Source organism: Oceanicoccus sp., assembly GCF_029238675.1.
In the GTDB taxonomy this organism is placed as follows: domain Bacteria; phylum Pseudomonadota; class Gammaproteobacteria; order Pseudomonadales; family Dasaniaceae; genus Oceanicoccus.
This window is the reverse complement of sequence record NZ_JAQWFR010000017.1, coordinates 115,005-155,513: the sequence shown is the minus strand read 5'-3', so window position 1 is coordinate 155,513 and position 40,509 is coordinate 115,005. Positions and strand designations below refer to the sequence as shown.

Here is a 40,509-nt window from a genome sequence, read left to right as displayed (position 1 = left end):
ACCAATTCAATTAATGTAAAACCTGATTGTTGCTTCTTCATTACCTTTACCTCTTTTAACATTTTTAAAAATTTAACAAAGTTTTCTTTTGAACTACTTAGGGAATCGTCAGAGTTACAGTGCCGTTGACAACGTTATAGTCAAAGAAGTGCGTATCTGATGCGCCGTTAATAATTAATCCATAACGGCAGGCGCTGGTATTCGGTGCGGATATTTGGTAACGCTCATTATCAATAGTTCCACCGCTTAATAGAGAAGTAGGCGCACTTTGCAACACGCCATTCCATACTTCCTGACATTCAGCCTCGGTCTGGTTGGTTGTAGTAGCATTACCTGCGTCACCGGTATTGGCGGGCCAACCATTCTCGTTGACAAAAACAGACTGGCCATCAATGACTACCTCTATGCCCGCCGCACTGGGCAAACTATTACCATCTGCCACCCACTGGGTGCGTACCAGTAATAACCCCGTGGTAAAACCACCAGCAACACCTTCAAGGGAGGCGATCTGTGCATCTGCAGTGACATTTAAAAATCGTGGTAATGCCGTAGCGGCTAATAAACCCAATAGGACAATAACGATAACCAACTCAACTAAAGTAAAACCTGTTTGTTTTTGCTGAAGCTGTTCTTGCTGAAGCCGTTCTTGCTGAAACATAGCCAATACCTTTTCCGAAAATTTAATTCTGCTCTGGATAAATCACGGTAACCTGACCATCCACCAGGTCATAGTCAAAGTAATGTGTCTGCGCTGCGGTGGCATTACTACTTAAAATCAACTCATAGCGACAAACATCACCCGTCTCACCGGCAAGGTCACCACCAGCACCCGCAATCACGGAAACAAAGTAGCGGTTGTTGCCGCGGCTGCCAGAATCTATGGTGGATGATGGTGAGCTTTGCAGCACATTATCAAACACCTGTTTACATTCATTGGCCGTTTGCCCATTTGCGGCGGCGTCATCGCCACTATTTACATTGGCTGGCCAGCCATACTCATTGATATAGAAGACTTTGCCATCCAGGTTAATGGCTATCTTGGACGCTGAAGAAGTATTGCCTCCTGCTACATTGCCATCGGTAGCCCACTGAGCATGGGCAATGGAGACACCGGTACTAAAGCCACCTGCCACACCCTCAAGGCTGGCTATTTCGGCTTCATCGGTGGCGCTTAATAAACGGGGTAATGCTGCCGCCGCCAGCAAGCCTAAGAGGATAATAACGATAACCAGCTCAATCAGGGTAAAACCCCGGGCCTGGTGGTAGTTCTGCCCCGGTGAGCGACCTATTAAAAGCGTTAGATTGTTAGCATTCATAGTTATATGTCCAATATATACAATAATTTAGTCCCTACTTTTGATATTGATCATTAGGCGTTATTGCCACCGTTTAATCACCAAAAGTTAACCTTGCATCACATTCATCATGTCCCACATTGGCAGGAATATGCCTAATGCCAGAATCATTACCAGGCCTGCAATACAGGCGATTAAAATCGGCTCGATATAACTGGAGAGGTTTTTCAGGTCATAATCGACCTCCTGCTCATAAAAATCAGCAACCTCATTCAGCATTTCATCGACCTGCCCGGTCTCTTCACCCACCTGGATCATCTGTAATACCAGCGGAGTAAACATTTCGCTTTGGACGCCACTGCGTAACAAGCTTTCACCGCGCTGGATACCTTCTCGCATGCCGCGAATATTTTTTGCCATAAAGCTATTTCCGACGGCCTGGGATGACAGCTCAAGGGCCTGGATAAGCGGCACACCGGAGTTAAGCATCAGGGCAAAGCTGCGACTAAATCTTGCGAGTATTGCACGCTCTAAAATGGAACCGATTAATGGAATACATAATTTAAAACGGTCGAGCTTAAATCTGCCGGCTTCGGTATTGATGTAGTAGCGAATACCAATAACAGCACCTAAAGAAAAAATAATAATAAAAGGCCATTCCTCCAAAAAGAAATTGGAGGTGCCAATCAATATTTTGGTGGCCCAGGGCAAGTCGGCGCCAAACTTGGAAAATAAATCGGCAAAGACGGGTATAACAAAAATATTAAGCACTACTATCGCAATACTAATGGCGGTTAATACAAAAACCGGATAACGCACTGCGCTGGAAATTCTACGGCGGGTATCTTTTTCCAACTCCATATAGCCAGACAATTGTTGGAAGGCGATTTCAAGTCGACCCGAGCTTTCACCAACATTAACAATATTAATAAATAAGCTATCAAAAATATCGGGGTGCTTGCTTAATGCGGAAGATAGATTGACACCGGAATTTAAGCTAGCTTCAACATCCAGCAATACTTTGGTGAAACGCTCATTGCGCAGCGATTCTGCCAAACCTCTTATGGCGCGGGTTAACACCACGCCGGAACGGGTCAGGCTATACATTTGCCGGCAAAACATACTTAATTCTTCCAGCGTAACTTTTTGCTGGAAAAAATCTGGTAATTCTATTTCCCGGGCAGCAATATTTTCAGTAATAGCTACAGGGGTAACGCCATTACCACTAAGTTGGGAGGCCACACCATCGGCGGAACCGGCCTCGATAACGCCAGAGACCAACCCCCCTTTGTCATCCCTGCCGCGATAGCTAAACCTGGCCATGCTTATGCTTCCTCAGCCGCTAGAGTTTTAGGAGTTTCAAGAGTTTCAAGGGTTTCCTCTGCCAATTGCTCAGACACCCTGAATACCTCATCCAATGTTGTAATACCTTCTACCGCATAATCTAACGCACACTGGCTAAGGGTTTTAAAATCCTCTTGTTCTCTTGCTGCTTTACCAAAAGCCAGGGGATCGGCGGAGCGCAGTGTATCGGCAAGGTCATTATTAATTTCTAAAAACTCGAAAATACCAATACGGCCTCGGTAGCCGGTATTATTACAGTGAGAACACCCCCTGCCCCGGGAAAAGGTGAGTGCGGGAATATCGGCACGGGGATTGATCGATTTTAGCCAAATGCTTTCTTGCTCATCAGGCTGGCATTGCTCTTTGCAACTATTGCAAATTCTTCTTACCAAACGCTGGGCAACAACGGCACGCAAAGCGCTGGCGACCAGATAACCTTCCAGACCGACATCAATAAGACGCATGGCACTAGTAATAGCATCATTGGTGTGCAAGGTAGATAAAACCAGATGACCGGTTAGGGAAGCGCGCACAGCAATTTCTGCAGTTTCCTGATCACGAATCTCACCTACCAGAAGAATATCCGGATCCTGTCGCAGGGAAGAACGCAGTACCGAACCAAAGTCAAAACCGATTTTATCGTGCACCTGCACCTGGGTAATACGCGGTAGGGTATATTCCACCGGATCTTCCACGGTAATTATTTTTTTCTCGGCACTATTTAATTCTTGCAGTGCGCCATACAGGGAGGTGGTTTTACCACTACCAGTCGGGCCTGTTACCAGTATCAAACCATGGGGACGTTTAATCTGCTGGCGGAAGCGTTGCAGAATATGCGCCGGCATACCGACATTATTAAGGTCCGCCATACCCTGGCTTTGATCCAGCAAGCGCATAACCACGGACTCGCCATGCTGCGCAGGCAGGGTTGATATACGCACATCAATAGGACGACTTTTAATATTGATATGAAAACGGCCATCTTGCGGCAGGCGCTTTTCTGAAATATTTAACCCGGACATCAGTTTTAAACGCAACACCACCGCTGAGGCAATACGTTTTTCGTTCATTACATGCTCTTGCAATACACCATCAACACGCTGGCGAATACGCAAGACGCTTTTATCGGGTTCAATATGAATATCCGAAGCATTAACCTGTACCGCATCTTCAAAGATGGACTGCAGTAATTTAACGACCGGGGCATCCTCTGCGCCGGTCGCTTCCAGCAGATCAAGCTCTATGGACTGGTCGCCCAGTTCATCACTTAGCTCTTCTGCAAAAGAGGCAATCTCACTGGTACGCCGATAGAGCATATCCAGCGCTTCAAGTAATTCATTTTCACGAACTACTGCTAGCGCCAATGGCTGTTGTAAAATTCTTGATAATTCATCAAAGCCAAAGATATCGGTAGGGTCTGCCATGCCGACAATCAGCGTATCATTTTCTTCGTTGAGTACAACGGCCCTAAAACGGCGAGCATAAGACTCCGGTAGGCGCTGGGTAACTTCTGGCTTGAAATTAAAGTTTCTTAACTGGATAAAGGGTACATCTAATTGCTGGGATAACAGATTTAATAACTGATCTTCTTCCACCATACCCAAGTCTATTAAAGCGCGACCGAGTTTTTTACCGCTTTGTTTTTGCGAACCCAGCGCCTCTCCCAACTGCTCATCGGTAATCAGGTTATTTTGGACCAGCAAGTCGCCAAGTCGTATTTTCTTTCGTTCTGTATTTGGCAACGCTCTCACCCTTTCACTGTACTGTGTTCACTAATATTGTTGGGCACTATCATAATGATGGAATGCGTTTGCGCGCATAGTCACTTAATGACTGGCTAATACGGCCTGACTCTATACCACGCCGGTAAGCTTCTTTCGCCAGTTTATTTTTACCTTGCAGATCTAACGCTATAGCCATACCTACCCACCAGTCACCGCGACTGGCATCATATTCAAGCAGAGTGCGATAGGACTGCACCGAGTAATCGTATTGTTGATTGCTTCTGGCAACATAGCCCAGCAATTCATAATAATCAGTGTGTTTGCTTACAGCAGGTCTTTCAGACAACAGTAAATTCATGGACTGGTCTAACTGCTTAAGCGAAAAATATAATCGCGCCTGAATAATAATCAGCTCAATATCCCTTGGGGCTACATCACCCAATGGAATTAATAACTGCTCCGCCTGCCGGTAGTTTTTCTGCGATAACCAAATTGTTGCCAACACTTTACCGGAGCGAATAGCAAGGGGGTTGTCCCTCATAAATGCGATCAGTTCTTCTTCAGCTTTTAGTGGTTGGTTATTACGCAATAATTTTTTCGCCTGCTGGCTTGCGATAAGGTCACGCTGGGCAAGGGTTAAAGGCTTGGGAGTTTTAACTGGCTGCGCGACCTTTGTGACTGGCGTTTTTTTCTCAGGCGCGGGCTTTACGGTCTCGATATTGTCGATAGGCGTTTTAGCTTCTGCCAGAGCTTCGGTAACTGGAACTACTTGTTGAACGGGCGCCGCTTTTTTTACCACGGGGTTTTCAGCTAGCTTTACAGCAAGCTCTGATACTGGCTGCAGCTGCTGTTTTGGCGCAATAGCTGCCAACTTATCCATAGCTTCTTGGTTGGCGGTATTTTGGTAACGAAAGACAGCAACCGCTATCGCTACAAAAATGGCAATCACCACAAAAGACATTAACGGCATTAACCATTTATTTTTACTGGTTTGTTTCTGCCCGGTCATCCAGTCAAGATTAACTTCTTCACGGGCCTTCTGACTGCGACGATCATCAAGATCGTTCAGCATATCGTTAACCAAGCTCATCTAAAGCCACCCGGCATGGTAAAAAACACACCTAACACCACACCTAAACCTACAGCAACTGAGGCGGCAAATAACCAACCGGTCATTTGGCCCGGTATATCAACACCTTCAGTATCCTTAATCGCGGAGGCTACATGGGCCTTTGTCACTTGTTGATTACCTTTACCATAGGCGGCCATCAGGGCTTTATGGCAAAGAATATTCACCAACCGCGGCACGCCTTTGCTGGCTTTATAGAGATATTGTAAAGCACTGTTATTAAATAATTGCGCGCCGTTATAACCTGCGGTGGCAACACGGTGCTGTATATAGTTACTGGTGCCTTCCATATCCAGAGGTGGCAAGTCATAAGAAAACGTAACTCGCTGCAGTAATTGCCTAAGACTGTCATGGGCCAATAGGCGATCTAACTCTGGCTGGCCAAATAACACTATATGAATCAACTTGGTGGTTTCTGTTTCTAAATTGGAGATCAGCCGTAAAGCTTCCAGTGATTTTGGTGGCATGGCCTGGGCTTCATCGACAACCAATACAACCTGCTTTCCTTCGGCGACTAACTCGACCAGGCGTTCATTAATTCCGTTTTGATATTCATTAATCCCATCACGTGATTTACATTTTATACCCAGCTCTCCAGCAATAGCGCGATAAAGGGCTGTAGGATTTAGAAAAGGGTTGGGGATATAAGCGGTGTAATAATTATCATCCAGGGTGTTTAGCAATTTCCGGCAAAGCATCGTTTTTCCGGTGCCAACTTCACCCACCACTTTGATAAAGCCTTCACCATTGGCCAGGGCCACTTGCAGCAGATTAAAGGCTTCACGGTGACCCTGGGCATTAAGAAAAAATGCCGTATTAGGCGTCAGCCCAAAGGGCTGGTCTCTAAGGCCAAAATGCTCTTTATACATTATAAAAAGCTCGCTTCAGGCTTGGTCTGGCAGTTACTCACTGTCAGTACCTTCTTTATCGCCATTTTCATTACTATAGGAGTTATCCAGTACATGACGGAATTGATCAAAACGCTGCTGCGAACGACTGGTCGCCTCAGGCAATCCATCTGGCCCCATGATCATCGGTTTTAATAAAATAACTAACTCATTTTTAACCGTGGTATTTCGCTGCTGGCTAAACAGATGACCTACAAATGGCATATCGCCAAATACTGGTGTGCCAGAATTATTATCCAGTGAGCGGTTTTGCATTAAACCACCTAGTACTACCACCTGGCCGCTGCGAGCATAAACCACACTGTCGGTTTCGCGAATAGTACTTAACGCCAGCGGCAGTTCAACCACCTGATCACCCAGGGTAATAATTTTTGTTTGGTCTTCTACTTCACTGATTGAGGGGTGAATATGCAAAATAATTTCATCGTCTTCACTAATTTGCGGTGTTACATCTAAAGCAATACCGGAGAAGAAAGGCGTTAATTCAATTTCCGGATTATTGGTGGTTGTGCCTGTTGAAGTGGTGGTGGTATTGGAAATCTCGGTAACGAAGAATTCATCCTGTCCTACTTTAATGACAGCCTTCTGGTTATTGACAGTTGAAATTCTTGGGCTGGAAAGCACTTGCACACTACCCTGGGTTTCTAATAACTGAATCACACCGGTAAAGTCATCGGAAGTAAAGGCTCCGCTAAATGCACCTCCGATACCACTTGGGCTAATCACGGGGGAGCCACCCACGCCAAAGGAAAAATCATTGCCGTTAATATCGGTAACCGCGTTCCAGTCGATACCGGTCTGGTAGCTATCGCTTAACTGTACTTCCAGAATTTTAGCTTCCAGCACTACCTGGCGGCGCATAATTATTTCGGCACGGGTTAAAAAGTCTTTCGCGGTATCAATTTCATCGGGCATGGCGCGAATAACAATAATACCCGCCTGCGGAGTAACAATGACTCGTCTACCCTCGCCGTCACCAATCAATACTGTTAGGGTTTGTTGTAATTCAGCCCAGAAATCTGATTTGGTTTCCGTTTTTATTTGTGCACCAATATTGCCGCCGCCATTATTGCCGCCATTGTTTCGGTTGCGGTCATTATTACTATCATTGCTGCTACCACCGCTATTGCTGGTACCTGCATCACTGACCTCACCATTGGTGATCTGTGTTTCGGAAATACCGGTACGCTTTAAACTCAGGTAGTCAATATGAAAAACTTCTGAGCGCATACCTCCGGGGAGTATTTGGTAAAGGTTGCCGCGCTTTTTATAGGAATAGCCATAGACTTCGTTAACAACAGTCATCACTTCTTCAATATTGACATTTTGCAGCTCAAGACTGATGGTGCCCTGCACATCGGGGTGAACAACCATATTGTAGGGCGTGCCTTTTACCAGGCCCATAAAGAAGTCCCGGGCATTGGCTTCATCTACAGAGACATCAAATAAGTCTTCACTAGCCGCCAAACTACCACCACCCATTAGCGGTGGCAGCAAGGCTTCATCAACCTGTGGCGGTGGTGCTATGTCCTCGCTTTGGGGATTGTCCTCAATCGCTGCCAATTCCTCCTGTATCATTTCGATACCGGAATTATCGCGGGTCTCCCGCGGTGTTATGGCACAGGAAGCGATAAAAATTACCGCTAAGGCAAGAGTGATTAGCTGTTGATAACGCATTTATTTTTCCTGCCTGATTGCTGTACGGCTCAGTTTCAGTGTGATTTTTTTACCGTTGTCGCTGACCAATACACTGTTTTTACTGATACGAATAATTTTTCTGCTACCCATAACATCTCCCTCTGCCAGCACCTTGCCATTAATCATGGCTACCTTGCGGGCTTTACTAAATAAAATACTTTCCAACCTAAGGCCATCGCTCTGTTTGCCTACAGATCGATAACTGGATGGTTTAGTAGGATCATCAAGAGACCAGGCCAAGGGCGATATAGCCAGCGCCGTTATCAGTAACGCGCCGCCATACCATTTAAAAAATGTTTTAAACACCAATCCACTCCTCGGCCATACTGACGGTATGCACTTCTAAAGTAATAATGGCATTGGGATATTGTTCGACCCGGTAACGTAAATCATGCCACTGAAAGCGCCAGGGCAATTGGGATAATTTTTCAAAGTAGGTAATGGCTTCCATATAGTTGCCTTTTAAACGCAACACAAAGCCGTGGTTATAGAGTGTCTGGTTGCCAGCCGCAGTGTTACCGCCGGCGGCTTCCATTGCAGGCTTTTGTCGCACCATGGCTACAACCGGTTTATTTTCAATACTTAATAGTTTCAGACCTTTGGTTTCCGCCAGGACTCTCTCCAAAACTTCTGGCATTAGCCGGGGCGGTATCATTGCCACCAGGGACTGTTCAATCTTTTGGTTAAGCTGGTCACGCTGGGATTTTAATTGATTGCGGCGTTTAATTTTATCGCGGTTAATCCCGGCTGTTAGCTGCGCTTCCAAAATCATTTTTTCATTATTTTTCTGCTGCATTTCAGCATTAATACTTTTAATACTGCTATTTAATTGCTCTCTTTTGCTTAACAGGGGGTCAAGCAGTGCAACCTGAAGAATCATCAGCAAAAAAACGATAGCGGTAAGTAGCACTAACACTCGCTCACGTTGATTTAATGCATCAATTTTTTGTTGCATGGCAACTATATGTTCATTCATTGGCTGAGTTGCCCATTAGTTTTGACGCTGTGCATCACTGGATTCGGTGGCACGCAATTCAAAATCCAGAAGATTATTTTCACCTTCGGGTATATTCATTTTAAATACCCGAAACTGGCGGCCGGAGAAAATGGTTTCAGTAGCTAAATTTTGTAAATAGCGCGGCACAAATTCCGGCGCCCGGGTACGACCCATTAAAGCCAGTTGCTGACCACCCTGCTGCAACTGAATTTCGGTTAACCACATACCGTCGATATTCTGCCGCGCCAAGCCTTCAAGGTGACTGGCAAAGCCCGCTTCAACTTGCTCGCTATTGGGGGGGTCAATACTGGCTAACAACTGACGGCGAAACTGAATATCATTTTGTAATGAAGCGATTTCACCATCGAGATTATTTTCCCGTTCGAGTTTGGATTTTTTCGCTTTTAAGGTATCCAGCTGTTCTGTCATCGTTTGCTGTCGTGCTGCCAGCTCGGCAAGTTCACTTTCCATTAATTGGCTGCCGATAAGTAACACGCCATAGGCCAGCATCATTACCACAAAAACAGCGCAGACAATCCACAGTTGTTGCCGCCCGGAAAAGGGAGGTTCGACCACACGATCAAGTTCGCTATAAAGATTAAGATGCTGCACGAATAGTCTCCTGCGGCGGATGATAGGGACCGAGCGCTGCACCTAGCGCACTGGCTGAACGAATAATGTGCTCGCCATCTGCACCAACATCTTCAGTCATTTCAAGCATGGGCAATTCCAGCGGGGCAACATTTAAGCCAAGCTGGGTGGATAAAAAATCACCTATGGCAACGGTATTGGCCAAGCCGGGAGAATAAAATAAACGCGTGATAATCCCTTTTCCGAGTTGGCTTTCGTAATAATCCAGTGAGCGCTGAATCTCCAAAAATAAAGAATCGAAAAAGCGCGTATTGTCGACACTGGCATTAAATGTATCTAAGCCAATATCCAAACGGCGCGTTAAGTACACAGCGCCATCTTCAACCAGATTGATAAAGCCCTCGCCTTCATGCAATTGCACCACGGCAATACCACCGCTCTTTTGCGGCAGGCGCGAAACAATATTGTGCATAGCCAATTCGGCAATCTCGACACAATCGACTTGCAGGCCACTGGCCTCAATGGGGGTAATTAAACTCTGTAGGGTGGATTTTCTCAGCGCTGCGGCATACAGCATTTTTTGGCGACCGCGGTAGGCATCTTCTGGCAGCTCAAAGTGGGCAATGGCGGCCTCTTCCACAGGGAAATCAATAAATTCTTTAACCTTCCAGCGCACCGCCGATGACATTTCATCGCTTTCCACCGGAGGCTTTTCGGTTAGCAGCAACTGGTAATAAACGGGATGCAAGACGAGGGAGCAAGGCATCTTCTCCCAGCCTTTCTCAGCCACTATATTGGCCAGTAGCTGGGAGCTATCACCTTCTGGGTCGTGGAATTGGCAGTACTGAACAGCACCGAGGGCATTAACCATGACAATAGCCAGACCATCCGGGCCCACTGCCAAACCTACCCGGCCTGCACCGGTATGGCTTTTATTCAGCCATCTACTATACCAAGGAATCGATATCGCCATTGGCGTTTTTGTCACTCCCAAGAAGTCCAATTTCGTTGAGTTATTAATTACGAGTGATCAGGGGTTTAACGTTAGAATAGCGTTATCGTCCCACAACCCATCGAACAAAAATGCAGCACTTAAGAAACTACTTTGCCTTGGTTTTGTAAGTCCATGCTTTTGTTTACAAATTATAGACGCTTTTAAATAAAGCACAGTTTTATTTTTCGGATTAAAATAACCTTCAAACTGATAGGAAACTTTAAGACCATGCTTCATATAGTCCTCTACCAACCTGAAATACCACCCAACACAGGTAACGTTATTCGGCTCTGTGCTAACACGGGCTTTAAGCTGCACCTGATTGAGCCATTGGGCTTCGATATGGACGATAAAAAACTGCGCCGAGCAGGACTGGATTACTCTGAGTGGGCAGCATTGGAAACTCACGCCTCATTGGCAGAATTTCTAGAAAAAATTCAGCCAAAACAATTGTATGCATGCACGACCAAAGGCATAAATAACCACACTGAAGCGCGGTTTGAAGAGGGAGATGCCCTGGTGTTTGGGCCGGAAACTCGCGGGCTCCCCGACGAGGTTTTAAATCAGATGGCAAAAGAACAGTTGCTGCGCCTGCCGATGCAGGCCCAAAGCCGCAGCTTAAACCTTTCTAACAGTGTGGCTATATTTGTCTACGAAGCCTGGCGGCAGTTGGGCTTTAAGGGCGGGCAATAAAAAACCGCAACAGCCTGGCTGTTGCGGTTTTCAAACAAGTTGAGCTTGGCAGCTTAGTGAGATTCTGAAGACATCTCATTGACCGATTGCTGAGTAGCCTGCTGAGCCGCCTGACGATACAGTGCTTCAAAGTTAATGGGCTGTAAGCTAATAGCAGGGAAGCCGCCTTTAATAGCCAGGCTATCAATAGCTTCACGAATATAGGGGAATAGCAAATTAGGCGCCATAATTCCCAGGGCCTGACGCAAAGACTCGCCCTCTATACCCTTGGCCAAAAACAGCCCCGCTTGCTGCACTTCAATCAATAGAGCGGTCTGTTCATCTAAAGTCGCTGTTACCGTGATAGTCAAAACCACTTCAAAGTTTTCGTCATTCACCTTGCTGTTTTTGGTGTTCATATCAACATTAACTTTTGGCTGCCACTGCTTGGCAAACACCGTCGCACCCAAAGGAGCTTCAAAGGATACATCTTTAACGTAAATTTTCTGGATGCCAAACTGCTGCTTTGGAGTTGCTTCACTCTCGGCCATGATCTTTCCTCTATAATCCTAATCTAATCAATGTTGTGGTTTCAGGTATTCGTTATTACTACTTTAAACCCGCTCGATTCAGGCCTTCGGCCTCTACCAGACTATCTAATTTGCCCGAACGCTCCAGCGCCCATAAATCATCACAACCGCCAACATGGGTTTCGCCGACCCAGATTTGCGGCACGGTGCGGCGACCACTGAGGTTCATCATTTCCAAACGCAGCTCAGGGTCACCATCCACTGAAATCTCACTATAGGCCAGACTTTTAGAATCTAGTAATTGCTTTGCCTGTACACAGAACGGACAAAAACGGGTGGTATAAAGATAAATATCTGACATACGACTCACAATCTCTGTTGCTAGCCAGCCTCTTATAATGAGGCTGAATTACTTGGTTACAAGTGGCAGCTGCATATTTTGCCACTCCATCATACCGCCACTAAGGCGCGACACCTGGTTAAAGCCATCGGCAGCCAGGGTTTTACCAGCAGCACCTGAATGCTGGCCCATTTTACACACCAGGATAATGGGTTTGTCTTTAGAGGACTCCAGTTCGACTTTCCGTGTCGCCAATTTGGCATGAGGTATATTGATCGCATCGACAATATGGCCCTGGTCGAACTCTTTGCTATCTCTTAAATCAACCACCAATGCCTGCTTTTGGTTAACTTCTGTGATTAGCTGTTGTGGGCTGAGGGTTGGGCCACCCTTGGCTGACTCATGGCGAATTAATAGACCAACACACACCATTAATGCTGATGCAACGATCCACTGCTCAGCCAAAAATTCTAAAAATAGAGCCATTGCCCTGACTTACCTCACACCTTTAAACAGCGCCACTGGCACCGCAGTTACAAATTAAGGGCGCAAGTATACACACCGACAAGGCCTGTTGACACTGTGAATATCTCCAGTAAACGCCAATGCCATGGCGAACTGCAGCCGGAATCGGTAGAATTAGGCCCGCAAAAACATTCGAACGAGAAGACAGACCGAGCTATGACAAACAGTACTGGCAAAAAAACCGTTGTTTTATTGATTCTTGATGGCTGGGGCCACCGGGAAGCACCGGAAGACAACGCTATCCATAATGCCAACACCCCCACCTGGGACAAACTGTGGCAGCAGCAGCCAAAAACCCTGATTTCCAGTTCAGGCCTAAACGTAGGTCTGCCGGAGGGCCAGATGGGCAACTCTGAAGTGGGCCATATGAGCCTTGGGGCCGGGCGTATTGTTTACCAGAATATCAGCCGTATCGATAAAGCCATCGCCGATGGTGACTTTTTTGAAAACAGTACCTATATAGAAGCTATTGATAAAGCCGTCAGCGCGGATAAGGCGATACACCTGTTTGGCCTGGTATCCCCCGGCGGGGTTCACAGCCATGAGAACCATATTCTGGCGATGATCGATATGGCTGCCCAGCGTGGTGCCAGGCAGGTTTACCTACACGCATTTCTGGATGGCCGCGATACCCCACCTCGCAGCGCTGAAGCTTCCCTGCAAAAAATGAATGACAAATTTGCCGAGCACGGCTGTGGCCGCGTCGCTTCTTTAGTCGGCCGCTATTACGCCATGGACAGAGATAACCGCTGGGAGCGAGTTCAGCTAGCTTATGATCTGCTAACCGAGGCCAAGGCTGACTACCGCTTTGATAATGCCATTGACGGGCTCAATGCCGCTTACCAACGTGACGAAAACGACGAGTTTGTTAGCGCCACTATTATTCAAACAGAAGACCAGCCAAGCGCCATCATTAATGAGGGCGACGCCGTTATCTTTATGAACTTCCGCGCTGACCGAGCCCGAGAAATAACCCGTGCTTTTGTTGAACCAGCGTTCGACGGATTTACTCGCAGCAAAACACCCAAGCTGGCAAGTTTTGTAACGACTACAGAATACGCCGCCGATATCAAAGCACCCAGTGCCTTCCCCCCTGAAAAAGTGACTAATAGCTTTGGCGAACTCATGGAAGCCAATAATAAAAAACAGCTGCGTATTGCAGAAACAGAAAAATACGCCCATGTTACTTTTTTCTTTAGTGGCGGCAGAGAAGAGTTATATAAAGGCGAAGATAGAATTCTGATTCCCTCACCCGATGTAGCTACCTACGACCTGCAACCGGAAATGAGCGCGCCGGAAGTAACCGATAAACTGGTAGCCGCCATTACCAGCGGCGAGTACGACACCATTATCTGCAACTACGCCAATGGCGATATGGTTGGCCACACCGGCAGTTACCAGGCTGCATTAAAAGCCGCTGAAGCGATTGATGAAAGTGTGCGCAGAGTTAGTGAAGCGGTACTCAGTGTCGATGGTGATTGCCTGATCACCGCTGACCATGGCAACTGCGAGCAAATGCTCGACTATGTTTCCGGCCAGGCCCATACCCAGCACACCACTGAACTGGTGCCCTTTATTTATGTGGGCAATAAATCCGTTAGCATGCAGCAGGAAGGAGGCAAGCTAGCCGATGTTGCACCAACCCTGTTGGCGTTAATGAATATAGAGCAGCCTGTAGAAATGACGGGGAATTCACTGGTTTCGGTGAATTAGTCTACACTTGCACCAAACCGTCATTCCCGCGTAGGCGGGAATCCAGTGCTGTAGATTTCCGCTTTCGCGGAAATAACAGCATAAGCATGCAGGCTGGATTCCCCCCTACGCGGGAATGACAACAGATTATGAGGCACACCTTAAATGGGCGAGCGTTTTACCTTTAGAAAAAAGCCGGCACTACTGCGCTTTTTTCTCGCTGCTGCCCTAACCCTGTTACTCCCCCTGCAAAGCATCACCGCCGACGACGACACGAAAACCCGCCAGCAAATCCAGCAGCTCAATAAAGAGATGTCATCCCTGCGCAAGCTGCTCTCTGAATTTAAGGGCCAGCGTTCCGAGCTGCAGAACTCACTACAAAAATCTGAAGTAGATATTGGCGCCGTACAAAAGCAAATTCGCGGTATTCAACAACAGCTAAACCAGGAGCAAGCTGAATTACAATCCCTGCAGATCAGACGCAAAGACCTTAATACAGCGAAACGGGACCAGCAAAAATTTATTGAGCAACAAGTACTGGCGGCCTATCAGGTTGGCCAAGAGAAAAAAATTAAAGTGCTGCTCAATCAAGAACAGCCGGATAAAATCAGTCGAGCTCTTACCTACTACGATTATTTCAATCAAGCCCGCAGCGAGCAGATTGAAAATTACATCAATATTATTAGCGAGCTCAACTCTATCGAGCCACGCATTGTTGAAAAGACTCAAACCCTAACCAGCGCAAAAGCAAAACTTGGCAGAGCCCACCAAAGCCTGCTTGCCAGCAAACAATCCCGGCAAAACAATCTCGCCAAAATCAATTCAGCGATTAAAAATAACGACCAGCGTTTAAAGAAGGCGGCTAAAGACCGCAGCGAACTAGAACGCATTTTAGCCGCCGTCGAGCAAACCCTCGCCAATATCAGTATCCCCAGCGACTACAGCCCTTTTGGCAAATTAAAAGGCAAGCTGCCCTGGCCGGTGGCGGGCAAACCTAGCAATCGCTTTGGCTATAAACGTAATGGCACCTCCCTGCGCTGGCAGGGTTTGGCTATTCCCGCCACTGAAGGCAGCAAAGTGGAGGCCATTCATTCTGGCCGAGTGGTCTTCGCCGACTGGCTGCGGGGCTCAGGTTTGCTGGTTATTATTGACCACGGCGATGGTTATATGAGCCTGTATGCACATAATCAAAGCTTGCTAAAAGAGACCGGCGACTGGGTAAACCCCGGCGATATGATTGCCACGGTGGGCAATAGCGGTGGCCAGCAGCGGGCCGGGCTATACTTTGAGATCCGTCACAATGGCAAGCCAACAGACCCACGCCGATGGTGTAAACGGGCATAATGGAGCACGCCAGGCGGTTGTATTACCTAACACCCCCCCTTAAAAGCAAGGTACAATCAAACCGAGACAAAAGAATAAGTAGCGCTATTTAATGAGCATCACTATGAAGTCAGCTTTTACAACGCAAACGAGAACCGGTCTGCTATTCAGTCTGGTACTGGTCATGTCCCTTGTCTCTAATGCACAAGCCCAACAGGCCGATGACACCGAGGAAGTACCCGCATCCCAACAAGCCGCCAGCATTAATGAGGGTAAACTCCCGCTGGATGAGCTTCGCTCCTTTGCCGATGTGTTTAATCATATCCGCCTTAGTTATGTTGAAGAGATTGACGATAAAACCCTGCTGGAAAATGCCATTCGCGGTATGCTATCCGGCCTTGACCCCCACTCCAGCTATTTAGACGCAAAATCCTTTGATGACCTGCAAGTCAGCACCTCCGGTGAGTTTGGTGGCTTAGGTCTGGAAGTCGGTCTGGAAAATGGCTATGTCAAAGTGATCTCCCCTATTGATGATACCCCTGCCGAAAAAGCCGGTATTGAAAGTGGTGACCTGATTATCCAGCTGGACAACAAGCCGGTTAAAGGTATGTCCCTGAATGAAGCCGTTAAGCTCATGCGCGGCAAAAAAGGCAGCGATATTGAACTGACCATCGTTCGTGAAGGTATTCGCCAACCCTTTGATGTCACTGTCACCCGGGACATTATCAAAGTGGTTAGCGTACGCAGCAAAACCTTGGAAGAGGGCTTTGGCTATGTGCGTATTGCCCAGTTCCAAAGTAAAACCGGCAGTGAATTTCGCAAAGCCATTGAGAAGCTAAAGACGAAAGATACCCCAATGAAAGGGCTGGTGGTTGACCTGCGCAATAACCCCGGTGGTATTTTGCAGTCCTCCGTTGAGGTGGCAGATACCCTACTGGAAGAAGGCCTGATTGTTTACACCGAAGGGCGGCTGAATGATTCTCACTCGGAATATTCCGCCACTCCCAATGACTTGACCGATGGAGCTCCCGTGGTGGTATTGATTAATGGCGGCTCAGCTTCAGCCTCGGAAATTGTGGCCGGTGCGCTGCAAGATCATCACCGCGCGGTTATTATGGGAACCGATAGTTTTGGCAAAGGCTCGGTACAAACCGTCGTGCCCTTATCTGAAAAGCATGCGATCAAATTAACCACTGCCCGTTATTTTACCCCCAACGGACGCTCCATCCAGGCTCAGGGCATTGTTCCAGATATCGTAGTAGAGCGGGCTAAAATTGAAACCATCAAAACCCGCGAGCGTATTACCGAAGCGGACTTGCAGGGACATCTAAGCAGCACCAATGGCGATGAAAGTGATCGTGAAAAGCGCCAGGACAAGGCTAAAGACGGCCTGTTTAATAGTGATAACCAATTGTATGAAGCCTTGAATTTGCTGAAGGGCTTAAACATTCTGGGCCTTAACGAAAAAGCCACTCAAGTAGCCAGCAAACCAGAACACCAGGAAGTTCCTAAAGCTCTGTAATCAAAGCCCTGTAATCAAAGCTATATAGTTAATTCATGAAGATACTCGCTCTATTTCTTTGCCTTGGCCTGGCCAGCAGCTGTTTGGCAGACATAGCAGAATCCCGAATTGTTCTAATTATTGATGATATGGGTAATAGCCTTGAACTGGGACAACGGGCCATTGCTCTACCCGGCGCTGTTAACTATGCCTTCCTGCCACATAGCCCCTATAGCAAAACGTTGGCGAATGAAGCCAACCGGCGGCAAAAAGAAGTTCTGCTCCATGCGCCCATGAGCAATCTGCACGACTACCCGACCGGACCAGGCACACTAACCCCAAGAATGAATCAACAGCAATTTCGGCAAACCCTGGTGGATAATATCTATTCCATCCCCCATGCCAAAGGCGTTAACAATCATATGGGCAGCCTGCTCACCCAGCTTAAGCAACCCATGGCATGGCTGATGCAGGAGCTAAAACAACAAAACCTCTATTTTGTCGATAGCCGCACCAGCCCGCTTACCGTGGCTGAAAGCACCGCTCGAGAGCTACAGCTACCCACCCTGAGACGCGATGTATTTCTGGACAACGAACCCACCATAGCCGCTATTGCCAGGCAGTTTGATCAACTGCTCCGCTTATCCAAACAACAGGGGGAGGCTGTCGCTATTGGCCATCCCTACCCTGAAACACTGGAGTTTTTAGAACAACAACTGCCGTTACTCAAAGAAAAGGGCGTGGTGTTAATCAAAGCCTCTGGCAGCCGATCGGTTAGTCAATTTGAACTTCACCGCCAGAGCACAAAACTAAGCATTGAAAAACCTTTCAATATAGGGAAATAACGCTAAACTGTTAAAAACTTACGACAGAGCCTATCCACGACAGGGCCTATCAGATGAGAAGTATGACCCTTAGAGCCGGCGAAACGGGCAGCACTCTTCCCGTACGTTCTGAGCGTTTTTTCGCCGCACAAGGAGAGTGGTTTTTCTCAACCCGGGAAGGGGCGCCTATCGGTCCTTTTGGTGATAAGAAAGAAGCCATCAAAGGGCTGAATGATTTTATTGAGTTTATGTCCCTGGCTGAGCCGAAAACCTTAACTAGACTCTATGCTGCACTAACTACAGCCTGACTTCTATTCCCTGCTGCGCCATAAACTGTTTTGCCTCCGGCACGGTGTGTTCGCCAAAGTGAAAGATACTGGCCGCTAATACGGCATCAACACCACCTTGCTTAACACCATCCACCAAATGCTGTAATTCACCAACGCCACCTGAAGCAATAACCGGTACCGATACCGCATCGCTAATCGCTTTATTTAATGGCAGATCATAACCCTTTTTGGTGCCATCGCCATCCATGCTGGTCAGCAAAATTTCTCCGGCGCCGTTGGCCACCATTTTTACCGCCCACTCTACCGCATTAATACCCGTTGGCTTGCGGCCACCATGGGTAAAAATGTCCCAACGTAAAGGCTCCCCCTCAGTACTGACTTGCTTTGCATCAATCGCTACTACAATACACTGCGAACCAAAACGCTCGGCAGCCTCTTTAACAAAATCAGGATTGTGAATAGCGGCGGAATTTATTGCTACCTTATCAGCACCGGCATTTAGCATGGTGCGAATATCATCAACAGTTCGAATACCGCCACCCACGGTTAAGGGAATAAAAACTTCCGCAGCAATTTTTTCTACGGTATGTACGGTGGTATCGCGGCCTTCATGGGTGGCGGTAATATCTAGGAAAGTAATTTCATCGGCGCCCTGCTCGTTATAACGCTTGGCAATTTCTACCGGGTCACCCGCATCACGAATATCAACAAAGTTAACGCCTTTGACTACGCGACCATTTTCAACATCAAGACAAGGAATAATTCTTTTTGCTAAAGCCATAATTTATCCACATTGGTTTAAGAACGTCATTACCGCGAAGGCAGTAATCCAGCTACGGCTATGCCGTAGCACTGGGCCCCCGCCTTCGCGGGGGCGACGATTCTGTTACGCTTGATCGCAGAATGTTTGTGCCACGGCAACATCCAGCGTGCCTTCGTAAATAGCGCGCCCTGTAATGGCTCCCAAAATACCTTCGCCAGCGACAGCTTGCAGGGCTTTAATATCATCCATATTAGTCACACCACCGGAAGCAATAACTTGAATGCTGGAAGCTTGAGCCATCGCTACTGTTTGCTCAACGTTAACGCCCTGCATCATACCATCGCGACTAATATCGGTATAAACAATCGATTCAACGCCATCCTGCTCAAAACGTTTGGCTAACTCGGTAGCTTTAATATCAGAAACCTCTGCCCAGCCGTCAGTAGCCACCAAACCATCTTTGGCATCAAGGCCCACAATAATATGGCCGGGAAAAGCTTTGCAAGCCTCCGTAACAAACTCAGGCTCTTTAACCGCCTTGGTACCAATAATTAAATAATTTACGCCAGCATTAATATAGTGCTCGATAGTATCGAGGTTACGAATGCCACCGCCAATTTGAATCGGCAGGTCTGGATAGGCTTTAGCGATAGAGGTAACGGCTTCGCCGTTAATAGGCTTGCCATCAAAGGCGCCATTTAAATCTACCAAATGTAAGCGGCGACAACCGGCATCTACCCAGCGGCTTGCCATCTGCACCGGGTCGTCGCCATAAACGGTAGAGTCATCCATCAAGCCCTGACGCAAACGAACGCAAGCACCATCTTTTAAATCAATTGCAGGAATAATTAACATGTTTTAAAAACCGTCTTAAAAAATAAATTAGCTTTGGCCATCCCAGCGCAAAAAATTGTCCAGCAGTTGCAAGCCTGCTGTGCTGCTTTTTTCCGGGTGGCATTGCGCCGCGAAAACATTATCGCGGTAAAGGGCAGCATGAATATTAACGCCGTAATCAGTGGTTGCCGCCACCAGAGCTGGGTCAGTAGTATGAACGTAATAACTGTGCACAAAATAAAAGCGGCTATCTTGTTCGATACCCGACCACAAAGGATGATCAATCGTTTGGTGTAATTGATTCCAACCCATATGGGGCACTTTTAATTTTTCGTTGTCGGGCCCAATTAAAGGGTCACCGAAAAACTTAACTTCACCGGGAAACAAACCCAGGCAATTAACACCGTTATTTTCTTCGCTGCTATTCATCAATGCTTGCATGCCCACACAAATAGCCAGCATAGGTTTGGTGGCAGCCACTTCTGCCACCACCTGATCAACACCTAAACGAAGAATTTCTGCCATGCAATCGCGAATAGCGCCAACACCGGGAAAGATCACCCGATCGGCAGCGATAATTTTTTCGGCATCACCGGTAACAATAACATTCACATTATCGCCAACGTGCTGCAACGCACTGGCAACAGAATGCAAATTACCCATGCCGTAATCGATTACAGCAACGGTACTTTTAGCCATAACGCTAATCCTGACTTTTAAGAAAATAAACGGTGATGGTTACAGCGTGCCTTTAGTGGATGGCATAACACCTTCCATACGCTTATCAGCGGTCAGGGCCATACGCAGGGCGCGGCCAAAAGCTTTGAACACTGTTTCCGCCTGGTGGTGAGTATTTTTGCCACGCAGGTTATCAACGTGCAAGGTCACTTTGGCGTGGTTGATAAAGCCCTGGAAAAACTCGATAAACAGGTCCACATCAAAACCACCGACAGAACCGCGAGTAAAAGGCACATGCCACTCAAGGCCCGGGCGACCAGAAAAATCAATCACAACGCGAGATAGCGCTTCATCTAATGGCACATAGGAGTGGCCATAACGGACGATACCTTTTTTATCACCTACAGCCTCATTAAAGGCCTGGCCCAAAGTGATGCCGATATCTTCCACGGTGTGGTGGGCATCAATATGCAAGTCACCTTTGGCCTGGATGTCCAGGTCAATCAAACCGTGGCGGGCAATCTGGTCCATCATATGATCGAGAAAGGGAACGCCGGTATCAAATTTGGCTTCGCCGGTACCGTCCAGATTGATCGATACGGTGATCTGGGTTTCCAGGGTATTACGACTGATGGTGGCTTTACGATCCGCCATGAAAGATTCTCCAAAAGGTCTCTTATAAACCCAAGTATAAACCCAGGCATGAACATAAGTATAAACATAGGGCAAGCCGCAGCTTTTCTGCGACCAATTGGGTATTATAAAAAAAGCGCACCAGCATTACATCTATTGTTATGCTCATTGGGTAAAAAATCGGTAATAAAACCCATAAGTAACGCTATTCACCGCGACTATCGACCTAACAGACTCCATTAATGACTAAAGCCAGAGATTCCATCAATATCAGCAAGCGGGTATTGCAGTGGTTCGACCATTCCGGCCGCAAAGACCTGCCCTGGCAACAGGATATCAACCCCTACCGGGTCTGGGTGTCAGAGATTATGCTGCAACAGACTCAGGTCAGCACGGTTATCCCTTATTTTCTGCGCTTTATGGAAGAGTTGCCCACCGTTACAGCCCTCGCTGCAGCCAGCGAAGATCAGGTGCTACACCTATGGACCGGGCTTGGCTATTATTCCCGTGCCCGCAATCTCCATAAAACCGCCCGATTAGTGTGTGACGAATATCAGGGGGAATTTCCCAATACCGTTGAACAGCTGAGTGATCTACCCGGTATTGGCCGCTCTACCGCTGGTGCTATTGTATCGATTGCCTTCCAGCTGCCCGCCGCTATTCTGGACGGCAATGTTAAACGGGTATTGGCCCGCTTCCATGCGATTGAAGGCTGGCCCGGGCAAACCGCCGTATTAAAAAACCTATGGCAAGTAGCTGAAGCCCACGCACCCACACAAAGAGTAGCCGACTACAGTCAGGCGATGATGGATTTAGGAGCAACCTTGTGTACCCGCTCCAAGCCTGCCTGCCCGCTATGCCCACTGAATAAAGACTGCTCCGCCCATAAACTGGGTACCCAATTAGAGCTTCCCGGCAAAAAACCCAGGAAAAAGCTGCCGGTCAAAACTACGCAAATGCTTATTATTAAAAATGCCGATGACGAGCTACTGCTGGAAAAAAGACCGCCTACCGGCATTTGGGGCGGCTTATGGGTTTTTCCTCAAATCGCCACAGAGGAGAATGCCAGCCAATACTGTGAGGACACATTGGGACAGGCACCTCTAACCATAGATCGCTGGGATAACTACCGCCATACCTTCAGCCACTACCATCTGGAGATCAGCCCCGTTGTCATTACCCTGAAGACAGCACCATCGATAGTCATGGAAGCTGATCAACAGCTCTGGTATAACCTGCATCAACCGGCCACCATTGGCCTTGCGGCCCCCATCAAAAAGCTGATGGCCAGACTTATTTAACAAGTGGAATAACCATGTCACGCACTGTTTTTTGCAAGAAATACCAACAGGACCTCGAGGGCCTGAATACCCCACCCTACCCCGGCGCCAAGGGGCAGGAGATCTTTGACACGATCTCTAAACAGGCCTGGGAAGAATGGCTAGCTCACCAAACCATGCTGATCAATGAACGCCAGCTCAATATGATTGACCCCCAGGACCGTCAATTTCTGCAGCAGCAGATGGATAAGTTTATGGCGGGTGGCGACTATGCCAAAGCTACTGGTTATGTACCGGAAGCCGATGATAAATAAGAGGAATAGTCGCCCTTGACTCAGGGACTGCTTCCCTGTTTAATACGCGCCTCTTGTGATTTGGCGCACTGTTCAAATAGTGGCCAATCCGCAGAGATAGCAAAAAGAGTTTGCCCGGTTAGCTCAGTTGGTAGAGCAGGGGATTGAAAATCCCCGTGTCCGTGGTTCGATTCCGCGACCGGGCACCATTATTTTTAAGTAAGCCTCCACTTGGCAACGAGTGGGGGCTTTCTTTTTTCTACCTCAGGGATTCGAACCCAATTAACCTATCGCAAAGCTGGTGTCCTGCTTCTAAACATTCTCGGTGTCATACCAGCCTGACGTTTGAAGAAATTTGAAAACGCCGCAGTATCCGTAAAGTGAAGACGCTCGGCAATGGCGCTTATTGTAAGCTCGGAATGGAGTAAGTAATGTCTGGCCAGCTCCAGCCGCGATTCATTATAGATGCTTTGGTAGCTGGTGTTTTTTTGCTTAAGTCGATAGCGCAAAGTGCGAGCGGGCAACCCCAGTTCGTGAGCGACGACTTCGGCTGTGCAGCCCTCTTGATCTGACAATGCTCGGATGATGCGACGCACACGCTCTACAAATGTCGTATTGTATACCGTACGCAATTCGCTCTCGCGCTTCACCAACGCAAGGCCATCCTCAGATATTGCACGTGCCGGGGCACGGAAGTTAGGTTTGTCAAAATCTTCATTGGTGATGTGAACAGCATTCACGTCCTGATTGAAAAAAAGGCGGTCACCAAAAACGTCTCTTAATGGCTCCATATCATCGGGCGCGGCGTGCATAAACTGGACGTAGTCAGGCTGCCAGCCCTTACCGAGCGATCGGCGCAATTCACTTACGATTGTGCCAAAAAACATTTCAACCACCTGAACCTGGCGAATGTGTTGCCTGGCAGCCATAGATTTGATGGTAGCCGATGCGTAGAAATCCACGGTGATCAGCTTTCCGGCTAAGTTTTCGGAAGAAATACTGATGCTCACCAAACCCGTATGGAGCGCCATGTTCTCGGCTAACAGTTCCAACTCTTCGCCAACGGTGCGCGCAGTACGGGCCAAAAGCCACAGGTTTCCCGTGACATCCAGGCCCAGGGTTCTGCTTGCTTTCAGCCCAAAGAAACGTTCCTCAAGTTCTTCCGCGGCTACTTCAAGCAAGCGGTTAACGGCACTTGACTTAATGAGCAGATGGGGGGTATGTAATGCCTCCACTGGCAGACCAGCTTTTTCTGCGTAGATTGCAGGATCCTGACCCGCTTGCCTGATCAGCTCTAAGGGACTCTCCAGCAAAGCGCTGGGAACAAGATCATCCAAATGTATTCCCCCTTTTTCTTTAAATAAGTTGCCTGCATAGCGCGAAATGCGAACCGGGCACAGATAAAGCTGCCATATATTACAACCAGATTGCCAAATAACACAACTAGTGCCCCCCTCTTCCAGTAAACTTTCCCATGCTTTTTACTCTACCTGGAAACTATTGAATGAAGAATGAAGATGACCCCTACTGGGAGCCGGTGAACCAATGGCAAGTCGCCGGCAAAAAAGCCTATTTTGAAAACAACCAAGTGTGCTTTGATTACCAGACTGCGATGAATAACTATTGCTCTACCTGTATGTCGGTTTGCCCCTGGAGTAAGCAAGACACCACTTTGCTACATGATGCGGCGCGTATTGCCGGGTCGCAAATGCCGTTTTTGAGTAAGTATATTGTTTATATGGATGATCTGTTCGGCTACGGTCTTATTGAAGATAAAGAAGGAATGGAAGAGTGGTGGTCAGAAGAGGCGCCGGTTCGCGGCGTCGATTCGCGTCAGGGCAGGAAACCATGAGCAAACTTTTCAGGCAAGCTGATGTAGCTTGCGCCCCCTTAAAAAATACAGGTTTTTGAGGAACCCGAGATAAGGGTAATCCAGATGACCTAAAAGGCTGTATATACCTAAAAGAGGTCAGACAATTGATATTTTTGCGTAAAGACATCGACCTGATGAGTAAGACTTACCGGGGCCATTTTATTAATGGCTTATCCGGCTATAAGAGTAGCAACTTGTTAGGTACAGTGAATGCAACGGGGCAAACCAATCTTGCAATTATCAGCTCGGCGTTTCATCTGGGAGCCGATCCACCCTTAATGGGGTTTATTAATCGTCCAGATAGTGTTGAGCGTCATAGTTTAAGCAATATTCTGGAGACCGGAAGCTATACCCTGAATCATGTGCACACAGCCATGATTGATCAAGCTCACCAGACATCTGCCCGCTACCCCGAAGAGCAGTCTGAATTTGATGCCTGCGGTTTTAAGCCCCAATGGCAAGCAGGTGTTACTGCCCCCTTTGTTAGTGAAAGCCTGATTAAAATCGGCTTGCGCTATGTTGAACACCACCGCATGCTGAATGACACACTGATGGTGATTGGCGAGGTGGTGAGCGTTGAGCTTCCCGAAGAGGTGATCAATGCTGAAGGCGTTATGGATATCAGCCTGGCAAATACTATTGCCTCAGGGGGGCTCGACACTTACTACAGTGCGAAAAAAGTTAAGCGCCTGAGTTATGCTAAACCTGATCGCGTTCCCCTAACACTGGATGACTGATATTACTTCTATGCCAACATCAAATACCAACTCCCGCACTCTTATTTGGTTTCGGTCAGACTTACGAGTTGAAGATAATACCGCATTACAGGCAGCGGCTGCTTTTAGCAATCCGGTGGTCGCCTGCTTTGTTATAACACCAGAACAATGGCGCGAACATGACATGTCACCCATTAAGGCGCGCTTTATTTATGAAAACCTTATCTGCTTACAGCAAAGTTTGCTGGATAAGTGCATACCATTAAAAATTATAACTGTGGCAACTTTTGATCTATTGCCCAAGACACTATTGTCCCTATGTCAGTCCTGTGAAGTAACGCAGCTATTTGCTAACCATGAGTATGGTGTGAATGAAAAACAGCGTGACTATCAATGCGAGCGACTATTATCAGATAGCGGCATTGGCTGTCACTTTTTTCATGACCAGACTGTTATGGCACCGGGTGCTGTCACTAAATCTGATAGCACTCCCTATAAAGTGTTTACCCCTTTTAGCAAACAATGGCGCAAGCTTACTCATTGGCCGCCGGGCGTTGCTGCTAACATTAAACCTCAGGTGATGCCGGCTATTAAGCCGGATAAAATTGATAAACAATTATTTAATCTAGGCCCTCACCCCGCTATCGCCTGGCAAGCCGGTGAGGAAGCCGCCCATAAAAAACTACAGGCCTTTGCAACGCAAGCAATGGGGGATTATCGACAACACCGTGACTTGCCCGCTCTGGAAGGAACCAGTTCCTTATCGCCATATTTGGCGATTGGTGTGCTATCCCCCCGGCAGTGCTTAAAGGTTGCCTATGACAGCTTACAAGGTGCTAATCCGTTGGCAGAAGAGGGAATACAGTGCTGGATAAATGAAATTATCTGGCGTGATTTTTATATTCATATTCTCGATTTTTTCCCGCATGTCAGTCGACATCAAGCCTTTAAAATCAAAACAGAAAATTTACCATGGCGCTATGATGAAAAAGATTTTCAGCGTTGGTGTAGCGGGCAAACGGGTATTCCTATTATCGATGCAGCCATGCGACAGTTGGTAGAAACAGGCTGGATGCACAACCGTTTGCGAATGGTAACAGCCATGTTTCTCAGTAAAAATTTATTTATCGATTGGCGATGGGGTGAGCGGTTTTTTATGCAGCATTTAATCGATGGCTTTTTAGCCTCGAATAACGGCGGATGGCAATGGTCTGCCTCTACAGGTACTGATTCGGTGCCTTATTTTCGTGTGTTTAACCCTACAACCCAGGGGCAGCGCTTTGATACAGAGGGTGAATTTATCCGCCGCTTTGTTCCTGAAATTCAGCATCTTAATAATAAGGAAATCCATGAACCTCCCTTGGATCTTTTCTCTAGTGCAAGCTATCCAACACCGATGGTTGACTTAAGCCTGAGTAGAAAAACCGCCATACAACATTTTAAATCGCTAGAGTAGTCAGGCCCTGGTATTGAAGTTATACACATTGGTAGAGTGATAAGAAATCATACGTTTTACCGTCAGCATTTGGTAAAGATAAGCTGGCAATTTTTTATTAACACTATTACGAAGGCGCTGTTTGGTCATGCCTCTTTCTATGCTGGATTGCTTTACCGGCCAGCGCTGTTTAGCCAGGGTATCTTCACCCTGGACAAGTTCAAGTTCCAGTGAACCTCGAATCCACCACCAACCCTGCTTTTTCTGCAATGGTTCAGTATCAAGTTTGCTGCTTAATTGGTAGTGGGAGTCGGCTACTATTTGGATGCCGAGGCTGGCGACAGCATTTTCCAATTCGCTCTGCATCTGTGGGTCATCAGTAACAATAGTGAACTTTAAGGCCGACAAGGCATTACGAATCAGGGCTGCAATATCACTGCTACTATAGCGACTATTAATCCCTTTGCCGGCAGTCACCACAAGATTGCGATGACTGTTGTCACGTTCAAGCTGGCTAAGACGAGCTTCTTCTAATGCACGTAGTGCAGCCACCGGGCTTGGCGCCTGATGACGGGCATACTCAACTAACTCATGGGTTTTTCTATCCGCAGCGCGAATGCTTTCCCTAAAGCGTCGGCTTGCCATTGTTTTATCAAGCACCACCAGGCTAAAAATCTTGCCCTCTGGCGACTGCCAATAACTAACAATATCGCTGCCTTCTAATACCTGCTGCGCCTCTGTATTAACAAAACGGGCCACCCGCACTTGGTTATCTGTGCTCTGCTGCCCTGCGGAACTATTTACGATTGCCTGTGAAAAATCCTGCTGACTATCTTTAATCGCCACCTGAAAAATTTGCGCCAGGTTGGCCCGGGCACGACTAGCGGCGGTTTCGCGATTGCCCGCTTCACCGATGGCGCTTAGGTACTTGTCCGCCGGGTGTTCAACCGCTGCATTATCAATCCATTGCGGTTGTTTTTCACTACTGCTGCATGCAGCAAGCATTGCAATACAACATAAAATAATCGTTAGTCTATTCATAGTAAATGCCTTTTTTTAGTGCCCAACACTATTGGCCAACAGCAACAAAGTATTACCCTGGTTAAACTTCAGTAATTCACTGGCGTTAAGACCATTGGTTAAATCCATTGCCTCCACATCAATATCAGCAGCGATACGGATCCTGGCAACCTGTATTGATGAAGGCAGCATATTCCAACTGCGCAAATCCGCCTGCTCTGCAATGGTGGAGGCAAGATTAAGCAGTGCCGCCATTGAATCACCCCGCTCCCTGCGCATTTTCTCGACTAACTGATATTTAGCCACTACCCGCGCTGTAGCGGCGGCGGTAATAGCAGGAATTTCATCGTTAAAATCGTTGCGGGCCAGAATTTCTAAATCCTCAATCAGTCCGGTTCGAAGACTTTGCCCGGCCACTGACAGCGTTAGCGGCCGTGGGTAATAATTAGCCGAAGAATTGTGAGGAGCATAATAAGGAACTGATAAACTGATTTGTTGCTTTAGCTCAAAACTATAGATCGATAATGTTTGCTGGCGCTTATGACTGACAGTACCGTCAAAGTAAAATACGATCAGTTCTTTTTCACCCTGCGCCAATGGCTGGGCTGTTTTTGCAAATCGCTGACTGTAACGCTGGTACTCTTCCTTTAGCCCCTGGCGCAAACTGGTTTGCAATAAACTTTTCTGCACCGCATCGGGAATAGGCTGGCCTCGCTGGTCAAGAATATCTGCACTACTGCGATAGCTGATCATGGCATTGTCCCATTCGCCGTTAAGCTCATAAATCAGCCCCGCCAGAAAATGGCTGGAGGCTAATTGCCCGCGCAGTGTATCGCCATCGGCCACTTCCCGCATGGTGATATCCGCCTGTAGCATTTCTACTCTTGCGCTCGCCAGGTCACTTTGTTGCAGGTAGTTATAGGCAAGTACGGTATGGACTAACACTCGTTCGCTGGCGGTACCTGCATAGCTGCGCAGGGTTTCATTAATGGTCAGCGCTGCAAAATTTTCGCTCAGGCTACTAGCCTGTAAGCTATGCATAATGCTCTTGGCCGCTTCCAAATCCTCGGTGCTGGCATCAATATTGCCATTAAGGCGATAAAGCGTGCCGCGGTTTAATAAGTATTGCGCTCGATCCCTATTATTGGGATTTATTTTTTCTAATGCCGCCAAGGTGCTATCCGCACCGGCGACTTGCAGGCTTTCAGCCAGCGAATTGACTTTGTGCTGGGCAACGCAGCCGCTGAGCAACGCCAACACCAGTAGCAAAGTCACTTTTACTGAACGGAGAACAGCTACCACAGTGTATGAATCCTTCCAGGATCAGCGATTTTCTAGAATCGCATTTTGCCGTTTTTTACCAGCTTTTTGATTTTCTTTTGCCCCAGCCATACCTTGCGATTGTTCGCCATGCTCACCATAGTCAGGTCGATCTGGTAGTAACGCACCTGCTCTTTGCCTTCAACATCAATAATGGTGTTGATCTGGCCGGTCAGCATAAAGTCAGCACCCTGCTCCTGGCCCGCGGCATTGCGAGTGTCTTCAGTCGCATTAAGGTCCTGGTCTTTGCGCTCTTCGCGAATTTCATTGCGCTCGTTACTGGAAGCTACAAAATCAACCTGGCCGGAATTCACCAATGACCGACTCATATCCGCGACAAAGGTATTTACATTAATATGTTCATGGCTGAGGTTGCGAACAGTGCCGACAATCACCGCCGGCGGACGGCCCGATGAGGCGGTAAATTGTGATATCCAGACTCTTGAAAGTGAGTCCTGAATCATTTCTTCGGCAACCATTCGTGAGTCGCTATCGTTCCAGACACCACTAAGGTCAACGGTTTCATTAGCATCGATACGTTTAACGGTAGTGCCGCAGGCGCTTAGCAAGATAGCGGCGCCGATGATCAATCCATATTTAATGCGGTTTAGCATAATTTATCCCCTGGGAATTATTTGGCTGATGTGGTCGTTTCAATAAAACGGTCAAAGTTGGCTTTGTTATTGTCACCGTAAAATTGTTTAAAAGAACTGCTGAGGTTATCAGCCTTGGCAATCAATTCATCCATGGCTTCAATACTCAGTTCGGCAAAGGCGTAGATATCGCCGGTTTCTTCATGTTTCCAATGGCCTAAAATACGAGAGCCACTTAGGGCCAATTGGGTAGCTGTACGAATCTCACGCTCAATATTCATATCGGCGCTATCGCCAACACTGGCGGTGTAATCATTGAGAGTACTATCGACATAGGTCTGAAGAATGCGGGCAATCTCAGCACGGGCGCGGTTGTCGGCGGTACTTTTTTGCAGGGAGGTATCACCCATTGGCGGCGCCATGCCGACACCATGCAGTAATTGGCCGTCGTCATTATCAACCGCCTGGGTACCTTCGTTAACCCAGCCAGGGGCGCCATCGATACCGAGGTCACTTTCAATAGTGGTATTGCTGCTACAGGCAGCTAGAAATATGACAGCCAGAAAAAAAATAGAGGATCTAAAGATGGGGACAAAACGTTGCATAACCTTACTCCCTGATTATTGTCAGAACAATAACAGTGTGCCATAGATGCCGGGGGGAAATCATCTTATTAAATCATCTTATTGGACAGATGTTTTTAGCACGGGTTCAAGTTGGCTCCGCCGCCAAGACTACTGGACGCAGAGATGTCTCTGCTGAATCAAAAAGGGGACACAACTAAGAATAGCTATCGTTTAAATGACTTAAGATAGTTTAACAGGCCATTGGTTGAGCTTTCATATTCGCTGATTTTATCTTTAGACTGAACATCGTAAAGTAGCTTGCCAGCAAGTAATTTCCCCAGCTGAACGCCCCACTGGTCGAAAGAATAAATTTCCCAAATAATCCCCTGGACAAAGACTTTGTGCTCATATAACGCGACCAGAGCGCCCAGGTGATAAGCATCCAGCCTATCCATAATCAAGGTATTGCTGGGGCGATTACCAGCATGAACTTTATGGGGCAGCAGTTGCTCTATTTGATCAGCTGTCATGCCATGGCTTTCTAAATCTTTGTTAATTTCTGCGGCATTAACACCATTCATTAGTGCCTGGGATTGTGCAAGACAATTTGCCAGCAAGGTCTCATGATGGATCTCGCTTTTGCCATAACTGTTAGCAGAGGCAATAAAGTCCGCCGCTACCTCATGAGTACCCTGATGTAAAAGCTGGTAAAAAGCATGCTGACCGTTAATGCCGGTCTGCCCCCAGAGTATTGGACAGGTTTTATAGGTCAGCGCTTCGCCCCGCCAATTCACCGACTTACCATTACTCTCCATCTCCGCCTGCTGCAAATAGGCAGGCAGGTGATGCAGGTTTTGGTCATAAGGAAGAATGGCCAGGGTATCGATATTCAGGAAAGTTGAATTCCAAACCCCTATTAAAGCCATCATCATAGGCATGTTTTGTTCTATGGGGGCACTGCGAAAATGGTCATCCATCGCGCCGGCACCCTGCAGCAATGACTCAAAGGTATCAAAGCCCCTGGCAATAGCGATAGGTAAGCCAATGGCTGACCATAATGAAAACCGCCCACCGACCCAATCCCAAATTTTGAAGCAGTACGCTAGCGCCACGCCAAATGACAAGGCTTTTTCTACGTCCTCGGTTACTGCAACAAAGTGTTTTGCCACCGCAGATGCCGGCGCCCTGCTGAGCAGCCAGCGCTTGCCAGCTTCTGCATTCAACAAAGTCTCAGTAGTAGTAAAGGTTTTTGAAGAGATAATAAACAGTGTTGTCTCTGCATTAAGACCAGCTAATAGGGTCTCCAGAGGGACGGCATCAACACTGGAAATATAATGCATATTTAACAAGTCAGCGGGCTGTGCTGGCAATGCATCAGTAATCATTTCAGGGCCGAGATTAGAGCCTCCAACCCCCAGGCACACCACATCAGTTATTGCCAGGCCACTATAGCCTTGCAACTTTCCGGCACGTAACCGCGTAGAGAATGAGGCAATATGCTCCAATTCCTGCTGGACTTGCCGATTAATCCCTTCATCGGGGCAGTGCTTACTACGTAAAGCAGTGTGGAGAACTGAGCGACCTTCCGTTCGATTAATTTTATCGCCATTAAACATGGCATCACGCCAACGCTCCACCTCACAGTCTTCAGCCAATTGCAGCAAGGTTTTTTTAATGTCATCAGAAAGGCGATTCTTGGAGTAATCAAACAGCAGGCCATTGCCCGGGATATGATATTTTGAAAACCGCTCGGGGTCCTGGGCAAAAAAATGTTTAATCGACTGGCCATCAATAGCAACAGCCATAGCTTCCAACTGCTGCCAACTTTCAAGACTATTGCGACTCATTCAAACCCCAACCCTAAAGCTATTATAGCTAACAGTCTAACGTATCGACTGTGGCTAAATATAGCTGATATTAACAATTCAATAGCGAAATAGTAAGGTAGAGAGCTTAGTGACAGCTCTGGCTTTTTTATATCTGCTTATTAGCGCCGCATCGAGGCTTATCAGTTGCCACATTAGCCCGCGCTGGTTACTATCACCTCCTATCAATACAGCCCACTGCAACCAAGGAAACCCTATGCCCGCCCACGCTGCACTTGCCGACATGATAGGCAATACTCCCCTGGTTTACCTGCGTGAGATTTCAGAAGCCACCGGTTGCGAAATCTATGGCAAAGCGGAGTTTCTTAACCCTGGCGGCTCCATCAAAGATCGTACTGCATTAGGTATCATCCGCGACGCAGAAGCCAAAGGTAACTTACAGTCCGGCGGTACTATCGTTGAAGGCACCGCAGGTAATACCGGTATTGGCCTAACTATGATCGCCAATGCCCTGGGCTACAAAAGTGTTGTAGTGATGCCACAAACCCAAAGCAAAGAAAAAATTGAATTGCTGGACTTATATGGCGCCGATTTACGCCTGGTCAAAGCCACCAGCTACAACGATCCTAATCACTATGTGCATCAAGCCGATCGACTGGCCGAAAAACTCAATGACCAACTGGACAGCGGTGCAATCTGGGCTCGACAGTTTGATAATCTTGCCAATATGGAAATCCATAACCGCACTACCGGTGAAGAAATTTGGCAACAAACCGACGGCAAAGTGGATGGCTTCATTTGTGCAGTAGGTACTGGCGGTACATTAGCCGGTGTCAGCACCGCACTGAAGGCACACAATCCCGATATTAAAATTGGCATTGCTGACCCCATGGGCTCGGCGCTTTACAACTATTTTAAAGACGGTGAATTAAAAGCTGATGGTCGCTCTATCGCCGAAGGCATTGGCATTAGCATACTGACAGACAATATCCGCGAAGCCATTATTGATATGGCCTATCAAATTAGTGATGAAGAAGCCCTGCCCTATATTTATGACCTGCTGAAACACGAGGGACTCTGCCTGGGTGGATCATCAGCGATTAATATTGCTGGTGCTGTCCATCTGGCAAAAGAAATGGGTCCGGGGCACACCATTGTAACGATACTGTGTGATTATGGTCATCGCTATCAAAGCAAGCTGTTTAACCCGGCCTTTTTGCGCCGTATGAAATTACCGGTTCCCGACTGGATTGACTGATAAAGCCCGGGGGCAATCAGGCTATCGCCATGCCGCTCTCAAAAGTGCTTGATAATTTTATTCTGTCGCGCTGAATACGCATAATCGAACGCTCAAGTACTCGCTGATCAATTGATGGCAAGTCAACAAACTCTGCACCAATCAGAACATGGCTCTGGTCGTGTTCGTCCACCTCAATACTTCGCACTGAAGCTTCGCAGTGAATATTCACTCCGGCAAAATCAAAGGCTAACTCGTCTAACATATCGTTAGGGTGAAAATTATTCGCCGCCTCACCATCTAGCAAGACCTCAACGGCGATTCCCGTGCTGGAGACATTCCGTAAAGAGCCTTGATAGCTCTGTCCTTCAGGGCCAATAAAATGAGAATCGATTGCCATGGTATCGGCAATCGGCAACCGGTAGGCATTGCGGCGCTGGCTGGTTTCTATATCCTGGGGCATTGCCAATACGTAGATAGGGGCTTCATCGTAACTGTGTTGCTCGAGGATGGAGCTCTCAAACTTGATTTTCCTGCCGCCCTTCTGGCGCACAGCCAAATGGACCTTTTGGCCAGGTAAGCCCAAAAAGCCGGTGGGAAACAACTCATCAATCAGGATTGTGCGCTCGGTGGGGTCTGATTCGAGGATCATGCTCTGGTACACAACCTCATCACCCTCAATCATCACCTCCAGAAAATCACGATTTCTTTGGGCCTGGTGCAGGCTTAAGTAGGTGTAATTCAAAGCATTATCAGTTTTAACTGCCGGCTTGCTGCGAAAGCGATCTATAAAGGATGTGATCATAGCCAAATTACCGAGGATAAATTCTCTATTCAATACGTATAAGATCGGCGCCTGGGACCAGATCTTTAGCCATGTACTCATTCGGGTAGGAATCCAGACTTAATATATACCTGATATTCTAGCCAAAGAAACGCTAAAGATACTTAGCCCGGTAACAATCACAACTAAGATTAACAATAAGCGCAACGGGCGAAAGGGTTTTCGCTCTACCGAGTTAACGCCTTTTTTCAGGAACTCGTCCACCTTTGCTTGATCTTCAGGGAATAACTTATTTTCTTTAACCATGGCGAGAGACCTACGTCGATGCTTGGAATCATTGAGTTCTGTAGGGTGGATTATCTCTCAGAAGAGGCAGGTATGCCAATATGGATGGGTTTTAAAATAAATTCAGTCCGTTAGACCGTGACAAATCACGCTGTAATATCCAGCAAAGTGCCTAGAACCTCATCGGCGGTTTTTACTACCGCAGCGGAAGCCTGCACCTGCTGTTCACCCCGCCTTAATGACACCGCCGCCTCAGTAATATTGGCTAGAGCATCATCACCAGAGGCCGTTTCCGGGTCTGCTTCAAGGCCTGCTTCAGGGCCTATGGTGGTGGCACTAACAATATCCTCGGCTGCCCGCTGCACAGTATCTACACCGGATTGAACCCCTTGCAGACCTGTCGATAAGATTGAATTGACCAAACCACTAACCTCTTGATTAATATTGCTTATAATTTAAGCAGAGAGTCGGGCTAAAAACCATGTTCCATGTCTCATAGGGCCGTATTAGCCAAGATGATGTGGCTATAAAAATCAGCGGTTTATAACTGGATCTAATGTTAAAAAGGGGCTGACATCAGCCGCTGTGGGCTTATCTAACACAGGGACTTCACCCAGGCAGGGGGCATTGATCAGTGACTTTAGTGTTTGGATATTCTCTTCATAACAGGGCATACCGGCGTCAAGACGGTTTGCTACCCAGCCGGCCAACGTTAAACCATCGTTAGCAATAGCCTCTGCGGTAAGCAGGGCATGATTGATACAACCCAGCTTTACCCCGACCACAAGAATAACGGGCAGATTCAATTCTTTGACCAGGCCTGCCAGTGTTTCAACATGATTGAGTGGCACTCGCCAACCACCGGCACCTTCAATCACCGCGAGATCTGATCGCTGCATTAATGTGCCACGGCAATAGCCTGCTAATTGCGACACCATCAAACGCTTGCCGATTTGCTGCGCGGCTATATGCGGGGCGATGGCAGGCTTTAAGGCGACAGGGTTTACCTGTTCATAAGGCAACTCGACTGACATGGTTTCCCGCAGTAGCAGCGCGTCTTCATTGCGCAAGCCTTCAGGGGTTTCTTCACAACCGGCGGCAACAGGTTTTATCGCCAGAGTCGATAGACCTTGCTCGTTAGCTGCGGCAAGAATACCTGTAGCAATTAAGGTTTTACCTACATCGGTATCTGTACCTGCTATAAAAAATTGTTGCCCCATACTATCTCAACCCTTGCCGTTGAACCGTTTGAGCCAGCGCCGGCTTTTCTAAAACACCAAACCAAGCTTGATAAGTTGCTGGTAAAGCACCCTGCGGATTTCGTTGCTGATCATAGGCAGCCATTAATCCGCGAATTCTTTGCTTACCGGTTAAACCGGTTGGGCGGCCACTATTAACATTATGAGCACCTAATGCTTTTAATTCTTTGGTGAGTTGTTTAAGTGTGTCGTACTGCAGCACAATATTTTCTTCAACCGTTTGGTAAGCCGATAAAAAACCTGCACTGTTGATTGCTGTATCAATCACCTCTCGCTCAGTAAAACGATTGACATGAACATAATTATCCACCTGATGCCAGGCCCGACGTAATTCATGTAGGGTATTAGGGCCAAGAGTGGCAAAGACAAAACTTCCCGAAGGTTTTAAGACTCTAAACACCTCCGCAAATAAAGCCTGGCTATCCTCGCACCATTGAATCGCCAAGCTAGAAAAAATAATATCTACGGAATTATCAGCCAGCGGTAAATTTTCTGCATCACCGCAAAGCCATTGGCAGCCTGGTTGATGTTTTGAAGCATGATCGACCATACCTTCGGCAAGATCCAAACCAATCACCTGGCCATCGGGGTAGGCCTCTTGTAATGGCTTGGCAAAAAAACCCGTGCCGCAACCTAAATCTAAAACCACTTCTGCAGGAACTGGCGGTAAAAAACTGATCAGGCGATTACCGATACGACGCTGCAAGTTAGCAACACTGTCGTAAGTCTCTGCGGCGCGACTAAAAGACCGTGCTACCTGTTGTTTATCCAGTACGCGTTTTTTTGGTGATAGTTCAATAGCGTTATCCAGCCAACTATCAATAACAGCCCAACAAGTTTCTGGTTTATCCAAAAACAGAGCGTGGCAAGTATCGGGAATAATATTAACGGAATCTCCAAGCCTGTCTTTTAAGGCATTGGCAGCACTTAGTGGCACTAGATTGTCGTTTTCACCATAAAGATAAAGTGCAGGAACTTTTAGTGTATCGATTAGCTGTGTATTGTTGATTATCGCTAACAGATCCAGTGAATTTTTTAGTACATCATCGGCTACTGTTTCTTTTTTTGCCCTAAGCGTTTTTACCAACGCTTTTTCCTGACCTGAACCATAGGCCTGCAAACCGGCAAAGCGTTTTTTAGCCATGGCCGCATTGCTTGCCACCAGTGAATAAAAATCATCAAAAACTTTTTTATCCATAGCATGGGGCCACTGGTCATCAGCGATAAATTGTAAGTTGCTGGCCAAGGTCACTAACGCGATTACCCGCTCGGGAAAATGGCTGGCAATGGTGGTGGCTAACATACCGCCTAAGGAATAACCCAGATAAATAGCTTTGTCGGGAAGGTCAGCCAGAAGTTCAGTGATTAAGGTGTCAACATCTTCATAACGTCCTGTATCACTTAAGCCATAACCGGGCAGGTCAATCTGGATCACCGTAAAATGCTCACCTAAGGTTGGCAGCCACTCCTGCCATACCAGACTCGACATACCCCAGCCATGAAGTAGAACTAAGGCAGGCCTCACAGCATCACCTCAGCTAAGGCCTTTAATAAGCTGTCTACCTGATCTTCGCTATGTGCTGCACTTAAGGTAATACGTAAGCGCGCTGAATTAGCAGGTACCGTTGGTGGGCGAATAGCGCTGATTAAAAAACCTTTTTCCAATAAGGCATCACTGATTGCTATCGCCTTTTCATTACTGCCTATCATCAATGGCTGGATAGCGGTTATTGAAGGCATCAGTTCTAAACCGAGCTGTTCAGCACCTTGCCTAAAGTGAGTGATCAAGGAATATAAATGCTGGCGACGGTCTGCATCCTCACGCACAATCTTTAAACTGGCCAAACTGGCGGCGGCTACAGCTGGAGGTAAGGCGGTGGTATAAATATAGGAACGGGAAAATTGAATTAAGGTTTCAGCCAGATCTTCACTACCAGCAACAAAAGCACCAAAACTACCCAAGCCTTTGCCTAGCGTTCCCATTAATACCGGAAGCTGTTGTTGATCTAAATTAAAATGGTCAGCGCAGCCGGCACCGGCGTTACCTAACACACCGAAACCGTGAGCATCATCGGCCATTAATCCGGCATTATACTTTTTGGCTAACGCAGCCAAATTATCCAGCGGTGCCAGATCTCCATCCATACTAAAAACGCTATCAACAACGATAAGTTTTTTATTGTCGGTTGATTTTTTAAGGCGGGACTCAAGATTATCTAAATCATTATGCAAAAAGCGCTGGAAGCGCGCGCCGGATAATAAACCGGCATCCAATAGAGATGCATGATTAAGCTTATCTTCAAACACTGCATCTTGCTTACCCATCAGGGCATTGACGACACCCAAATTTGCCATATAGCCGGTGGAAAATAATACCGCGCGATCACGCCCCACAAAATCAGCCAGCTCTTCTTCTAACTGATGATGTAGGCTGCTATGGCCACACACCAAATGCGAAGCGCCGCTTCCCACACCAAAGTCGTTAGCCGAAGAAGTAAATGCGGCAATCACATCGGGGTGATTAGCCAAACCCAAATAATCGTTACTGCAGAAGTTTAAATAAGGTTTGCCGTCCACAATCACTTCAGCGCCCTGAGCACTTTCCAGTATTCGCCGCTGTCGATATAAATGGTTGGACTTACGCTCGTCGAGCGCTGCAGTCAGTTTAAAAGGGTCTGACATAGGGTTGCCGCTTGGGCGCAGGTTTAGGCCTGCGCTGCGTCGTAGAAAAACTTATCGTTTTCAGCTTGTTGAATTTGCTCGCGGATACGATCTTCTTCACCGTCATCGCAGCGCTCAACCGTACGATCTTCTGGCTGAATGCCCAAGCGATCAAATAACTGCAAATCTTTATTTGCTTCAGGGTTGGCGGTGGTTAATAACTTCTCACCGTAAAAAATAGAATTGGCACCGGCAAAATAAGCCAAGGCATGCATTTCTTCATTCATTGCTTCACGGCCAGCCGACAAACGCACATGAGACTCTGGCATTAAAATACGCGCAACCGCGATAGTGCGAATAAAATCAAAATTATCCAAATCGGCTTCTTGCGCCAAGGGCGTGCCTTCAACACGCACCAACATATTAATGGGCACACTTTCAGGGTGCTGCGGCATATTGGATAACTGAATTAACAAACCGGCGCGGTCTTTAACCGTTTCACCCATACCGACAATACCGCCACTGCAGACTTTAATACCGGCATCGCGAACATTAGAGATAGTCGTTAGACGATCTGAATAAGTACGGGTGGTAATCACTTCACCGTAAAACTCCGGTGAGGTATCTAAATTATGGTTGTAATAATCAAGGCCTGCTTCCGATAACTCAGCCGCCTGATCCGCCGTTAACATACCCAGCGTCATACAGCTTTCCAAACCCATTTCCTTCACGCCTTTAACCATGGCGGTGACATAGGGCATATCTTTAGCCTTAGGTGAACGCCAGGCGGCACCCATACAGAAGCGAGTTGCGCCAGTGGCTTTGGCTTCTGCCGCCTCCTGTAATACCTTTTCAACTTCCATTAATTTTTCTTTTTCCAGACCAGTGTCATAGCGATTGCTCTGGGGGCAATACTTACAGTCTTCAGGGCAGGCACCGGTTTTGATCGACAATAACGTGCTGACCTGCACCTCATTAGGATTAAAGTACTGGCGGTGAACCGCCTGGGCTTTAAATAGCAAATCATTAAAGGGCAGCTCGAATAAAGACTGAACTTCCTGTGGCGTCCAATCGTGGCGAACCAGGCTATTTGCGGCGGTCATAGGGCAATCCTGCAAGGTTAAAATAAGGTCTGGAACAGGGGCACAATATCCCCTAAAGTGGGCGCTAATGATAAGGATTATCACCCACCTGTCAACCTACAAGGATAGTTATGGTTAACAGCTTTTTCCAGCCAGGACTTTCTGTTTTTCAAGCCTTTAAGGGCTTGAGCCTGACTGGGCGCTGTATTCTCTGTGATGCCATTGGCCAGCCTGGGCTGGATATATGCCAAGGCTGTGAGGCCGAGCTGCCAGGATTAGGCCCTCATTGCCGCCATTGCGCCTTACCGTTGCCCAGCTTGGATCAGACGCTTTGCGGCCAATGCCAGCTAATGCCACCACCCTTTGAACGGACGGTGGCTAGCTATTTATATCAGTACCCTGTGGCGGAGCTGATTGGTGGATTTAAGTACAACCGGCATCTTAGTTATGGAAAAGTCTTAACACTGGCCGGCCTTAATAGGTTTGTCAGTGCTTACAATCACGATCTGCCCGATATCATTACCCCCATTCCCCTGCATTGGCGCAGGCGGCTTAAGCGTGGCTTTAACCAGAGTGAGCATATCGCCGGTTATCTCTCTAAAGGGTTAGGTATACCTTTATTAACCCTGCTGAAACGCAGCCAATTTACGCCTCCCCAGCAACAACTCGATGCTCAACAGCGACGGCAAAATCTGAAGGGGGCTTTTGAGGCGACGCAGGTTTTAGAGGGGCAATGTGTGGCAGTGGTTGATGATGTGATGACAACAGGGGCGACGGCTACTGAAGTGACTAAGCAGCTATTGGACGCAGGGGCTGGTGAAGTCCATATCTGGGTATTGGCGAGGACGCCCTGATGCCAGCATATTATCTTATATTGCTAGCAATGATAGCATGCGCTATCATTGCAGCATCACGCCCCTTTTGGAGAGCCATAATGCCAAGCCTAAGCGTAAGAAAAATAGACGAGGACACCATGCATCGCTTACGGATTCAG

The 40,509-nt window shown here is 47.4% G+C and carries 45 protein-coding genes and 1 tRNA gene (1 of these 46 cut by a window edge); 15 read left to right on the top strand and 31 right to left on the bottom strand.

The annotated features are described in order from the left end of the window. Positions 1–97: 97 nt before the first annotated feature. The 11 genes from P8H32_RS06435 to pilM all read right to left on the bottom strand — a co-directional run bounded on the left by P8H32_RS06435 (position 98) and on the right by pilM (position 10,659). The gene (locus tag P8H32_RS06435; protein WP_301088797.1) at positions 98–658 is read right to left on the bottom strand and encodes a prepilin-type N-terminal cleavage/methylation domain-containing protein; all 561 of its coding nucleotides are present in this window, start codon (positions 656–658) and stop codon (positions 98–100) included. 22 nt (positions 659–680) lie between these two features. Then, entirely contained in the window at positions 681–1,316 is a 636-nt protein-coding gene (locus P8H32_RS06430; protein ID WP_297292647.1) for a prepilin-type N-terminal cleavage/methylation domain-containing protein, read from the bottom strand. An 87-nt stretch (positions 1,317–1,403) separates the two neighbouring features. Further along, positions 1,404–2,618 (bottom strand): type II secretion system F family protein, encoded by a 1,215-nt coding sequence (locus P8H32_RS06425; protein ID WP_297292646.1) that lies wholly within the window; start codon positions 2,616–2,618, stop codon positions 1,404–1,406. Positions 2,619–2,620: 2 nt separating this feature from the next. Beyond that, on the bottom strand, positions 2,621–4,381 hold the full coding sequence (locus P8H32_RS06420; protein ID WP_301088795.1) for a GspE/PulE family protein: 1,761 nt from the start codon (positions 4,379–4,381) through the stop codon (positions 2,621–2,623). A gap of 49 nt (positions 4,382–4,430) precedes the next feature. Next, positions 4,431–5,453 carry a hypothetical protein gene (locus tag P8H32_RS06415; protein WP_301088794.1) on the bottom strand — a complete coding sequence of 341 codons (1,023 nt, stop codon included), beginning with the start codon at positions 5,451–5,453 and terminating at the stop codon, positions 4,431–4,433. After that, the gene (locus P8H32_RS06410) at positions 5,450–6,361 is read right to left on the bottom strand and encodes an AAA family ATPase (protein ID WP_301088792.1); all 912 of its coding nucleotides are present in this window, start codon (positions 6,359–6,361) and stop codon (positions 5,450–5,452) included. Before P8H32_RS06410 ends, P8H32_RS06415 begins: the two co-directional genes overlap by 4 nt. Positions 6,362–6,394: 33 nt before the next feature. Further along, complete coding sequence (gene mshL, locus P8H32_RS06405; protein ID WP_301088790.1) at positions 6,395–8,077, bottom strand: pilus (MSHA type) biogenesis protein MshL; 1,683 nt, start codon at positions 8,075–8,077, stop codon at positions 6,395–6,397. Continuing rightward, positions 8,078–8,404, bottom strand: a complete 327-nt coding sequence (locus P8H32_RS06400; protein WP_297292641.1) for a hypothetical protein — start codon at positions 8,402–8,404, stop codon at positions 8,078–8,080. It abuts the gene before it with no gap. Next, a complete protein-coding gene (locus P8H32_RS06395) occupies positions 8,397–9,074 on the bottom strand; it encodes a hypothetical protein (RefSeq protein ID WP_301088789.1) in 678 nt (225 codons plus the stop codon). The genes P8H32_RS06400 and P8H32_RS06395 overlap by 8 nt, the downstream gene beginning before the upstream one ends. Before the next feature lie 15 nt (positions 9,075–9,089). After that, a complete protein-coding gene (locus P8H32_RS06390; protein ID WP_301088787.1) occupies positions 9,090–9,707 on the bottom strand; it encodes a PilN domain-containing protein in 618 nt (205 codons plus the stop codon). Continuing rightward, on the bottom strand, positions 9,694–10,659 hold the full coding sequence (gene pilM, locus P8H32_RS06385) for a pilus assembly protein PilM (protein ID WP_297292638.1): 966 nt from the start codon (positions 10,657–10,659) through the stop codon (positions 9,694–9,696). The genes P8H32_RS06390 and pilM overlap by 14 nt, the downstream gene beginning before the upstream one ends. 249 nt (positions 10,660–10,908) lie before the next feature. Here pilM and trmL point away from each other — a divergent pair, with 249 nt between their 5' ends. Beyond that, complete coding sequence (gene trmL, locus P8H32_RS06380; RefSeq protein WP_297292637.1) at positions 10,909–11,373, top strand: tRNA (uridine(34)/cytosine(34)/5-carboxymethylaminomethyluridine(34)-2'-O)-methyltransferase TrmL; 465 nt, start codon at positions 10,909–10,911, stop codon at positions 11,371–11,373. Positions 11,374–11,426: 53 nt separating this feature from the next. Here the strand turns inward: trmL and secB are convergent, their stop codons facing one another. From secB to P8H32_RS06365, 3 genes are read right to left on the bottom strand one after another with little or no spacing between them, the layout of a single operon-like run. After that, entirely contained in the window at positions 11,427–11,903 is a 477-nt protein-coding gene (gene secB / locus P8H32_RS06375) for a protein-export chaperone SecB (RefSeq protein WP_301088785.1), read from the bottom strand. A 58-nt stretch (positions 11,904–11,961) separates the two neighbouring features. Next, the gene (gene grxC, locus P8H32_RS06370; RefSeq protein ID WP_297292635.1) at positions 11,962–12,243 is read right to left on the bottom strand and encodes a glutaredoxin 3; all 282 of its coding nucleotides are present in this window, start codon (positions 12,241–12,243) and stop codon (positions 11,962–11,964) included. A gap of 48 nt (positions 12,244–12,291) precedes the next feature. Then, positions 12,292–12,708 carry a rhodanese-like domain-containing protein gene (locus P8H32_RS06365; protein WP_297292634.1) on the bottom strand — a complete coding sequence of 139 codons (417 nt, stop codon included), beginning with the start codon at positions 12,706–12,708 and terminating at the stop codon, positions 12,292–12,294. A gap of 195 nt (positions 12,709–12,903) precedes the next feature. Here P8H32_RS06365 and gpmM point away from each other — a divergent pair, with 195 nt between their 5' ends. The 5 genes from gpmM to P8H32_RS06340 all read left to right on the top strand — a co-directional run bounded on the left by gpmM (position 12,904) and on the right by P8H32_RS06340 (position 18,395). Then, the gene (gene gpmM, locus P8H32_RS06360) at positions 12,904–14,460 is read left to right on the top strand and encodes a 2,3-bisphosphoglycerate-independent phosphoglycerate mutase (protein ID WP_301088784.1); all 1,557 of its coding nucleotides are present in this window, start codon (positions 12,904–12,906) and stop codon (positions 14,458–14,460) included. A 144-nt stretch (positions 14,461–14,604) separates the two neighbouring features. Continuing rightward, entirely contained in the window at positions 14,605–15,783 is a 1,179-nt protein-coding gene (locus tag P8H32_RS06355) for a peptidoglycan DD-metalloendopeptidase family protein (protein ID WP_297292633.1), read from the top strand. Positions 15,784–15,946: 163 nt separating this feature from the next. Continuing rightward, complete coding sequence (locus P8H32_RS06350; protein WP_301088781.1) at positions 15,947–17,284, top strand: S41 family peptidase; 1,338 nt, start codon at positions 15,947–15,949, stop codon at positions 17,282–17,284. A gap of 35 nt (positions 17,285–17,319) precedes the next feature. After that, a complete protein-coding gene (locus tag P8H32_RS06345) occupies positions 17,320–18,108 on the top strand; it encodes a divergent polysaccharide deacetylase family protein (RefSeq protein ID WP_297292631.1) in 789 nt (262 codons plus the stop codon). 62 nt (positions 18,109–18,170) lie between these two features. Then, entirely contained in the window at positions 18,171–18,395 is a 225-nt protein-coding gene (locus P8H32_RS06340) for a DUF6316 family protein (RefSeq protein WP_297292630.1), read from the top strand. Here the strand turns inward: P8H32_RS06340 and hisF are convergent. The 4 genes from hisF to hisB all read right to left on the bottom strand — a co-directional run bounded on the left by hisF (position 18,385) and on the right by hisB (position 21,306). Next, positions 18,385–19,158, bottom strand: coding sequence for an imidazole glycerol phosphate synthase subunit HisF (gene hisF / locus P8H32_RS06335; protein WP_301088780.1), 774 nt, complete (start codon positions 19,156–19,158; stop codon positions 18,385–18,387). The genes P8H32_RS06340 and hisF overlap by 11 nt on opposite strands. Positions 19,159–19,263: 105 nt before the next feature. Then, on the bottom strand, positions 19,264–19,995 hold the full coding sequence (gene hisA / locus P8H32_RS06330) for a 1-(5-phosphoribosyl)-5-[(5-phosphoribosylamino)methylideneamino]imidazole-4-carboxamide isomerase (RefSeq protein ID WP_297292628.1): 732 nt from the start codon (positions 19,993–19,995) through the stop codon (positions 19,264–19,266). Positions 19,996–20,022: 27 nt separating this feature from the next. Beyond that, positions 20,023–20,673, bottom strand: coding sequence for an imidazole glycerol phosphate synthase subunit HisH (hisH, locus tag P8H32_RS06325; protein WP_297292627.1), 651 nt, complete (start codon positions 20,671–20,673; stop codon positions 20,023–20,025). A 39-nt stretch (positions 20,674–20,712) separates the two neighbouring features. Continuing rightward, positions 20,713–21,306 carry an imidazoleglycerol-phosphate dehydratase HisB gene (hisB, locus tag P8H32_RS06320; RefSeq protein WP_297292626.1) on the bottom strand — a complete coding sequence of 198 codons (594 nt, stop codon included), beginning with the start codon at positions 21,304–21,306 and terminating at the stop codon, positions 20,713–20,715. Positions 21,307–21,527: 221 nt separating this feature from the next. Between hisB and mutY the strand changes: the two genes are divergently transcribed. From mutY to P8H32_RS06305, 3 genes are all read left to right on the top strand, one after another. Beyond that, the gene (mutY, locus tag P8H32_RS06315) at positions 21,528–22,586 is read left to right on the top strand and encodes an A/G-specific adenine glycosylase (protein WP_297292625.1); all 1,059 of its coding nucleotides are present in this window, start codon (positions 21,528–21,530) and stop codon (positions 22,584–22,586) included. A 14-nt stretch (positions 22,587–22,600) separates the two neighbouring features. Beyond that, complete coding sequence (locus tag P8H32_RS06310; protein ID WP_297292624.1) at positions 22,601–22,879, top strand: oxidative damage protection protein; 279 nt, start codon at positions 22,601–22,603, stop codon at positions 22,877–22,879. 112 nt (positions 22,880–22,991) lie between these two features. Beyond that, positions 22,992–23,067 (top strand) — tRNA-Phe (locus tag P8H32_RS06305). A 78-nt stretch (positions 23,068–23,145) separates the two neighbouring features. Here P8H32_RS06305 and P8H32_RS06300 read toward each other — a convergent pair. Next, positions 23,146–24,195: an AraC family transcriptional regulator gene (locus P8H32_RS06300; RefSeq protein ID WP_301088779.1), complete on the bottom strand. Its 1,050-nt coding sequence runs from the start codon at positions 24,193–24,195 to the stop codon at positions 23,146–23,148. A gap of 167 nt (positions 24,196–24,362) precedes the next feature. Here P8H32_RS06300 and P8H32_RS06295 point away from each other — a divergent pair, with 167 nt between their 5' ends. The 3 genes from P8H32_RS06295 (at position 24,363) to phrB (ending at position 26,903) form a co-directional block, all read left to right on the top strand. Continuing rightward, entirely contained in the window at positions 24,363–24,710 is a 348-nt protein-coding gene (locus P8H32_RS06295; protein WP_301088778.1) for a hypothetical protein, read from the top strand. Between the two features lie 155 nt (positions 24,711–24,865). Further along, positions 24,866–25,468, top strand: coding sequence for a flavin reductase family protein (locus P8H32_RS06290; RefSeq protein ID WP_301088777.1), 603 nt, complete (start codon positions 24,866–24,868; stop codon positions 25,466–25,468). Between the two features lie 10 nt (positions 25,469–25,478). Continuing rightward, positions 25,479–26,903 carry a deoxyribodipyrimidine photo-lyase gene (gene phrB / locus P8H32_RS06285; RefSeq protein ID WP_297292620.1) on the top strand — a complete coding sequence of 475 codons (1,425 nt, stop codon included), beginning with the start codon at positions 25,479–25,481 and terminating at the stop codon, positions 26,901–26,903. Here the strand turns inward: phrB and P8H32_RS06280 are convergent, their stop codons facing one another. From P8H32_RS06280 to pgi, 5 genes are all read right to left on the bottom strand, one after another. Then, positions 26,904–27,923: an LPP20 family lipoprotein gene (locus P8H32_RS06280; protein WP_297292619.1), complete on the bottom strand. Its 1,020-nt coding sequence runs from the start codon at positions 27,921–27,923 to the stop codon at positions 26,904–26,906. It lies immediately after the preceding gene. A gap of 15 nt (positions 27,924–27,938) precedes the next feature. Further along, positions 27,939–29,204 (bottom strand): COG3014 family protein, encoded by a 1,266-nt coding sequence (locus P8H32_RS06275; RefSeq protein WP_297292618.1) that lies wholly within the window; start codon positions 29,202–29,204, stop codon positions 27,939–27,941. Between the two features lie 32 nt (positions 29,205–29,236). After that, a complete protein-coding gene (locus P8H32_RS06270) occupies positions 29,237–29,836 on the bottom strand; it encodes a penicillin-binding protein activator LpoB (protein WP_297292617.1) in 600 nt (199 codons plus the stop codon). Between the two features lie 17 nt (positions 29,837–29,853). After that, on the bottom strand, positions 29,854–30,420 hold the full coding sequence (locus P8H32_RS06265) for a hypothetical protein (protein WP_297292616.1): 567 nt from the start codon (positions 30,418–30,420) through the stop codon (positions 29,854–29,856). A gap of 185 nt (positions 30,421–30,605) precedes the next feature. Beyond that, on the bottom strand, positions 30,606–32,228 hold the full coding sequence (pgi, locus tag P8H32_RS06260; protein WP_301088776.1) for a glucose-6-phosphate isomerase: 1,623 nt from the start codon (positions 32,226–32,228) through the stop codon (positions 30,606–30,608). A 235-nt stretch (positions 32,229–32,463) separates the two neighbouring features. Here pgi and P8H32_RS06255 point away from each other — a divergent pair, with 235 nt between their 5' ends. Then, positions 32,464–33,465 (top strand): cysteine synthase A, encoded by a 1,002-nt coding sequence (locus P8H32_RS06255; protein ID WP_297291348.1) that lies wholly within the window; start codon positions 32,464–32,466, stop codon positions 33,463–33,465. A gap of 16 nt (positions 33,466–33,481) precedes the next feature. On the opposite strand, the gene P8H32_RS06250 is transcribed toward P8H32_RS06255, so the two are convergent. From P8H32_RS06250 to bioB, 7 genes are all read right to left on the bottom strand, one after another. After that, positions 33,482–34,330, bottom strand: a complete 849-nt coding sequence (locus P8H32_RS06250; protein ID WP_297291349.1) for a flagellar brake protein — start codon at positions 34,328–34,330, stop codon at positions 33,482–33,484. Positions 34,331–34,348: 18 nt separating this feature from the next. After that, a complete protein-coding gene (locus P8H32_RS06245) occupies positions 34,349–34,534 on the bottom strand; it encodes a DUF3094 family protein (protein WP_297291350.1) in 186 nt (61 codons plus the stop codon). A 125-nt stretch (positions 34,535–34,659) separates the two neighbouring features. Continuing rightward, positions 34,660–34,935, bottom strand: coding sequence for a hypothetical protein (locus P8H32_RS06240; RefSeq protein ID WP_297291351.1), 276 nt, complete (start codon positions 34,933–34,935; stop codon positions 34,660–34,662). 111 nt (positions 34,936–35,046) lie between these two features. Then, the gene (gene bioD / locus P8H32_RS06235) at positions 35,047–35,733 is read right to left on the bottom strand and encodes a dethiobiotin synthase (protein WP_297291352.1); all 687 of its coding nucleotides are present in this window, start codon (positions 35,731–35,733) and stop codon (positions 35,047–35,049) included. A gap of 1 nt (position 35,734) precedes the next feature. Further along, on the bottom strand, positions 35,735–37,297 hold the full coding sequence (gene bioC, locus P8H32_RS06230; RefSeq protein ID WP_301088774.1) for a malonyl-ACP O-methyltransferase BioC: 1,563 nt from the start codon (positions 37,295–37,297) through the stop codon (positions 35,735–35,737). After that, positions 37,294–38,454: an 8-amino-7-oxononanoate synthase gene (gene bioF, locus P8H32_RS06225; protein WP_297291354.1), complete on the bottom strand. Its 1,161-nt coding sequence runs from the start codon at positions 38,452–38,454 to the stop codon at positions 37,294–37,296. The genes bioC and bioF overlap by 4 nt, the downstream gene beginning before the upstream one ends. A gap of 23 nt (positions 38,455–38,477) precedes the next feature. Further along, positions 38,478–39,536 carry a biotin synthase BioB gene (gene bioB, locus P8H32_RS06220; RefSeq protein WP_297291355.1) on the bottom strand — a complete coding sequence of 353 codons (1,059 nt, stop codon included), beginning with the start codon at positions 39,534–39,536 and terminating at the stop codon, positions 38,478–38,480. A 110-nt stretch (positions 39,537–39,646) separates the two neighbouring features. Here bioB and P8H32_RS06215 point away from each other — a divergent pair, with 110 nt between their 5' ends. Both P8H32_RS06215 and P8H32_RS06210 read left to right on the top strand, forming a co-directional pair. Further along, positions 39,647–40,369: a ComF family protein gene (locus P8H32_RS06215; protein WP_301088772.1), complete on the top strand. Its 723-nt coding sequence runs from the start codon at positions 39,647–39,649 to the stop codon at positions 40,367–40,369. Positions 40,370–40,449: 80 nt separating this feature from the next. Then, positions 40,450–40,509 carry the 5' portion of a hypothetical protein gene (locus tag P8H32_RS06210; RefSeq protein ID WP_297291357.1) on the top strand. 174 nt of this gene lie beyond the right edge of the window, so only the first 60 of its 234 coding nucleotides appear in the window; it begins with the start codon at positions 40,450–40,452; its stop codon lies beyond the right edge, outside the window.

Bases quoted from the DNA above. Each gene is read 5' to 3' on its own strand.
- P8H32_RS06435 (WP_301088797.1), bottom strand. From the start codon at position 658: ATGTTTCAGCAAGAACGGCTTCAGCAAGAACAGCTTCAGCAAAAACAA.
- P8H32_RS06430 (WP_297292647.1), bottom strand. From the start codon at position 1,316: ATGAATGCTAACAATCTAACGCTTTTAATAGGTCGCTCACCGGGGCAG.
- P8H32_RS06425 (WP_297292646.1), bottom strand. From the start codon at position 2,618: ATGGCCAGGTTTAGCTATCGCGGCAGGGATGACAAAGGGGGGTTGGTC.
- P8H32_RS06415 (WP_301088794.1), bottom strand. From the start codon at position 5,453: ATGAGCTTGGTTAACGATATGCTGAACGATCTTGATGATCGTCGCAGT.
- P8H32_RS06410 (WP_301088792.1), bottom strand. From the start codon at position 6,361: ATGTATAAAGAGCATTTTGGCCTTAGAGACCAGCCCTTTGGGCTGACG.
- mshL (WP_301088790.1), bottom strand. From the start codon at position 8,077: ATGCGTTATCAACAGCTAATCACTCTTGCCTTAGCGGTAATTTTTATC.
- P8H32_RS06395 (WP_301088789.1), bottom strand. From the start codon at position 9,074: ATGAATGAACATATAGTTGCCATGCAACAAAAAATTGATGCATTAAAT.
- pilM (WP_297292638.1), bottom strand. From the start codon at position 10,659: ATGGCGATATCGATTCCTTGGTATAGTAGATGGCTGAATAAAAGCCAT.
- trmL (WP_297292637.1), top strand. From the start codon at position 10,909: ATGCTTCATATAGTCCTCTACCAACCTGAAATACCACCCAACACAGGT.
- secB (WP_301088785.1), bottom strand. From the start codon at position 11,903: ATGGCCGAGAGTGAAGCAACTCCAAAGCAGCAGTTTGGCATCCAGAAA.
- grxC (WP_297292635.1), bottom strand. From the start codon at position 12,243: ATGTCAGATATTTATCTTTATACCACCCGTTTTTGTCCGTTCTGTGTA.
- P8H32_RS06365 (WP_297292634.1), bottom strand. From the start codon at position 12,708: ATGGCTCTATTTTTAGAATTTTTGGCTGAGCAGTGGATCGTTGCATCA.
- gpmM (WP_301088784.1), top strand. From the start codon at position 12,904: ATGACAAACAGTACTGGCAAAAAAACCGTTGTTTTATTGATTCTTGAT.
- P8H32_RS06355 (WP_297292633.1), top strand. From the start codon at position 14,605: ATGGGCGAGCGTTTTACCTTTAGAAAAAAGCCGGCACTACTGCGCTTT.
- P8H32_RS06350 (WP_301088781.1), top strand. From the start codon at position 15,947: ATGTCCCTTGTCTCTAATGCACAAGCCCAACAGGCCGATGACACCGAG.
- P8H32_RS06345 (WP_297292631.1), top strand. From the start codon at position 17,320: ATGAAGATACTCGCTCTATTTCTTTGCCTTGGCCTGGCCAGCAGCTGT.
- P8H32_RS06340 (WP_297292630.1), top strand. From the start codon at position 18,171: ATGACCCTTAGAGCCGGCGAAACGGGCAGCACTCTTCCCGTACGTTCT.
- hisF (WP_301088780.1), bottom strand. From the start codon at position 19,158: ATGGCTTTAGCAAAAAGAATTATTCCTTGTCTTGATGTTGAAAATGGT.
- hisA (WP_297292628.1), bottom strand. From the start codon at position 19,995: ATGTTAATTATTCCTGCAATTGATTTAAAAGATGGTGCTTGCGTTCGT.
- hisH (WP_297292627.1), bottom strand. From the start codon at position 20,673: ATGGCTAAAAGTACCGTTGCTGTAATCGATTACGGCATGGGTAATTTG.
- hisB (WP_297292626.1), bottom strand. From the start codon at position 21,306: ATGGCGGATCGTAAAGCCACCATCAGTCGTAATACCCTGGAAACCCAG.
- mutY (WP_297292625.1), top strand. From the start codon at position 21,528: ATGACTAAAGCCAGAGATTCCATCAATATCAGCAAGCGGGTATTGCAG.
- P8H32_RS06310 (WP_297292624.1), top strand. From the start codon at position 22,601: ATGTCACGCACTGTTTTTTGCAAGAAATACCAACAGGACCTCGAGGGC.
- P8H32_RS06295 (WP_301088778.1), top strand. From the start codon at position 24,363: ATGAAGAATGAAGATGACCCCTACTGGGAGCCGGTGAACCAATGGCAA.
- P8H32_RS06290 (WP_301088777.1), top strand. From the start codon at position 24,866: ATGAGTAAGACTTACCGGGGCCATTTTATTAATGGCTTATCCGGCTAT.
- phrB (WP_297292620.1), top strand. From the start codon at position 25,479: ATGCCAACATCAAATACCAACTCCCGCACTCTTATTTGGTTTCGGTCA.
- P8H32_RS06280 (WP_297292619.1), bottom strand. From the start codon at position 27,923: ATGAATAGACTAACGATTATTTTATGTTGTATTGCAATGCTTGCTGCA.
- P8H32_RS06270 (WP_297292617.1), bottom strand. From the start codon at position 29,836: ATGCTAAACCGCATTAAATATGGATTGATCATCGGCGCCGCTATCTTG.
- P8H32_RS06265 (WP_297292616.1), bottom strand. From the start codon at position 30,420: ATGCAACGTTTTGTCCCCATCTTTAGATCCTCTATTTTTTTTCTGGCT.
- pgi (WP_301088776.1), bottom strand. From the start codon at position 32,228: ATGAGTCGCAATAGTCTTGAAAGTTGGCAGCAGTTGGAAGCTATGGCT.
- P8H32_RS06255 (WP_297291348.1), top strand. From the start codon at position 32,464: ATGCCCGCCCACGCTGCACTTGCCGACATGATAGGCAATACTCCCCTG.
- P8H32_RS06250 (WP_297291349.1), bottom strand. From the start codon at position 34,330: ATGAGTACATGGCTAAAGATCTGGTCCCAGGCGCCGATCTTATACGTA.
- P8H32_RS06245 (WP_297291350.1), bottom strand. From the start codon at position 34,534: ATGGTTAAAGAAAATAAGTTATTCCCTGAAGATCAAGCAAAGGTGGAC.
- bioD (WP_297291352.1), bottom strand. From the start codon at position 35,733: ATGGGGCAACAATTTTTTATAGCAGGTACAGATACCGATGTAGGTAAA.
- bioF (WP_297291354.1), bottom strand. From the start codon at position 38,454: ATGTCAGACCCTTTTAAACTGACTGCAGCGCTCGACGAGCGTAAGTCC.
- bioB (WP_297291355.1), bottom strand. From the start codon at position 39,536: ATGACCGCCGCAAATAGCCTGGTTCGCCACGATTGGACGCCACAGGAA.
- P8H32_RS06215 (WP_301088772.1), top strand. From the start codon at position 39,647: ATGGTTAACAGCTTTTTCCAGCCAGGACTTTCTGTTTTTCAAGCCTTT.